52 protein-coding genes and 2 pseudogenes (2 of these 54 running past the window's edge) are annotated in these 57,034 nt (G+C 69.0%); 31 read left to right on the top strand and 23 right to left on the bottom strand.

What is annotated here, in order from left to right:
- On the top strand, positions 1–787 hold the 3' portion of the coding sequence (locus Cco03nite_RS11935; RefSeq protein WP_203692115.1) for an endonuclease/exonuclease/phosphatase family protein. It extends 23 nt beyond the left edge of the window; only the last 787 of its 810 coding nucleotides appear in the window; its start codon lies beyond the left edge, outside the window; the stop codon is at positions 785–787.
- 12 nt (positions 788–799) lie between these two features.
- Positions 800–1,708: a carbohydrate kinase family protein gene (locus Cco03nite_RS11930; protein ID WP_203692114.1), complete on the top strand. Its 909-nt coding sequence runs from the start codon at positions 800–802 to the stop codon at positions 1,706–1,708.
- On the opposite strand, the gene Cco03nite_RS11925 is transcribed toward Cco03nite_RS11930, so the two are convergent.
- Positions 1,677–2,204: an NUDIX domain-containing protein gene (locus Cco03nite_RS11925; protein WP_203692113.1), complete on the bottom strand. Its 528-nt coding sequence runs from the start codon at positions 2,202–2,204 to the stop codon at positions 1,677–1,679. The two genes, Cco03nite_RS11930 and Cco03nite_RS11925, sit on opposite strands and share 32 nt — an antisense overlap.
- 504 nt (positions 2,205–2,708) lie before the next feature.
- Here Cco03nite_RS11925 and Cco03nite_RS11920 point away from each other — a divergent pair.
- From Cco03nite_RS11920 to Cco03nite_RS11905, 4 genes are all read left to right on the top strand, one after another.
- A complete protein-coding gene (locus Cco03nite_RS11920; protein ID WP_239167311.1) occupies positions 2,709–3,731 on the top strand; it encodes an ATP-dependent DNA ligase in 1,023 nt (340 codons plus the stop codon).
- A gap of 74 nt (positions 3,732–3,805) precedes the next feature.
- Positions 3,806–4,924: a tyrosine-type recombinase/integrase gene (locus tag Cco03nite_RS11915; protein WP_203692112.1), complete on the top strand. Its 1,119-nt coding sequence runs from the start codon at positions 3,806–3,808 to the stop codon at positions 4,922–4,924.
- Positions 4,921–5,247 carry a helix-turn-helix domain-containing protein gene (locus tag Cco03nite_RS11910; protein WP_027343943.1) on the top strand — a complete coding sequence of 109 codons (327 nt, stop codon included), beginning with the start codon at positions 4,921–4,923 and terminating at the stop codon, positions 5,245–5,247. The genes Cco03nite_RS11915 and Cco03nite_RS11910 overlap by 4 nt, the downstream gene beginning before the upstream one ends.
- A gap of 956 nt (positions 5,248–6,203) precedes the next feature.
- Positions 6,204–7,535, top strand: a complete 1,332-nt coding sequence (locus tag Cco03nite_RS11905; RefSeq protein WP_144127971.1) for a site-specific integrase — start codon at positions 6,204–6,206, stop codon at positions 7,533–7,535.
- Between the two features lie 152 nt (positions 7,536–7,687).
- Here Cco03nite_RS11905 and Cco03nite_RS43065 read toward each other — a convergent pair whose 3' ends face one another.
- Positions 7,688–11,149, bottom strand: a complete 3,462-nt coding sequence (locus Cco03nite_RS43065; protein WP_203692111.1) for a M28 family peptidase — start codon at positions 11,147–11,149, stop codon at positions 7,688–7,690.
- Positions 11,150–11,375: 226 nt separating this feature from the next.
- Here Cco03nite_RS43065 and Cco03nite_RS11895 point away from each other — a divergent pair, with 226 nt between their 5' ends.
- The 3 genes from Cco03nite_RS11895 to Cco03nite_RS11885 all read left to right on the top strand — a co-directional run bounded on the left by Cco03nite_RS11895 (position 11,376) and on the right by Cco03nite_RS11885 (position 17,194).
- On the top strand, positions 11,376–14,108 hold the full coding sequence (locus tag Cco03nite_RS11895) for a LuxR family transcriptional regulator (RefSeq protein ID WP_203692110.1): 2,733 nt from the start codon (positions 11,376–11,378) through the stop codon (positions 14,106–14,108).
- A 167-nt stretch (positions 14,109–14,275) separates the two neighbouring features.
- Positions 14,276–14,761 (top strand): hypothetical protein, encoded by a 486-nt coding sequence (locus Cco03nite_RS11890; protein WP_157545949.1) that lies wholly within the window; start codon positions 14,276–14,278, stop codon positions 14,759–14,761.
- A 1,125-nt stretch (positions 14,762–15,886) separates the two neighbouring features.
- Positions 15,887–17,194, top strand: a complete 1,308-nt coding sequence (locus Cco03nite_RS11885; protein ID WP_203692109.1) for a hypothetical protein — start codon at positions 15,887–15,889, stop codon at positions 17,192–17,194.
- A gap of 154 nt (positions 17,195–17,348) precedes the next feature.
- Here Cco03nite_RS11885 and Cco03nite_RS11880 read toward each other — a convergent pair whose 3' ends face one another.
- Positions 17,349–18,188, bottom strand: coding sequence for a DUF6042 family protein (locus Cco03nite_RS11880; RefSeq protein ID WP_203692108.1), 840 nt, complete (start codon positions 18,186–18,188; stop codon positions 17,349–17,351).
- Between the two features lie 174 nt (positions 18,189–18,362).
- Between Cco03nite_RS11880 and Cco03nite_RS11875 the strand changes: the two genes are divergently transcribed.
- Positions 18,363–19,316: a DUF559 domain-containing protein gene (locus Cco03nite_RS11875; protein ID WP_203692107.1), complete on the top strand. Its 954-nt coding sequence runs from the start codon at positions 18,363–18,365 to the stop codon at positions 19,314–19,316.
- Here Cco03nite_RS11875 and Cco03nite_RS11870 read toward each other — a convergent pair.
- The 3 genes from Cco03nite_RS11870 to Cco03nite_RS11860 all read right to left on the bottom strand — a co-directional run bounded on the left by Cco03nite_RS11870 (position 19,276) and on the right by Cco03nite_RS11860 (position 21,202).
- A complete protein-coding gene (locus Cco03nite_RS11870; RefSeq protein ID WP_203692106.1) occupies positions 19,276–20,007 on the bottom strand; it encodes a hypothetical protein in 732 nt (243 codons plus the stop codon). The genes Cco03nite_RS11875 and Cco03nite_RS11870 overlap by 41 nt on opposite strands.
- A gap of 360 nt (positions 20,008–20,367) precedes the next feature.
- Positions 20,368–20,772 carry a hypothetical protein gene (locus Cco03nite_RS11865; RefSeq protein WP_203692105.1) on the bottom strand — a complete coding sequence of 135 codons (405 nt, stop codon included), beginning with the start codon at positions 20,770–20,772 and terminating at the stop codon, positions 20,368–20,370.
- Positions 20,711–21,202: a M23 family metallopeptidase gene (locus Cco03nite_RS11860; protein ID WP_239167316.1), complete on the bottom strand. Its 492-nt coding sequence runs from the start codon at positions 21,200–21,202 to the stop codon at positions 20,711–20,713. The genes Cco03nite_RS11865 and Cco03nite_RS11860 overlap by 62 nt, the downstream gene beginning before the upstream one ends.
- A 177-nt stretch (positions 21,203–21,379) precedes the next feature.
- On the opposite strand from Cco03nite_RS11860, the gene Cco03nite_RS11855 reads away from it, so the two are divergent.
- The 6 genes from Cco03nite_RS11855 to Cco03nite_RS11830 all read left to right on the top strand — a co-directional run bounded on the left by Cco03nite_RS11855 (position 21,380) and on the right by Cco03nite_RS11830 (position 27,863).
- Positions 21,380–22,135: a DUF6602 domain-containing protein gene (locus tag Cco03nite_RS11855; protein WP_203692104.1), complete on the top strand. Its 756-nt coding sequence runs from the start codon at positions 21,380–21,382 to the stop codon at positions 22,133–22,135.
- 605 nt (positions 22,136–22,740) lie between these two features.
- Positions 22,741–23,805, top strand: coding sequence for a zinc finger domain-containing protein (locus Cco03nite_RS43255; RefSeq protein WP_425546907.1), 1,065 nt, complete (start codon positions 22,741–22,743; stop codon positions 23,803–23,805).
- Between the two features lie 260 nt (positions 23,806–24,065).
- Positions 24,066–24,839, top strand: a complete 774-nt coding sequence (locus Cco03nite_RS11845; RefSeq protein WP_203692102.1) for a hypothetical protein — start codon at positions 24,066–24,068, stop codon at positions 24,837–24,839.
- Between the two features lie 22 nt (positions 24,840–24,861).
- A complete protein-coding gene (locus Cco03nite_RS11840) occupies positions 24,862–25,362 on the top strand; it encodes a hypothetical protein (protein ID WP_203692101.1) in 501 nt (166 codons plus the stop codon).
- Between the two features lie 226 nt (positions 25,363–25,588).
- A complete protein-coding gene (locus tag Cco03nite_RS11835; protein ID WP_203692100.1) occupies positions 25,589–26,683 on the top strand; it encodes a hypothetical protein in 1,095 nt (364 codons plus the stop codon).
- 226 nt (positions 26,684–26,909) lie between these two features.
- Positions 26,910–27,863, top strand: a complete 954-nt coding sequence (locus Cco03nite_RS11830; protein ID WP_203692099.1) for a hypothetical protein — start codon at positions 26,910–26,912, stop codon at positions 27,861–27,863.
- A 244-nt stretch (positions 27,864–28,107) separates the two neighbouring features.
- On the opposite strand, the gene Cco03nite_RS11825 is transcribed toward Cco03nite_RS11830, so the two are convergent.
- The gene (locus tag Cco03nite_RS11825) at positions 28,108–29,031 is read right to left on the bottom strand and encodes a phosphorothioated DNA-binding restriction endonuclease (protein ID WP_203692098.1); all 924 of its coding nucleotides are present in this window, start codon (positions 29,029–29,031) and stop codon (positions 28,108–28,110) included.
- 482 nt (positions 29,032–29,513) lie between these two features.
- On the opposite strand from Cco03nite_RS11825, the gene Cco03nite_RS11820 reads away from it, so the two are divergent.
- Positions 29,514–30,263 carry a hypothetical protein gene (locus tag Cco03nite_RS11820; RefSeq protein ID WP_203692097.1) on the top strand — a complete coding sequence of 250 codons (750 nt, stop codon included), beginning with the start codon at positions 29,514–29,516 and terminating at the stop codon, positions 30,261–30,263.
- Positions 30,264–30,424: 161 nt separating this feature from the next.
- Positions 30,425–30,997, top strand: coding sequence for a winged helix-turn-helix domain-containing protein (locus Cco03nite_RS11815; protein WP_239167310.1), 573 nt, complete (start codon positions 30,425–30,427; stop codon positions 30,995–30,997).
- Here the strand turns inward: Cco03nite_RS11815 and Cco03nite_RS11810 are convergent.
- Positions 30,919–31,845 carry a Clp protease/crotonase-like domain-containing protein gene (locus Cco03nite_RS11810; protein WP_203692096.1) on the bottom strand — a complete coding sequence of 309 codons (927 nt, stop codon included), beginning with the start codon at positions 31,843–31,845 and terminating at the stop codon, positions 30,919–30,921. The genes Cco03nite_RS11815 and Cco03nite_RS11810 overlap by 79 nt on opposite strands.
- Positions 31,846–32,337: 492 nt before the next feature.
- Here Cco03nite_RS11810 and Cco03nite_RS43135 point away from each other — a divergent pair.
- From Cco03nite_RS43135 to Cco03nite_RS11785, 5 genes and pseudogenes are all read left to right on the top strand, one after another.
- Positions 32,338–32,736 (top strand): annotated as a pseudogene (locus tag Cco03nite_RS43135) (PRC-barrel domain-containing protein); the annotation flags it as partial.
- A gap of 292 nt (positions 32,737–33,028) precedes the next feature.
- The gene (locus Cco03nite_RS11800; protein ID WP_203692095.1) at positions 33,029–33,169 is read left to right on the top strand and encodes a CBS domain-containing protein; all 141 of its coding nucleotides are present in this window, start codon (positions 33,029–33,031) and stop codon (positions 33,167–33,169) included.
- Positions 33,170–33,246: 77 nt separating this feature from the next.
- Positions 33,247–34,191, top strand: a complete 945-nt coding sequence (locus tag Cco03nite_RS11795; protein WP_203692094.1) for a universal stress protein — start codon at positions 33,247–33,249, stop codon at positions 34,189–34,191.
- A gap of 17 nt (positions 34,192–34,208) precedes the next feature.
- The gene (locus Cco03nite_RS11790; protein ID WP_203692093.1) at positions 34,209–35,537 is read left to right on the top strand and encodes a DUF2254 domain-containing protein; all 1,329 of its coding nucleotides are present in this window, start codon (positions 34,209–34,211) and stop codon (positions 35,535–35,537) included.
- 150 nt (positions 35,538–35,687) lie between these two features.
- Positions 35,688–36,071 (top strand): DUF1330 domain-containing protein, encoded by a 384-nt coding sequence (locus Cco03nite_RS11785; RefSeq protein WP_203692092.1) that lies wholly within the window; start codon positions 35,688–35,690, stop codon positions 36,069–36,071.
- A 125-nt stretch (positions 36,072–36,196) separates the two neighbouring features.
- Here Cco03nite_RS11785 and Cco03nite_RS11780 read toward each other — a convergent pair whose 3' ends face one another.
- The 5 genes from Cco03nite_RS11780 to Cco03nite_RS11760 form a co-directional block, all read right to left on the bottom strand.
- Positions 36,197–37,084: a hypothetical protein gene (locus tag Cco03nite_RS11780; protein ID WP_203692091.1), complete on the bottom strand. Its 888-nt coding sequence runs from the start codon at positions 37,082–37,084 to the stop codon at positions 36,197–36,199.
- Positions 37,085–37,206: 122 nt separating this feature from the next.
- Positions 37,207–38,334 carry a cation:proton antiporter domain-containing protein gene (locus tag Cco03nite_RS11775; RefSeq protein ID WP_203692090.1) on the bottom strand — a complete coding sequence of 376 codons (1,128 nt, stop codon included), beginning with the start codon at positions 38,332–38,334 and terminating at the stop codon, positions 37,207–37,209.
- 484 nt (positions 38,335–38,818) lie between these two features.
- The gene (locus Cco03nite_RS11770) at positions 38,819–39,649 is read right to left on the bottom strand and encodes a TlpA family protein disulfide reductase (protein ID WP_203692089.1); all 831 of its coding nucleotides are present in this window, start codon (positions 39,647–39,649) and stop codon (positions 38,819–38,821) included.
- A 75-nt stretch (positions 39,650–39,724) separates the two neighbouring features.
- Entirely contained in the window at positions 39,725–40,315 is a 591-nt protein-coding gene (locus Cco03nite_RS11765) for a TetR/AcrR family transcriptional regulator (RefSeq protein ID WP_203692088.1), read from the bottom strand.
- 54 nt (positions 40,316–40,369) lie between these two features.
- Positions 40,370–41,332 (bottom strand): AraC family transcriptional regulator, encoded by a 963-nt coding sequence (locus tag Cco03nite_RS11760; RefSeq protein WP_239167308.1) that lies wholly within the window; start codon positions 41,330–41,332, stop codon positions 40,370–40,372.
- Between the two features lie 271 nt (positions 41,333–41,603).
- Here Cco03nite_RS11760 and Cco03nite_RS11755 point away from each other — a divergent pair.
- The 3 genes and pseudogenes from Cco03nite_RS11755 to Cco03nite_RS11745 all read left to right on the top strand — a co-directional run.
- Positions 41,604–42,476, top strand: a pseudogene (locus Cco03nite_RS11755) (NAD(P)-dependent oxidoreductase); the annotation flags it as partial.
- Positions 42,477–42,833: 357 nt separating this feature from the next.
- Complete coding sequence (locus tag Cco03nite_RS11750) at positions 42,834–44,279, top strand: peroxidase family protein (RefSeq protein ID WP_203692085.1); 1,446 nt, start codon at positions 42,834–42,836, stop codon at positions 44,277–44,279.
- 383 nt (positions 44,280–44,662) lie between these two features.
- Complete coding sequence (locus Cco03nite_RS11745; protein WP_203692084.1) at positions 44,663–45,313, top strand: hypothetical protein; 651 nt, start codon at positions 44,663–44,665, stop codon at positions 45,311–45,313.
- 205 nt (positions 45,314–45,518) lie between these two features.
- Here Cco03nite_RS11745 and Cco03nite_RS11740 read toward each other — a convergent pair whose 3' ends face one another.
- Positions 45,519–46,370: a cytochrome c biogenesis CcdA family protein gene (locus tag Cco03nite_RS11740; protein ID WP_239167306.1), complete on the bottom strand. Its 852-nt coding sequence runs from the start codon at positions 46,368–46,370 to the stop codon at positions 45,519–45,521.
- A gap of 2 nt (positions 46,371–46,372) precedes the next feature.
- The gene (locus Cco03nite_RS11735) at positions 46,373–46,951 is read right to left on the bottom strand and encodes a TlpA family protein disulfide reductase (protein WP_203692083.1); all 579 of its coding nucleotides are present in this window, start codon (positions 46,949–46,951) and stop codon (positions 46,373–46,375) included.
- A gap of 287 nt (positions 46,952–47,238) precedes the next feature.
- Between Cco03nite_RS11735 and Cco03nite_RS11730 the strand changes: the two genes are divergently transcribed.
- The 4 genes from Cco03nite_RS11730 (at position 47,239) to Cco03nite_RS11715 (ending at position 50,392) form a co-directional block, all read left to right on the top strand.
- Positions 47,239–47,721, top strand: coding sequence for a nitroreductase family deazaflavin-dependent oxidoreductase (locus Cco03nite_RS11730; protein ID WP_203692082.1), 483 nt, complete (start codon positions 47,239–47,241; stop codon positions 47,719–47,721).
- A gap of 335 nt (positions 47,722–48,056) precedes the next feature.
- On the top strand, positions 48,057–49,019 hold the full coding sequence (locus Cco03nite_RS11725; RefSeq protein WP_203692081.1) for an ADP-ribosylglycohydrolase family protein: 963 nt from the start codon (positions 48,057–48,059) through the stop codon (positions 49,017–49,019).
- Entirely contained in the window at positions 49,016–49,333 is a 318-nt protein-coding gene (locus Cco03nite_RS11720) for an STAS domain-containing protein (protein WP_203692080.1), read from the top strand. Before Cco03nite_RS11725 ends, Cco03nite_RS11720 begins: the two co-directional genes overlap by 4 nt.
- A 144-nt stretch (positions 49,334–49,477) precedes the next feature.
- Positions 49,478–50,392, top strand: coding sequence for a sulfotransferase domain-containing protein (locus Cco03nite_RS11715; RefSeq protein WP_203692079.1), 915 nt, complete (start codon positions 49,478–49,480; stop codon positions 50,390–50,392).
- Between the two features lie 159 nt (positions 50,393–50,551).
- Here Cco03nite_RS11715 and Cco03nite_RS11710 read toward each other — a convergent pair whose 3' ends face one another.
- From Cco03nite_RS11710 to Cco03nite_RS11685, 6 genes are read right to left on the bottom strand one after another with little or no spacing between them, the layout of a single operon-like run.
- Positions 50,552–52,000, bottom strand: a complete 1,449-nt coding sequence (locus Cco03nite_RS11710; RefSeq protein WP_203692078.1) for an alpha,alpha-trehalose-phosphate synthase (UDP-forming) — start codon at positions 51,998–52,000, stop codon at positions 50,552–50,554.
- 27 nt (positions 52,001–52,027) lie between these two features.
- Positions 52,028–52,441 carry an STAS domain-containing protein gene (locus Cco03nite_RS11705; protein ID WP_203692077.1) on the bottom strand — a complete coding sequence of 138 codons (414 nt, stop codon included), beginning with the start codon at positions 52,439–52,441 and terminating at the stop codon, positions 52,028–52,030.
- The gene (locus tag Cco03nite_RS11700; protein ID WP_203692076.1) at positions 52,438–52,863 is read right to left on the bottom strand and encodes an STAS domain-containing protein; all 426 of its coding nucleotides are present in this window, start codon (positions 52,861–52,863) and stop codon (positions 52,438–52,440) included. Before Cco03nite_RS11700 ends, Cco03nite_RS11705 begins: the two co-directional genes overlap by 4 nt.
- A complete protein-coding gene (locus tag Cco03nite_RS11695) occupies positions 52,860–53,855 on the bottom strand; it encodes an ADP-ribosylglycohydrolase family protein (protein ID WP_203692075.1) in 996 nt (331 codons plus the stop codon). The genes Cco03nite_RS11700 and Cco03nite_RS11695 overlap by 4 nt, the downstream gene beginning before the upstream one ends.
- A complete protein-coding gene (locus Cco03nite_RS11690; RefSeq protein ID WP_203692074.1) occupies positions 53,852–55,240 on the bottom strand; it encodes a trehalose-6-phosphate synthase in 1,389 nt (462 codons plus the stop codon). The genes Cco03nite_RS11695 and Cco03nite_RS11690 overlap by 4 nt, the downstream gene beginning before the upstream one ends.
- Positions 55,237–55,623: an STAS domain-containing protein gene (locus Cco03nite_RS11685; protein WP_203692073.1), complete on the bottom strand. Its 387-nt coding sequence runs from the start codon at positions 55,621–55,623 to the stop codon at positions 55,237–55,239. Before Cco03nite_RS11685 ends, Cco03nite_RS11690 begins: the two co-directional genes overlap by 4 nt.
- Positions 55,624–55,923: 300 nt before the next feature.
- Here Cco03nite_RS11685 and Cco03nite_RS11680 point away from each other — a divergent pair, with 300 nt between their 5' ends.
- On the top strand, positions 55,924–56,286 hold the full coding sequence (locus Cco03nite_RS11680) for an STAS domain-containing protein (RefSeq protein WP_203692072.1): 363 nt from the start codon (positions 55,924–55,926) through the stop codon (positions 56,284–56,286).
- A gap of 27 nt (positions 56,287–56,313) precedes the next feature.
- Here Cco03nite_RS11680 and Cco03nite_RS11675 read toward each other — a convergent pair whose 3' ends face one another.
- Both Cco03nite_RS11675 and Cco03nite_RS11670 read right to left on the bottom strand, forming a co-directional pair.
- Positions 56,314–56,757 carry an STAS domain-containing protein gene (locus Cco03nite_RS11675; RefSeq protein WP_203692071.1) on the bottom strand — a complete coding sequence of 148 codons (444 nt, stop codon included), beginning with the start codon at positions 56,755–56,757 and terminating at the stop codon, positions 56,314–56,316.
- 46 nt (positions 56,758–56,803) lie between these two features.
- On the bottom strand, positions 56,804–57,034 hold the 3' portion of the coding sequence (locus Cco03nite_RS11670) for an STAS domain-containing protein (protein ID WP_203692070.1). The gene runs 204 nt beyond the window's last position; the window shows 231 of its 435 coding nt (coding positions 205–435); the start codon falls outside the window, past its right edge; the stop codon is at positions 56,804–56,806.

The following is a 57,034-nucleotide window of genomic DNA, read 5'->3' as shown; positions in this document are numbered from 1 at the left end:
GCTCTTCGGAGCCTTCAGCCAGCCGGTCGACGACACACTCGCCCACCGGCAGCTGGCGGTGTGCGCGCTTAACGTCCAAGGTCCATCCGTCAACCGCGCCGAACGTCTTGCGGAGTGGCTGACCTCGACCGGCAGTAACGCGCTGATCCTGACCGAACTGCACCCCAGCGACGGCGGCCGTCGCCTGATCGCGAGCCTTCGTGCCACCGGCTACGAAACCGTGCTGCCTTCCGGCTGGCAGAACGCTAAACACTTCTGCGCCCTGGCGGTCAAGGGATTCGCCGATGTGAAGCCCGCAGACCTGACAGCATTCGACGGCCGGGTCACCGCCGCGACGCTGTCGTCCAAGGCCGGGGAGATCCAGTTGGTCGGCATCTACGGCCCCACCAACGGCATGACCGACCTAAGCAGCGCCAGCCGGGCGGACTTCCAAGGCCGTTGCTTGGCCTGGCTACGGCACAACGCCGCCAAACGCGTAGTCATCGGCGGCGACCTCAACACCATCGAACCCGGCCACCAGCCCCCGCTGCCGCACTTCCGGGACCACGACTACGCCTTCTACCGGGGCCTGATCGAACTCGGCGCCAACGACGCCTACCGTGCCGTACAGCCTGACGGCGAAGACCACAGCTGGACCAACCCGTTGCACGGTGCCCAACGACTCGACCACATCTTCGTCAGCCCCGCGGCCGGGCACCTCACCAGCTGCACCTACGACCACTACCCCCGCACCGGGGTGCTCACCGACCACTCGGCCATCCTCGCCAGCATCGACACCTGCATTTGAATGAGAGCCGACGTGACCAGATCCGCCATCGCCTGCTTCAGCTACCTTGCGGCCGTCCATACCCTGCGCGTGCCGCGCATGCCTGAACTCAACTACGGCATCGAGATCATCAGCACCGGTTCTTTCCTCGCGGGAGACGGACCCATCGTCGCCGGTGCCCTGGCCGCCCTCGGCCGGGAACCCGTGCTGCTCACCAACACCATCGGCGACGACCCCCAAGGTCAGCTCATCACCGACCGGCTCGGCACTTGGGGCGTACCCACACCACTCGCAGCCATGGCCACGGCAACGATGGTCAACACCGTGGTCTGCGACGAAGCCGGAAACCGTACCTGGTTCTCCGGCCTACGCGGCATCGACTCGATCCTGAACGACATCGACCTCAGCCCACTACACCGCGCATCTGCCGTCTACATCGACTGCTACGAGGTCCTCGGCGACGCTCCACGGCGCGTCTTCGATGCGGCATGTGACCTCGGCGTCGACATCTACCTCAACCTCGGCGGTGGACCGCTGCCAGGATGGCTGCGTGGGCCCGCCACGACACGAGCTCGCGTTGTGCAGACCAATGCCTCCCACACCGACCCTGACGCCGCGGGCCGGCTCGCGGTCCAGTTGGCCCAGACCGCCGCCGCCGACGTCGCTGTCGTAACCGCTGGCCACCTCGGCGCCTTCGCGGTCCACCATGCAGACGACACCGTCGTCCACGCCCCAGCCCTTAAGGTCGCGGTGAAGCAGGTTCAAGGGGCAGGATCGGTCTTCTCCGCTGCGCTGCTCGACAGTCTGCAGAGCCAGCCGGTCCTACACGACGCACTCACCCGTGCCTGTTCGGCGGGCAGCCTGTGGTGTTCACGAACGGAGGACGATCCGTTTCCGACCAGCGCCGAGATTACTGCGACGCCAACTGATCGAGCTTCCTGACAAACCGCGCCATGTTTGGGTCGAACCTGTCCCCGTCCCAGTCGGTGCCCCGCAAAGGGAACCACTCGACCGCCTCGAACTCACCCGGGTCGGGGCGGAACAGCTCTCGCTGACTGGCCTTGAGCACGAACCACAGAGTCACATCTGTGTGGCTGTGGGCGCCCCGGGTTTCGGTCACGGACACGAACAACGGGGCGTCTCCGGTCAGATCGTGGAACTTGCCAGCGATCTGAAGCTCTTCCTCAGCCTCGCGTAGAGCGGTAACCCGTGGGTCTTCATACGGGTCGACGTGGCCACCGGGCAGCAACCACGCCGCGGCCTTCTTATGGTCGACCATCATCACGGTGCCTTCATCGTCGTCGAACAAGGCGAAGTACACCGCTAGGTGTTTGGGAGGATCCGCTGGAGGGTTCACCCGGAACAAATCATAGCCAGCATCGATCCAGCCGAGGATATCGATTTGGTGGCCGCGCTCGACTGCGTCAAGAGGGCTCACCCCTGCCACAAGATCCCGTACGATGCGTCGTGAAAGTCCTTCTAGCGACACCCCGCCACCCCTCAGCTACGCCTGCTTTGAGCCCAACGACATGAGTGGAACCTCGACACGATACCCCCATCGGAGGGTGGGGGAGTCATTGCGCCCAGGGGTCTCACCCGCCCGGATGCCTTGACCTTGACGCAGGCTCGGCCAGGCCAGATCCGCCGACGAGGCCGCCGGAGGGACTCCCCGGCAAGCGTCACAACGCCGCAAAAGGTCGTGCGGGCCTGCCCTCCCTGCCACGCTGCGCATCGCGATGCTGTGGTTGAACTGCGGATATAACCCATGACCGCTTTGTCACAATTTGGCGTTATCCTTGCCGAACGTGGAGTCCAGCACGCCGGGCGGGTTGCCGCGGCCCGACCGCCTTCAGCTGGGCCCCGTCCACCTGGTGGCTACCCTTCGGCGTGCGTCGCGAGCTACCTTGGATCTTGGTGCGGGTCCCTTCAGCGGGGTAGGCAGATGCGACCACCGATCAAACCGATGCAGGCTGAGCCGGTCGCCGATCTGCCCGCGCCCGACAGCTGCGCCGGCGGGTGCTGTTACGAGATCAAGTGGGACGGCTACCGCTGCGTGCTCTTCGCCTCCCGGACCCCCTACCTGCAGTCGCGTGCACTCAAGCCGCTAGGCCCGTACTTCCCCGACATAGTCGCGGCATCGCAAGGCGCCTTCCCTCCGGGCGCCGTCGTCGACGGTGAGTTGGTGATATGGGACGCCAGTGCGGACCGGACCTCGTTCACGCTGCTACACCGGCGGCTCACCGCCGGACGTGCCATAGCCCGCGAGTCGCTGCGCCATCCAGCCGTCCTCGTCCTATTCGACCTGCTGCACGACGGAGACACCGACCTGCGCCGACGTCCGCTGTGGCAACGCCGGGTTCGACTGGAACAGCTATTGACGGACGCCCCGCCCCAGCTGCAGTTGTGTCCGCAGACCTGCGACGCCGACGAGGCCCGTTCCTGGCTGCGCCACGCCACCGCCACTGGCGCCGAAGGCCTGGTCGTCAAGGGCCGAGGCTCCGCCTACGAACCTGGCAGACGAGTTTGGCGAAAGCTACGCGCGACCTCAACTGCGGAGGCGATCGTTGGCGGTATCACCGGTCCGCCTGGGCAGCCGGCCACGCTGCTTCTGGGCCGGCTGGACCGCAACGGCACTCTGCGCTACGTCGGCCGAACCCGCCCGCTGACCGGGGCGCAGAGCCGTGAAGTCGGAGCGCTGCTCCGCGTCGTGGCAGAGCTCGCCGGCCCCGCCGTTCACCCGTGGCCAGACCAGCTACCTGCGGCGTGGGTCGGCCAGTTCAGCGTGACCGAGCCGCTGCCGTATCGACAGGTTCCGCCGCTGCTGGTAGTGGAGGTCGAGCACGACACGGCGTGGGAGTTCGGGCGCTGGCGGCACTCCTCGAAGTTTCACCGCATACGAGCGGAGTTGCTTCCGATGCAACTGCTTCGCATGGCGGGTGACGACTGGGATCAGCCGCTCGAGTGACCATGGCGCGCCGCTAGCCTGGCTCGAATGGGTCATACCGTCACTAACGACGCAATGTTGTGTTTAATGCAACCATGAAGGAGCTGGCCGCCTCGACCGTCGCCCCCAATCTGTTGCCGTCATCGGGAGTTGTCTTTCTCGATCCGGCGCCGGCGGTGCTGGAGGCCATGCTGGAGGGCTGGTCACGGCAGCAGCGGGTGCGGTTTTTGAAGGCGGAGACCATCCGGCGACGCGTGGACCTGGTGAGGCGGCTGTCGCGTTTTGCCAATCAGTACCCGTGGGAGTGGAGCGCAGCAGAGGTCGAGGCGTTCGTCGATCACCTGCGGGGTGGCCCGAAGCCAATCGTGTACTCGACGGCCAGGGCGTACCTCAACGGCATCCAGTTGTTCTTGGAATACGTCACCGATCCGCGCTACGAGTGGCAGCAGCTGTGCGAGGAGCGGTTCGGGCGTGCTCCGCGGCAGGTTCTGGGCGAGTGGAACACCATCGCGCACGTCTCAGAGTACGAGGGCCGGCCGGGTCGGCGCCCGCTGACCTATGACGAGGTCCAGGCGTTGTTCGATGCCGCAGATGGGTGGGTCGAGGTGATCAGGTCCCGGGGCCGCAAAGGTGGCCTGGCTGCGCAGCGGGACTCGGCGATGCTCAAGACGGTGTATGCGTTCGGTCTTCGGCGCCGCGAGGCGTGGGGTCTGGATCTGGCCGATCTTCGTCGCAATCCGCGGGTGCCGGACTTCGGCCAGTTCGGCGCTGCGCTGGTGCGCTGGGGCAAGTCGTCGCGGGGCAGTCCGCCCAAGCGCCGCACGGTGTTGCTGGTGCCGGAGATGGACTGGATCGTCGCGGTGCTGCAGCAGTGGCTGGACGAGGTGCGGCCCAGGTTCCAGCCTGCCGGCCACGCCGCGTTGTGGGTCAACGAGCGCCATGAGCGGGTGTCGTGGCGCAGCCTCAACGACGCGTTCGTCGCCGCCCGGGAGGCGGCCGGCCTGGACCCGGCACTGGACCTGCACTGCCTGCGGCACTCCTACGTCACGCACTTGATCGAGTTCGGGTATCCCGAGCGGTTCGTGCAGGAGCAGGCCGGCCACGCCTACGCCTCCACCACCGCGTTGTACACCGGGGTGTCCGACGAGTACCGCAACCGGCTGTTGACCCGTGCTCTGCAGACACGCGGACCGAATCTGTGGGAGGCGTTGTGACCAGCGGACTTGCCATCGCATGGCATCTGCGGCTGCGGATGGCGGAGAAGGGCATGTACGCCACGACGGAGCTGGTGCCGCTGCTGGCCGAGCGCGGCGTTGACTTGTCCCGTGAGCAGGTGTTCCGGCTGGTGACCCAGCCTCCGCAGCGGCTCAGCATGGACACCCTGGCGGCGTTGTGCGACATCCTCGGCTGCACGCCCAACGACCTGATCGAAGTGCAGCCGGTGCAGGCTGCGGTGCGTAAGGCGGTGGACGAGGTCGACCGGTCCGGTCCGCCGCCAGTGCGGCGGACCGCCATTCGTCGACCGGCAGCCGAATGACCAAGGAGGCACTCGTTGGCGCGATGCGCCAGCGGGTGCTCGACCGGCTCAGTGCCTGCCTGCCCGGCCTGGCCCAGGTTGACGCCGTCCGGCTGGTCGCGGCGGCCAACGCGGACAAGCGCCGCGGTCTACGAGAGCTCGACGCGTTTCTGCAGCGCGGGCTCGACGTCCTGGTGTCGGCATCGTCGGACACGCCACCGGGCGCGTTTCGGCTTCTGGTGCTGCTGGAGGGCGAGGGCCATCCAGTACGGGTGCCGGTGTGCGCCGAGTGCGGCCTGCGGCGGACGCATCTGCCTGGGCGCGGCGGTCGTGGTCGCGTGTGCCAGAGCTGCGCGGCCAAGGCACGGGCCCGCCCGTGCGCGCGGTGCGGGCAGACCCGACCCGTAGCCGTGATCGAGCCGGAAGGTCCGCTGTGCCATCCATGCCGTGACCGGGATCCGCGTCGGCACGAGCCGTGTTCGCGATGCGGTCGAGCCCGGCGGGTCAACGGTCGACTTCCGGATGGGTCGCCGCTGTGCAGCACGTGCCATGGCAAGCCGGTCCACATCTGTGCTGAGTGTGGGCGGGTCGATAGGGTCGCACGTCGCGGGCCGGACGGGCCGTTGTGCCCGCCCTGCTACGAGCGCGGCGGGCGGCAGCCGCGCCGTTGCGGCCGCTGCGGCCGGACGGGGCGGATTTCCGTGCGCGGTCGCGACGGCGGCCCGGACCTGTGCCGGCGCTGCAACCGGCAACCCGTGGTGGAGTGTGCTGGTTGCAAGCGGCTTCGACCCTGTGCCTTCGTGGCCACGGCGCGGCCGCTATGCGTGTCGTGCCGGCCGAGACGAGCCACGCCATGTGCCCGGTGCGGCACAAGCTGCCAGCCCGCCGCCCGTTGGCCCATAGGTGGGGTCTGCCGCCACTGTTACCGCCACGCCCGCGCCAACCCGTCGCCTTGCCCTTCCTGCGGCAAAGTACGCGTGCTCGTCGCGGCCGACTTCCGAGGCCGCGACGTGTGCGGGCCGTGCGCCGGTACCACGATCGACTACACATGCCGTACCTGCGGGCAAGCCGAGGAACGATACCGGCACGGCGAATGCGTCCGGTGCGTCGCGCGATCAAAGCTGGAAGACCAGTTCCGCAGACCCGACGGATCTGTTCCGGCGGAGCTCACGCCGCTGCTGGCGGCGCTTGCCGCAGCGCATCGGCCGCGTTCGGTGCTGGCATGGGTCGAGCGTGGTGACGGCAGTGCGGCACTGCTACGTGACCTCGTGCGATCCGGTTGCGCTATCACGCATGAGGCCCTCGATGCCGCAACGCGGCAGCAAGCCGCTGCCGCACTACGTGAGATGCTCGTCCACGCCGGTGTCCTGCCCCGCCGCGACGAGCAACTCGAGCGGCTGGCTCCCTGGCTGAGCCGGACGCTGGCCACCGCACCCGCGCATCACCGGCAGGTGTTGCGCGCCTACGGCAACTGGTCGGTACTGAGGCGTGCCAGGCTGCGCGCGGACAGGACCCGGTTCACCGCCGCCAGCGCCCGCAACGCCCGCCTCAAAGTCTCCACAGCTCTGACGTTCCTGCGTTGGCTCGACACGACCGACCTCACCCTCGAGCGGGCTCGCCAGGCACACGTCGACACATGGATAGAGGACGGCGGCCTCAATCGGCGGCTTCTCGGCGACTTCCTCACATGGGCCAGCCGGAGAGGACTGGCCCAGAAGCTGTCCGTCGCCGCGATCACCCCGTCTGGGCCCGACCTGTCCATGACCGAAGACCAGAGGTGGGCGCTGCTCGACCGCCTCCTGCACGACACGACGATCTCCGTCGACGTCCGGACGGCCGCGTCGCTGCTGCTGATCTACGGCTTGCCGGTCACGTTCATCGCGACCCTGACCACCGACAATGTCACCACCAGCGGCGGCAAGCACTTCCTGCAGGTCAAGGAACATCGTACGCAGCTGCCGCCCGCCGTCGCCGCCCTGATCACGCAAGCCGCGTCCGCAGCGCGCACCTCGTCGCTGGTCGGGCGCGCTGTGCCCGGCACCCCGTGGCTGTTTCCCGGTCGCCTGGCGGGTCGGCCCATCTCGGCAGCCGCCCTGTGCCAAAGACTCCGCCAGCACGGAATCCGAATTCGCCGTGCGCGCAACTCCGCACTGATCAGCTTGGCTGAGGACCTGCCCGCGCCGGTATTGAGCAAGATCCTCGGGATCAGCATCACGGCTGCGATCAGATGGACGCGCTACGCCAGGCGGGACTGGCTCCCCTTCGTCGGCGAACGCGCTGCGTCGGCCGCGAGCCGGTCACAGCGATGACCACCTCCCACACAACCGGCTCGAGCCGTGGTGTGTTGACCGCTGACGACCCGCACCGGGCCGCACGGGCGTCTGCTGCAGGCCGAGGACCAGTGACCAGAGGAACGGGACAGGCGGCAGGGCGGGGCGAGCGCCCCACCCTGCCGTTGAACTTAGCCGACCTGCAGGGTCACGTCGTCCAGCACGAAGCTGGTCTGCAGGTAGGCGTCCTCGGTGCCGGTGAAGGTCAGCGTGACCGTCTGGCCGGCGTACGCGCCGAGGTTGACCGTGCGCTGGGTGTAGCCCGCCGCCGCGTTCACGTTGGACAGCGTCACCAGGGTGGTGCCGCCAGCCTTGATCGTGAACGTGTCGTAGGCGACAGCCCAGTACTCGTCGGTGTCGATGTGCAGCCAGTAGGTCAGTACCGCACTGGTGCAGCCGGACGGGATGGTGACGGTCTGGCTGATGGCGTCGGTCGCGGTGTAGCCGTAGCCGCTGAGCCACGCGTACCGGGTGCCGCTGCGCGGCACCTGCCCGATAGAGGTGCCGATCGCGCCGGTGGAGCCGGTCCACGGCGAGGTGCCGGTCTCGAACCCGCCGTTGAGGATCAGCTGGGCGGCGGTGCAGCCGCCCGGCCCGCCGGGCACGGTCAGCGTGTACGTGGTGCTGTGCGTCGCCGAACCCGAGCCGGTGATGGTGATGGTGTAGGTGCCGCCGGCCACCGACGAGCCGACCGAGATGGTGGCGGTCGACGAGCTGCCGGAGGTCACCGACGCCGGGCTGAACGAGACCGTCACGCCCGTGGGGGCGCCGCTGGCGGTCAGGTTCACCGTCTGGGCGCTGCCCGAGGTGGTGGCGGTGCCGACGGTGGTCGTGGTGCTGGACCCCGCGTTCACGGTGCCCGACGCGGGGCTGGCCGAGATCGAGAAGTCGTCGGTCGGGGTGGACGTGCCGACGGCCCGGTTCCACAGCGTGTAGGCGATGCCGTCGGCGGCCCGGTCCAGGCCGGTGGCGTTGATGTTGCTGGTGGTGTCGCACGACGAGTGGTAGCAGGAGTCGTACGCCTGACCGGCGGTGCCGCCCCACTTCGACGCCTGGGCCGAGGTCTTGGTGGCGCTGGCGCCCATGGCGTAGCCGGAGGTCGGGATGCCCGCGTTCTGGAACGAGTAGTCGTCGGAGCGACCCTGGCCCTCGACGTTCTCCTCCGGCTGCAGGCTGAGGCTGTCCCAGTACGCCTTCATCGGCTGCGACGCGGTCGAGCTGATGTTGTTGATGAAGTAGCCGCCGTTCTTCGACCCGATCATGTCGAAGTTGTAGTAGGCCTTGATCGCGGTCCGCTGGGTGCTGGTGAGGGAGTTGACGTAGAACTTCGAGCCGTTGAGGCCCTGCTCCTCGTCGGTCCACCAGCCGAAGCGGACCTTGTTCAGCATGGTCGGGTTCTGCGCGGCGAGCGCGAGGGCGACCTCGAGCAGCGCCGCCGAGCCGGAGCCGTTGTCGTTGATGCCGGGACCGGCCGAGACGCTGTCCAGGTGGGCGCCGAACATGTAGACGTTGCTGGCGTTGCCGCCGGGCCACTCGGCGATCAGGTTCGGGCCGGCGCCGCTGGTGCAGCCCGAGGTGCAGGGCTGCTCGGTGACGGTGAAGCCGGCGGTCTGCAGCTTGCCCTTGACGTAGGCCACCGACTGCAGGTAGCCCTGGCCGGTCGAGCGGCGGTTGCCGCCGTTGTTGGTGGCGATGGTGTTGAGCTGGGTCAGGTGCGCCTGCACGTTGGACACGCTGATGTCCGGGGCGGTGCCGCCGGGGGTGCCGCCGTTGACCGTCAGCGTGTACTGGGCCGTGTGGGTGACCGACCCGGTGCCGGTCACGGTGATGGTGTACGTGCCCGCAGCCGCACTGGACGTGGTCGCCACCGTCATCGTGGAGCTGTTGCCCGACGTCACCGACGTCGGGCTGAACGACACGGTGACCCCCGACGGGGCACCCGAGGAGGTCAGCGACACGGTCTGGGCGCTGCCGGAGACGGTCGCGGTGTTGACCGTCGCGGTGACCGAGGAGCCCGCGTTGACGCTGCCCGAGGTGGGGCTGACCGAGACGGAGAAGTCGGTGCTGGAACCGGTGCAGGTCGGGTCACCGGTCTGGGCCGGGACCGCGACCGCGTTCCACGCGTCCTTGGTCCGATTGAACAGGACGCACGAGGAGTCCAGGTTCTTCGCGGCGGTCAGGGTCGCGGTGCGGTACTTCTTGTGGGTCATGCCGGAGGTCTTCAGCAGCATGCCGCCGTAGAAGATCTTTCCGGCGGACTGGATGCCCACGCCGGTGACCGACGACGGGCCGCCCGAGCAGATGGGGCTGTTCGGCTTGCCGCCGCCCGGCGCGCTGCCCTCGGCGAGCAGGTAGAACCAGTGGTTGAGCGGACCTGCGGCCGCGTGTACCTCCGTGTTCGGGATCGACGAGGAGTAGCAGTTCGGGTGGCCGCCGACCAGCGACGGGTTGTACATGTTGCGGATCGGGCCGTCGCCGACGAGGTCGATCTCCTCACCGACCAGGTAGTCGGGTTCGTCGTAGGCGCTGGACTGGTTGGCGTATGCCTCGGTCAGGGCGCCGAAGATGTCGCCGGTGGCTTCGCCGAGGCCGGCCTCGGAGCTGGTGCCGCCGGGGGTGTTCTGGTCGAGGCCGTGGCCGAACTCGTGGCCCACCACGTCCATCGAGGAGATCCAGTTGCCCGCCTGGTTCTTGCCGATGGTGATCGTCGAGCCGTCCCAGTAGGCGTTCTGCTCGTTGAGGCCCACCTTGATGGGCCAGCTGCCGCCGTTGCCGTTGTGGCCGTTGCGGCCCAGCCAGCCCGACAGCATGTCCCATTCCTTCTGCGCCGAGTACAGGGCGTCGACGCAGCCGGTCTCCTTGCTGGTGCCCACGCCGTTGCCCCAGCTGTCGTCCGGGCCGGAGAAGACGGTGTTGGTGCTGTAGTCCTGGCAGTTCAGGCCGGAGCGGGTGGTGTCGCGCAGGTAGTACGTGCTGCCCGACTGCGACGTGGTGATCGTCAGCGGACTGGGCCCGTTCCACTTGCCGGTGCCGGAGCCCGCCGCGGCGTCCTCCTGCTTGGCCAGCACCTGGCCGGTGCGCGCGTCCACGAAGACGTGCAGGTGGCTGGGCGCCGAGGCGGTGCGTCCGGCGACGACGACCTCCCATGCGAGGCGGGCGGTGCTGTCCTTGACGTGCACCACCAGGGTGCGCGACTCGACCCGGTCGACCTTCGCGAGCAGGCTCTTGGCGGTCTGCTCGGCACGGTCGACGGCGACGGTCGGCACCACCGACACGTTGATCTTCGTCTTGGTGGCGGCGGAGATCGCCCGGATCGCACCCTTGCCGTCGGCGAGCACGGCGGCGTCGCCGCCGACCACCGGCAGGCCCCGGTAGGTGCGTGTGTAGGCGATGGAGAACAGCCCGTCGACCCACGGGATCACCATGCGCCGGTCGTACTGCTCGAAGGGGCCTTTGGCCAGCGCGTCGTGACCGCCGTCGGCGGCCCGGTCGGCCGCGGAGATCGCCAGCGACAACGGGCTCTGCGCCACCGCGGGCGCAGGCGGCGGGGTGGCCGCGGTCGACGGGGCGGCCACCCCGGTCACGGCGCCCATTGCAAACAGAACCACGGCAGCGGCCGCCGCAGCATTCTTTCGATACATCGCAATCCTTCCGCCGGGCTGGGGTTAAGGGGGTGGCCGCAGGACCCGGGTTAGCGGGGTGTCCGGCAGCCGGTGACAGCTCGGCTTTGGCGACGACCTTAGGAAAGGCGGAGGCTGGCCGAAATCAGGGCAACCCCTTGTCCTGGCGCACAATGCACCTCGGGTGCATCATGATCCGATGGCAGACTTCCCGACGGTGACGAGTGCGTTCCAGGAGCCGCCTGGCAACCTGCTGCCAGTGATACCGGCCGAGGTGTACCGCACCCGACGGGTCGTGCTGTTCGGGCCACCCGGGATCGGCAAGACCACCGCAGCCGGTGTCCTCGGGCAGCAACTGAAGCTGCCCGTCGTGCGTCTGGCCCCAGGCCCGCAAGACAGCCGGATCCCCCACGCCGCACTGCTCGAACTCGCGCTCGCCCTGCAGCCCCAGCCTGGCGCCCAGAAGCTGGCGGCAGGGCTCGACGACGCCGCAGAGCCCGGCTCGGTCGATCACACGAAGACCGCCCTGCGGCTGCGCCGGCTGACCGCCGCACTGCTGCGCGACACACCGCCCCTGACGCTGCTGGTGGACAACGCCCAGTGGCTGGACCCGGCCAGCGCGGCCATCTTGCGCTGGGCCCTGCGCATGGCCCCGAACCTTCCCGTCATCGCGGCCGAACGCACGTGGCATCCCGGGGCCGCAGGCCACTGGTGCGGGGAGGACCCATGCACCGTGCGCATCCCCGCGATGACGGCCGAGCAGATCGCGGCCCTGCTGTCGCCGTACCGGCTGTCCGCCAACCAGGTCACCCAGGCCCACACCCGCAGCGGCGGAAACCCGGCCCTGGCCCTGGCACTGGCCGGGGCCCACGACCGTACCGCGAACATGTCGGCCACTCGGGGTCCCGAAGGCGACCCGTTGCTCCCCTCGGCGGCCCGAAGACTGGTGGGCGAATGGCTGGGAACCGTGTCGGCCGACGTCCAGCACCTGTTGACATTCGCCGCGCTCGACGATCAGCCCGACCTCGTACTGCTGAGCCGCCTCGCCGGTCCGGCCGCCGAGAGCCTCCTGGCCGAGGCCGAGGCAGCCGGACTGATCGACATCGGGCAGCCCGACGGGAAGATCCGGTTCACCGCCGCCGCGATCGGCGCAGAACTCGCGGCCCGGCCGCCAGCGGCCGCACGCAGGCTCCTGCACACCCGCCTGGCCGAAGCCAGCCACGACAGCGTCCGCCGGGACCGTCACACCACGCTGGCAGCCGACACCACCGACCCGCAGTCGGCCTACCACGCCGCCCGCGCCGCCGCCCGCGCCAGGCTGCGCGGACAACACGCACTAGCGGCCGAACTGTCGCTGCTCGCCGCCGAACGCACCCCGCACGCCGACACCGATCTGCTCACCGAACGGGCGCTGACCGCCGTCCGCGACGCCGCGCACTGCGGCGACCTGCTCCGCGGCCAGATCGCGGTCCGCCTCGTCCTGCACCACGACAGCAGCCCCGCCCAACGCGTCAACGCCCTCATCACCCTGATCGACTCAGGCGGACAGCACCTGCACAGCGCCGACGAACTGTTCGCCGACGCACTCCACGAGGCGGCCGACCAGCCGGACCTGACCGCGCAGATCCTCATCCGCCAGGCGATCTGGGCCAACGTCAACGAAGGCAACCCCGGCCGGGCATGCGCCCTGGCCGCCCAGGCCGCCAGCCTGGCCCGGACCGCCGGCGACACCGCCACCACCGCCATGGCCCTCACCATGCAGGCCCGCGTCCAACGCATCCTCGGCCACCCCGAAGCCGAGACAACGCTCCGCCACGCCCTGTCCCTGCCACGCAGCACACACATCCCCGTCAACGCCACACCCGAACAGCTCAGTGCCCGCCACGCCCTCTTCGACGATCACCTGGACGAAGCCCGCAACGCCCTGCTGCCACTGCTTGTCGAAGCGGAGCGGTCGGGAGACGCCGAGGGCACCGTCGACATCCTGCGCAGCCTCGCCGAAGTCGAGATCCGCGCCGGACGATGCGCACGTGCCCTGAACTACGCCGACCGAGCCCAGTCGCTGACAGGCGGGGCTGGCCTGGACCCCGGACCGGCGTGCTACACCTCCGCACTCGTCGAAGGCATCGCCTCGCACACCGACTCCGCCCTCGCGCACGCACGCCGCGGGGCCGACACCGCCCGCCGGGAGGACAACAAGGTCTTCCTCTCCCGGAACCTCTTCGCCCTCGGACACCTTCTGCTGGTCACCGGCCATCCGAAAGAAGCCCTGCAAGCGCTGGAGGAGGTCCGGACACTTGAGACCCGGCAGCAGGTCCGCGACCCATCCGTCCTGCGCTGGCACGCCGACCTCGCCGAAGCCCTCATCTGCCTCGGCCACCTCGACCAAGCCCGAGACCTGCTGACCGAAACCCGGCGCACCGCTACCGACCTGGGGAGAAGCTCCGTCCTGCCCGCGCTCGAACGCTCCCAGGCACTCCTGGACGCCACCCTGGGCGACTATAACGCAGCCGCCCAGCGCCTCACCGACGCAGCCGACCACCTCCACCACCTGCCCATCGAACGCGGCCGGACCCTGCTGGCACTCAGCCACACCGAACGACGCGGGCGCCGCCGCGCCAGCGCCCGCACCGCCGCGCAGAGCGCCGCCGAGCTTTTCAACACCCACCAGGCACACCCCTGGAACGAAGCCGCCATCCGAACCCTCCACCGGCTGGACCCCGCCCGCACGCACCGCGACACGCTCCCGCGCCTCACCACCGCCGAACAGCGCTGCGCGGAGCTCGCCGCCAGCGGAGCGAGCAACCGCGACATCGCCACAGCCCTCACCATCAGCGTCAAAACAGTCGAAGCGAACCTCACCCGCGTCTACCGGAAACTCGGCCTCCACTCGCGCATCCAACTCGCACACGCTGTCATCCCCGGCACATAAATAACGACCTATCGCAACGGCTCCCAGAGGAACCCGCGTCCGATCCGGGACACGCACACCCCGCCACGTTCACCGCGGCGCTGGTCGGCACCGCGGCGGCAGCCCGGCAGGGCAACCGCGCGACGCCGCGTGCAGGCCGACACTGTGCGCAAGGGGGGCCGCCACCGGTGCTGGACAGTGGTCGTCGACGGCCTGGCTGCCGGGATGGACTGGTCGACGCTGCGCGACATGGTGTCGACGCCACGCAAGCGGCGTGGGCCGAGTTCGGCAGCCTCGTCGAGGGCCGGCTCACCCCCGCCCAGCAGCACCCCGACCATGCGATGGTCCTGACGGCGGGCCTGGCCGGGATGCACGACCTGGAACGGCCTACGGCATCGACGCCGACGACCTGGGCGACAGTTCCAGCATCGGCGCCGAGCCGAAAATCCGCGCGCCATCCGGAAACCGTGCAGCTGCTCGGCGAAGACGTGTGGATCGCGGTCGCCTTGCCCGGCCAGGCGCAGGGTTGCCCCACCGAGGGCGTCGACGTCATCGCCCAGTGGATGTCGGCGGCCGACGACACCGCGACCCGGACTGGGTACGCGAAGCCATCGCGTCCAACATCGGCAACGGTTTACCACCACCCGGGCGACGACCTCGAGGCGCTGCACTGATCGGCGGAACCGCCGCCCGCCCGCCCGCCCCGATGGACCGAAACCTAGACCGGCTCGGCCACCGGGTGCGCCACCGGCGCGCCGAGCCGACCGCTCGGGTGCCTCCAATGCAGGTAGCCAGGGCAAAGGCTATCGCGCCACCGCCGGGCGCGCCCGTCCGGCAGGCGTGCCGCGACAGTTACGGCCGCGGCGGCGGCGTGCTTCCGTGGAAGCACCCGATCGGAGTGCCAGCTCCGCCGACAGCCAGGAGCCCGGCAACTGGGTGGGCCCGGACATGACCACCCTGTCCGCTCTCGCACCGGCAGCGACCTTGGCTCCGTGGTGATGATCGTCCCGCTCGCGGCGATGTCAGCGCCTCCAGGCTGCTCAACCATACTGACCCGGCCGCATTCTCGGATGCATACACGTTGGCCGCTGCCCGACAGAGGCGTTCAGGACGGCAGCGTGTTGGCTCTTGAACAAAGCTTCGCCTTCCTCGCCCGAGACCGACACAAGTTCGACACGATATGCAACCGGGTGAAGTCGTCCTCGGACGAGGACCGACCGCTGCTCGTCGGCGGACGCCACGGCCTGCGCTCTGGCGACGGCAAGCCTTACCCGCCGGCCACCGCAACCGCAATTCCCGGCATCCGGAGACGCCCGGTGCTCACGGGTTTTATCGTCGGCAGCGCGGGTCTCGCAGACGCCAGCACGGTCCGCTCATGTGGATGGCGAAAGGGCGCGTTGTGTCCAGTCTTCAGGAGGTCATAGCGGCGCTGATCCCGGGCCGCCGTAGCAGGGCACTCCTCACGATCTCGCGACCGGGCATCAAGCAGGTGAGCCTTACGCCGGAGGTCGGGACGGGACCTGGAATACCAGCGGCAGATATCCCATCTAGTGAACGCCGCGCTGAGCCTCTGCGCCAGCCTGTTCGCGCCGGTGCCGTAGGCGGCGTGAGTGAGCCAGGCGAGGGCGACCTGTGCGCGCAGGCCGAGGGAATACCGCAGATTCCGAATATATACGCTCCGCCAGCTTCCCGCCCGGATCTGACGCCTGACGATGTGCAGCTACACCGCTGGACCTGAGCCCCACCCAACCGAGGTAATAGGTTGTCGGCACAGCCACCGAGCCGGACCATGGTCGCCTGTGAACATCGACGAAGCGACCACCACAGCGGACGACGTTCTGGACCGGCTGCGCCAGACCGATCCCCGCACGCCGCACTTCCTGCCCGGCGCGTTCGGCGTCGGCATCCGCTTCACCGACGAAGGCGCGGCAAGCTACCAGCAGGAATCCGTCGCGGCCGTCACCTTGGCCGACGACGTCGCCGAGGGCACGCGGGCCCGGTTCGACATGCTGCGCACCGTGTGGCCCTACGGAGTGCTCTGCTACGAGATCTTCACGCTCGTCGGCGAGCACGCCCTGCTCGTCATCGAGCAGGCGCTTCGCGACCGGTTCATGCAGCTCACCGGCGGCCGGCTCGTCTTCGTGAAGAACGGCGTGGAGCGGCACGTATCGGCCACCTCCTACGAAGACGTCGTTAAGGCCGCACGCAAGCCGGGCAAGTTGCGCGTTTCCTCCGGCAGTGAGATCGCGTTCAACGGGATGCTCGACGGCCTGCGCACCTGGGCACGCGCCGAAGGGCTTCTGCTCGGGCAGCGCAACCTGCGGATCGAGGCAGCGCTCACCAACCTGCGGAACTGGGTCGCCCACCCCAACGGCCACCAGCTGGAAGGGCCCAACAGCGCCATGGGCACCCTGCGGGACGTGGCAGAGATCATCAACCAGCTGTGGGGACACCGTACGCCCGGCGGCCGCCTGTACCCCGAGCTGGCCACGCGCGAGATCATGGCGATCTCCTGGGATCCCGTCAGCGGTGACCAGTACACCGAGCCCGCCGAGCACCTGCTCGCAGACGATGACTCCTCGGGGCTGCGGTACCTGATCGTCCGTGGCGTCGACGAGCCCGATCACCCCGGCAGCCTGGGCCTGTTCGGATTCGACGGGCTCCACGAGACCACCAGATACCCGACCCAGTTGCTGTGGGGACCCGGCGACCGGGCCACCGCAGCGGACTGGCTTCGGCAGCAGCAGCCCGAGCCCGACCAGGTCGACCACTTCGACCACCTGTACCTGCTCCGCCATCACGGCGGCCGCCTGTACCGGCCCATGAGGCACGGCGTCGCCGCCGGGCTGGGTGCCCAGGAGCGCGAGGGCACCTGGTACGCGGTGCGGGCCGACGACCCCGGGCGGGCGCTCCTACACGTCCAGAACCTGCTGACCTCCGCGGGATGCGACCAGCAGGAGCGGTGCGACACCTGCTCCGCCCTGCATCTGGCCACCGGTTCCCACGCCGATGTCCTCGGGTCGCTCCGGCCGGTGCTTGCTGCGCCCGCCCAGGACGTAACGGCACCCTCGGCGCCACCGCGGTGGCGGGACATCGCCGTGGCGTGACTCAGCGGCCGGGGCTTCGCCGCGCCCCGGCCGTTCAGCCGCGCCCAACTCATGGGGCGGGTATTCCGTGGAATTGCAGACGCAGGCAGCTGGCCGGTCCGTCCTCGGCTCGGCATGGCGGGCGTCCCGGGGCGCCTGGCCCTAGGCAGCCGGGTCAGTCGGAGTCTTCGTCGGTTCCCATTCGCAGGCCGAACCGCTGCTTGGCGAATCGCTGCCAGTCCACGCGGATTTCGAAGACGGCGTGCTCGGGAACGGTCTCCGGGTCACGGCTGGTCGTGAAATCACCCTCGAACATCAGCACGCCGACGCCGGCGCGCGCGGTCTCCACGTCAACGCCCAGGCGGCGGCTGAGCTTCTGCAGGCTGGTGGTCAGCGCCACCGGCCGGTCGGCGTCATCCGGGCGGAACTGACGGATGATGTCCTGAGCGGTCGGCTCGTACATCTGCAGCCACCGAATCTTGCCTTCGCGCGCGATGCGCTCAGCCGTCAGCGGCAGCACCTCCTCGGGCAACGGAGCGTCGGCGTTCAGGTCATACCGCACCTGCCCGCCGTCGTCCTCGGCGACGACCAGGCGGACGGCCACCATGAAGGCCAGCAGGTCGTCCATGGTCTCCACCGGCGCCAATCCGAGCGCCGTGGCGTAGGACGCCATGTCGGCGATGTCTTCGGCACGGCGCTGCTGATCTTCGGCGTTGGCCTGTGCTGCGGTCTCGGGCTCCCGGCCCCAGTCTTTCGCCAGGTCGGCCAGCTCCTCATCGGTGTAGGGGTCCAGCGGCTCCCACACGGAATCGGCCATGCCCTCGGGCATCTGTTCCCGCTCACGCAGTAGGTCGTGCAGATCGTCGCGGGTCATCGGCTGGTGCGCGAGGAAGGATGTGATGAGGACGGCCCGGCCGGGCAGGAACCTGTTCCAGCCACCGCCCATGAACGCGCGGGCGAACATCGCGGTCCTGATGTGCTCGGGCGGTACCTCGTCGGGGAAGTGAAGGGCCATGGCGGGCAGTCTATTTGCCCTGCCGCGCGCTACTGGACGTCGACGCGCCCGCACGCCTGCCCACGGCCACGGCCTGCGCGCGGTCATCGGCGGCACGTCGACCGGCCGCTGTGCCGCGGCTTGACCCACCCGCGCGGCTGCTCGGCTGTCGGCGCAGTGTCCTAGTCTTCCTACGTGGCTGACCGCGTACGCGCAGTAGACCTGGTCGACGCGATCGCCGAGACGTTGTCGCAGGTGAAGTCCTACGAACTGCCCGAGGTCGGCGAGCGGTTCGGGCTTGCCCCCGGCGACGGCGACGAGGCCTTCGCCAGCAAGAAGTGGTACGTCCGCAAGCGGATCAACCGCTGGGACCTGCACCAGCTCGTCAGCCTCGCCGTCCGGGTCCTGGAGGAGTACCGCTCCGATCAGCTGCAGGACCTGGTGCAACGCGCGAGTGTGCGCGGCGTCGACGGCGACTTCAAGAACCTCATCTTCGCGGCCAAGGGCCCCAAGCCCGAGCTGGTGCTACGCGACGCTGTCAGCAACGAGGTGGAGATCGTCAAGCACGCCGAGTACTGCCTGATCTACAGACGCGTTCTTCCGCCCGACGGGCTCAGCTGGGCAGCGCTGGTGCGCTGGTGGTGCGAAGACGTGCAGGGACACCCATCCGACGACCTCGTCCATCCGGCACGTCTGCTGTACCAGCGGCTGTTCGAGTCGCTGGACCCGAAGTCGCCGCCGGAGCAGCTGTTCTTCCAGGAGTATTGCGCGCTGTACCGTCAGCATCCGTTCGATCGGGTGCCCGCGCTGATACCGCAGGTCTACCTGCACTTCGACCCGCTCACACGGCGCCAGCGGGCCCAGCCTGGCCCGCTTGTCCGTCAGCGGATGGACTTCCTTCTGCTGCTCCCACACGGACAGCGGGTCGTGATCGAGATCGACGGGCGGCAGCACTACAGCACCGACGACGGCCGCGCCGATGCACGTCGCTACGCCAAGATGGTTGCCGAGGATCGCCGTCTACGGCTAGCCGGCTACGAGGTCTTCCGGTTCGGCGGACACGAGCTGACGGGCGACGAGGGGACAGCCCGCCAACTGGTGCAGGCGTTCATCGCCGACTTGTTTGAGCAGTACGGCGTGCTCTCCTAGCCGTGGCCGGGCTGGTGACGTCCGGAAGGTGGTCCCACGAGTCCGGGGCTGGACCGAGAATCGCCTGCGCAGCCTTGATGATGGTCCACCCGACCAGGGTGCTGCCCCCTCCGCCGAGTGCCACAGCGATCAGTAAAGGTACCTGCTGGCTGAGGACGAGTACGCCCTGCGTAGAGCCCCACTTCGTGATGAACTGCGGCCCGAGCAGCTTGTTTGCCTTCAAGATCACCGACATCGGGATCGACTTCACGATCTCCCTGCCCCAATACGGGGCTGTGCGGCCGACCGTCTCCTGCAGGACTTTGGTCGCGGCAAAGTTTCCTGCCAGGACTGAGGTCGCCAGCAGAGTCCGCCTCTCGAGGTCCTCGGCGTGCAGCCCGTGGACCTCGGCCACCGACAGCGTGTACAGCGCTGACGCTTCCAAGAAGCTGAGCCGCTGGAGGTAGACAGCCGGTGCTCGAACCAGCCCGGACGGCGCGGCAGACGCGGCTCCGGTTCCCGCGCCGATGGCCGCGACACCGACCAGGTAAAACTTGTTCATGTAGGCGACAAGCTCGGCAGGGGTCTTGTCAGGATGCACTCGGCGCAGACGATCGACGGTCGCGGCGGCAACCGGCTGCTGTTTCATGAGCGCCATACTCAGGCCTGTCATGACCACAGCACCAAGATCGATCTTGTCTACGTCCACCATGGGCCAAGTGTGACTGACCGTTCACCCCCGGACATAGTCTGGTTGATACGCACGAGCCCCCGCAGCACACGTACTCCGAGCCGGAAACCATCAGTGTGTCCGGCGCACGCTGAATGATCACCGCATACCGCAGGTCACGTTCGCTTCGGCAGAGAGCTAGTAGGTGTCGGCGGTGGGCTGGTCGAAGTCGTGACGGTCGAGCGCGGGCGCACCGCGGCAGTCGGACGGTGGACATCTCGCCGGGCGGCGGCCAACCGGGTGCGGCCGGGGGCCGCTCTGTCTGCGGCGCTGCGGTGGCCAAATTGATGCGCGCGACCACTGGCTGCGTTGCGACGCCGCGCCCTAAGGCCATCGGTATTGTCACGCCGGGGGTGCATCCTGCATCAGAACCCCGAAGTCGGTCGTCGACCAGCGAATCGCCTCGATGAGCAGGATGTAGCGGCGGATGTCTTCGGGATGGTCGTACCCAACGGTAAGCGTGATGGGGTCCACCGGACGATGGCCAGGCAGGTCTGCCAGACACCGCGGACAGCTCGCCTCGGGCGTGTGGACGTCCATGTCGCTGGTGATCGTGGTGCCGTTGCAGGGGTGCATGGACCGGTCCACGATGGTGTCCAAGCAAGCGGGCCGGGAGGGCCGGTATTCGAATGCCAGGCCCATATCCTCCCAACCGTCGCGCCTGCTCAGGAAGTCCATGACGCGGCTACCGGCCATGCACCAGGTCCAGTCGTCGAGAGGACCCGACGGTGCGTTGATCTCCCGCATTCTGCTCCCAACCGGTGTCGTCGGCGCCCACCGATCCGGTGAGCTGGCGGTATGGTCCACCGACAACGTACAAGAACTCACGGTCCGAGTTTGGCTCCGACAGCCGCCATGAACGGACCCGGGTCGGTGCTGTTGGCGTTGCGGCCGCGCCGCCGGCGGGGACGTTCAGGTGGACCTGGAAGTGCAGGTGCGGTCCTGATGGGCGGCCCGACGATCCAACGAAACCCAGGACGGTCCCTGCCGCTACAGGGTCACCGACGGCGACCTGCGGCCGCTGGATCATGTGGCAGTAGCGGGTGACGACGCTGGTCACGCGCGCCCCCGCGTAGACGAGGTTCGCCGCGTGGCGCACGTCCACATACCAGCCGCAGCCAGTCTGGTCCAGGCTGCCGTCGTGGTCGCAGGTGCCGGTGCTGGAGTTGCACTTCACCCGGACCACGACCCCGGCCGACGCTGCGCGGGATTGGGGGTGTGCCGTGCAGCCCCGAGGTCGACGCCGGCGTGCAGCCTGGCACCGCGCTGGCCATACGGGCTGCCGATCTGCGCGCGGCTCCGTCAACGCCTCGCTGCTATGGTGGCATCCTCCCTTACTATCTGGTCAGGTCAAATGAATCCGATCCAGCGCTACTGGGTAACTGAAGCCCAGAAACTCAACATTGACTTCCAGCATCTTCGTGCGGCGGCTTCCGACTCGGACGTAAAAGGGGGCGGAAATGAAGCCATCGTCGCGACTCTCCTTCGGAAGAACTTCCGAACCAAGCACATCGTGACGAATACCCAGATCATCGACTCGTTCGACAAGCAGTCGGACGAAGTCGACGTCGTTGTCTGTAACGAGTACCAGCCATTTCGGCCCGACCCACACCAGCCGCTGCTGATCGCCGAAGGCGTCGATGTTGCGATCCAGGTCAAGGCTGGACTTGATAAGCGTGAGATTGAAAGAGTTTTTACCAATGCGCGAACAGTCAAACAACTGCGCAGACAGTTCGTGCAAAACGACACCGTCGCTGCTCCGCTTGCCGATACGGAACCGTTCATTGTCCGTGTTCCGTACTTTTGTTTCGCTTTCTCAACTCGCCTAACTGATCGAAAACTCCATGACCATATCATCGATACTGCTAAGACTGTGCCGCCTGACGAGCAACCTGACGCAATATTCGTCTTGAATCGATGCGTTTTTCTTAACCTTCGAGACAATACGACATCTCTGGCGATGCGCAATCCATCCGTCGGATGGTCGCACACCGTGGCCAACGATCAAGTGTTGGCTTTGATGCTTCGCTACATTTACCGACTCACCCCGACTGTTCGAAGGAGCAAGCATCCGATTCTGTTCTATCCATTAACTTTTAGTGAGTCATGAATTCGAGGTGCGCATGTTTCTGCGGGCCATCGACCAGGTGGGCGGGCTACTACCTCCGACATGACGGCAGAGCGACCCTTGCCAACGCCCGTGGTGGTGGACTGGGCTATCCGTGAAGTTGAAGGTTCCTAGCAACCGGGGAAACCGCACGGTCGTCGCAGTGTGCTTCATGAGCAGCATTACTCGAACATAAGGCGGCTCGCCGGCGGGTTCTGCAATGCCACAACGCGCGGGGCTGGACAACGTCGTTGATTCGGGGCCGTCGATGCGCCCGGTCGACCCTGCCCGCTACGTCTGAGTCCATCCGGATCCCGACGCTTGGATGGATTCCGGCGAACCGTTCATGGCAGTACTGGCTCCTAGCGTCGGCGCAGCTGGCTGCCGGTTCTCGTTCGCTGGCCCCTCCGTCCCGCTGATCGGGCGCAGGCGGCGTGCACCGTCAAGCCGCCTGCGTAAACGCCAGTGGGCGATCCCTGCAAGATCATATTCTGACATGCGGGGCACCTGACCGTCTGTTTCGCACGAGGCGCAGCCGCAGCAGGCGCCGGAGGCTTCTTCGCCTTCTGTCGTTCCCCGATGACGAAACGCGTACCGGGCCGGCTGCGATGAACCCGGGCCAGGATCGCCCCGAGCTTCAAGTCCGTCATCACGACCCGGCACGGTTGGCGTGCCACCGATCCGCACGTGACGCAGGCGGCGTCGGTGGCCTCGTAGCGCTTCTGAGGGATTCGAACCGTCGTCATGGACGTGCCTTGGCTACCTCTCACTCAGCCAGTATCACGCTCGCCGGATCAAAGACCCATGGCCGAACGGCCACGTCGTCCACTGCCTTGAATCGGTTGCCATTCCCATCGACGTATCATCATCCGGTGTCTGCGGTCCGACTCGATCCGAACGTGAATCTGCGCATCAACAAGGTGGTACGCCGACTGCCGTGCCCGCGGTGCGACGTGGATGCAGGCAAGCCATGCAGGGTCATAGGCACGAACGACGAAGTAGGCCGTCAGCCCGGCCAGTACCGCACGACCAGCCACCTCGACCGGTGGGACGCCGCAGACCGAGACCCAGAATCGCAGGCAGAACTCGACCGGGTCCGGGTCGATGGGCTGCGAGCGCTGTGGGAGCAGATCACCGGGCAGGTCCTTACGCAGGCCAACGCCGAGCGCTTCCGTGGACATCCGGACGCGCTGAAGCTCGGCAGGATGGATCAGGCCATCGTCCGGCGTGCTGGCATCATCTGCTGGCAGGCTAGCTCGACCACGCTCACAGAACGTTCGCTCCGCCTGACCCAATGGGCAGCAGCGGCTTTCGACCTCACCTCCGACGCTAAAGCCGACCGGGTGCAGGCAGGACAGACGGGCTGGGCGCCTGCCGACCGCAAAGCAGCTCTGGCCGCGGCATATGGGCAGTTCGAGGGAACCCGGAAGTCGGCGGCTGGCCCCAAAACCAGGTCGGCACGACACAAGCCTGCCACCCGCCGCGGCTGTTCGGAGAGGACCAAAGCTGGAACCCCATGCACCATCAATCCCGGCGTCTCAGGGAAGTGCCACGTGCACGACCCAGCGCTGCAATGCGGGCACAAGACCGCTAAAGGCCGCTGTGCCATCCCTACTGGCGGAGGCCCCTGCACAACACACCGTGACTCGTCGGATCAGCCAAGGCGCCGCTAGATCGTCACCAGCCAATGGACGCGCTTACGCCAAGGTTGCTAGCGCGCAGCCGCGATCCGTAACAGCCGATCTGAGGCTGACCTGGCCGAGTTCACGCGCCGCCGGAAATCTAGGGGGTGCTCCCGAGCCTGGGGCCCAGCAATACGCTCCGGCGGTGGGACAGGATGTGGCTGTTCTTGAGTAGCAGTAGTGAGTTACTTGTCACATTTGGTCTCGTTTACGTAGTTGTTGGCCGGTCGCACCATCCGTAGGATGCATGTATGAGAACAGCTGCCACCTGGCCCGTCGTCGTCGGGGAGATGTTCGACGCCTCATTGGCGGGCCCGAAACGTGGACCGGGAAGGCTTCGCTGGTTTCGTCGCTCGCAGTCAGGGAGTCTTGCTCATGCGACGACAGTCAAGGGACTTCATAGCAGTCTCTATCTTGATGTAGATATCCTCATCAGGTGCGGCCACATCAGCTATGCCTCGCAGTTGAAACGAGAGGCTGAGAAGCTGGAAGCCGGCAAGGAGTTCCAGGACCTCGCAGCCCTTCTCGCAGGTCTTCCATCACGGGCCGTCCGAGACTTCGCCAACGGAATCTTGCCAGGTACTGCATCGGATCGGCTTTGGTATGCGATTTCGGCCTGTGCCATCTCAGCCGAAAGAGTCCGTCGTAAATTCTTCAGCCCGGAGCAGATGCCGAACCATCAAGAGTTCTTCGGAAAGGTCGAACGAATCGAAGGAACCTGTCTGATCGTCAGATGGGAAGGTCACCATCATGTCGCGGAGCTGCCTATTCAGGTCGCGGAAGGCACGAATCTCGACACGGTTGGGGCAGATGTCGCCGTCATCCAACACTGGGACGGCAGCCGAATGATCCAGCACGTCCGGCCCGCTATACAGGTGCAGGCTCCTGCATCGACATCGGGTTCTGCGTTCGATCCCGATGAGGTACTTCCCGACATACCTCAGGAGATGGCAGCACTATATCGTAGTGCCATGCCTCCGAAGAGATTGAAGGTCACGGTTCCGGTCACGATTGAACGGCGGTAGCCGCAAGGTGGGATCGTGGAGCGTGCGGGCAGCGACGCCCGACGACGCAGCCGTATTCGAACAGTTTGAGTGCGGCGCCAGCGGCAACCTCTGGGACGTTGAAGTCGAGCGCCAGGTCCAGGACAAGCTCACCGAATGGACGTTTCGCGGCACAGCCGCCGCCCAGCAGGATAGCCAGGCGCTGCTCGTTCTCACGCAACCCACTGGCGAAGCCGTGGCGATTGCCGCCTATGAGCGCTACGGCAAGCTGGGAATCGGCGCAGAGCGGTTCGAAGCCGTTCGACTGTATGCGCTTGCCGTGGCCAACGAATGGCAAGGTCGGACGTTTGACGACGGCGAGCGTGTAAGTCACGTCCTGATGTCGGCTGTCCTGGGCGATATCAGTGATCGATACCCCGGGCATCGGGTGTTCGGCCGCGTACACAAAGACAACGTCAGGAGCCTGGCGCTACTCAGGGCGTTCGAGTTCGTCGTTTACGCGCCTACGTCGGGGGACGACTACGTGTACGTCACCACCCAGTAACGAGTGTCGCATCCACACGAACCAAAATTCTCGGTGTCGAGGCGACACATCGAACACGGACCGAATCCGATCTCTCGGAGGCACGGAAGATCGCCGGGCTGCGATCAAAGCCGACAGGGCCCACATGTCCCGTATCTGTACTCGCAAGGCCTTTAGCGCCGACCGTCATGTCCGGCATTGACGGACACCATTATGAGAGGCAAGCCAGTAGGTGATCGCCGAGTCCATGCCTGCACTGACCGAGCGCCCGGTCGACTTCGCCTACGCGTACCGCATGCGTTGCGCTTGCGGCGAAGCAACCGACCTGAGCGCCGACGACTACGCCGACGAGATCAACGAAGCACACATCCCGTGCTCCCACTGCGGCGACGCCATACACTTCGGCCGGAACGTCATCGCGTTACGCGACCGCGCCGACCCGGGGCTGAACAACGAAGAGCTCAACGGATTCGCCTGGTACCACACCAGTACCGAACCGGACTGGCCGTCGTCGACCTATGCCGAACGGAAACGCCACACGTTGGCGCAGGCCATACCGCCGATGCGGGTACGTGAGGAAAGTATCGTCCGGCTGTCGAACCTTGCGCTGCACGTCGGGACGTACGAGGCCGCGATCGAGAACGTCCTGCGCCGAATGCGCGACCAGGGCGAAGCGAACGCGAAGTTCTTCCTCTTCCGAGTTGCGCTCAACCTCGACCCCCAGCGAATCGAAGCAGGCTTCCGAGACGAAAACCTGCAACCCGCAGCCCAGCTGTCCGCAGCCGAACTGCGAGACCACGGCCTTCAAGCCGTCCGGTACCTGAACGTCCACGAGTCGCCTGGTTCGCTGTCGCTGGCGGTGGCGCCGGAGGCCATCACTACAGTCCAGTCGGTAGACCTCGACTCCATCGGTATGCCGCCCGACCACGGCACACAGCTGAACCTGCAGCTTGACGCCTTTCAACGTGAACTCGACCAGATGCGGGCTGGGCCGCCAGCACCAACCGACGTACCAACGTCGGCCCTGGAACGGCTCCAGACCCGTGCGGCAACGCGACGCGGTCGTCCAGGTGGAGATGGCGGGGTTGACCCTGCCGGGTCATGGCGGCGGTGGAGCTCGGTTGAGTCGGCCCTGGCAGACCGTTATCTCCAGGGAGTCAACGCCATCGTGGCCCGCGGGTTCAACCGTGCGATGCAATGTCGTCGCCGCCGCGGCGACCAGGATGTGCGCTCGGTAGCCGACTTCTACGCCACCCGTGCGTTCGGCCTGACTGGCTCCTCCGAGGTGATCGCTCAGCTGGCATCTCAACCAGCACGAGTTCTCCACGATCACCACTGCTGACGACGGTCTCGGCACTTACCGGCGGGACGATGCAACCGCCTACGCCTCCGCGATCGGACGACATCCAGCGCGAGCACCGGTGTGTGTGCCGCGCTGGATGCTCTACGATCGCCGTACGGATCGGCGCTGCAGTCGTGCTGCGGGGTTACCGGCTCTCCATCAACGCTTGACCGCAGACGCGCACGCGCAGCGAGCCAGGTGCCTGCATCTCATCAGGGAGATCCGTATGACCAGCTACAGCCTGTCCCGAGGCGCCACCCGCACCACGATCGTCGCGACGTGGAGCGGCGAGGAGTGCGACCAGACCGCCAACATCACCACCCTGTCCGATGCCGAACACGCCAAGGACCTGGCCGTCTTCCTGACCCGCTTGTCCGAGGCCGCTTGGGACGCTGCTGCGTTCCTCGACTCGCACCCAGCGGTCGAAGATGGCATCGGCCGGCTGATCGGGAAGCTACGCGCCCAAACCGAGATCATCACACCGGTCAAGCTGGAAGCAGGGAACTACCGCCACACCGGCGGCAGCTTCGCCGAAGTGCAGTTCCTGCTCGACCACGACCTCGATCGGGCTCTGACCCCATTGACGCGCACCCAGCGGCTGACCATCGCCGACGAACTCACCCACGACGCCGCCGAGCGCGCCGAAGCCCTTCAACTGCTGCCCACAGGCGCCGACCCTGATGATGGCTCATCCAGGATCTGGCAGATGTGCGAAGTCACCCGATCGGGGAAACTCGGCAACCTCGGGCCACTTCCCGAAGGGGCCGCAGGCTGGATCGAGCGGGGCTGGGGATGGGAGTACAGCCCCGCCCGGCGGTGGGGTGCCCGCGAACAGCTGGTCCGCATCGAACAGCTCATCGCCGCCTGTGAGGCCATCGGAGGACGGGCCGGCGCAGACGACGAGCCGCTGCAAGCCCACCTCGTCGTACCGCGTGGCCATGGTGTAGATGACGTGGAGATCGTCTATGTGCGGTCCAGGCGCGACGGCAACCACGCCCGCTACTTCAACCCCTACGCCTACATGGTCGTGACCAGCGTCCGTGCAGGGGGCGAGACGGCCTTGGGTGAAGTCGCCGCCGTCGATGACGACACCTTCGCACGACTACTGGGGGAGTGGACCCGCGCTATTCCCTACCTGCGCAGCACCGACACCTACGTCGACCCCGCGACGTTCGAATAGCCGACAGCCAGGCGGCACGTCACCGCCAGCACGGCCACACGGCCTACACCTGACGCGCCGCCCGACACTGCGGCAACCACCCCAGCGGAACGGAGCGGCCGGCTGGAAGGACCTGGTCGAGTCGTCGCAATAAGTGAACCCCGGGATCCGAGTGACCCGGGGTGTCGGACATTGAACCCTGTACCAGCAGACCGCTTCGGGAACAGCCGGCCTGTCACCTTCGTCGTCACTGAGCCCGGCCCCGTTACACGGGTAGTGGCTGGCCCTTGAAGACCTGATCGCGATGCCAGTCGAGGTGCGAGGGGGCCGGGTGAAGGGTGCCGGGCCTGCCCTGCAGCAGTCGTCCGTGCAAGTCGTAGATGGCTTTCCCTGCCGGGGTCCGGGCGGTGAAGGCCGTGGACACGCACAGGCGCAGGCCGGTGTCGATGCCCAGGACGCCGCGGTCGAACAACTTGTGGTGCAGCACGCACAATGCCAGGCCGTTGTCGAGGTCATCCGGGCCGTCGAGGGCGAACCAGCGCACATGGGCGGCATCGATGCCCACGGTGGCGCCGAGGAACTGCCCGTCGAAGCCGCAGAACGCGCACTGGCGATCCCATGCCTGGATCACGGCGTCACGCCATCTCGGATCGCGCCTGCGCCGGCTGCCGGGATCCGGGTCGGGCACGGCGTCCGGCGAGTGCAGCACCGCGTCGGGGTCGAGGCCCACCGCGGCCAGCACGTCCGGGGCGATCGACGGCGGGAAGTGACTCTCCACCAGCGCGCGAGCCGCCGACGCGACCAAGCCCGGGTCGCTGCGCAGAAGCGACTCGAGATCGGCGGTGAACTGCCCGACGGCGTCGGTGGCGTTCAGCGGAGTGATCGTGTCCATCGGGACGTCGTGGTCAAGGATCCAGATCCCGTCGGTGCGCAGCCGCGTGAAAGGGTACGCCGCGCCCTGCACCCGGCTGGTATTGGACGCCGGCCCGAACTCCGCCACCAGGTCGCCTAGCGCGGCGCGGGCGTCGTGCCACGGCAGGCGGCTGGAGCCGACCGCAGCCATCCGGCCCAGGGCGAGCAGGACCAGCAGCGGCTTGTGCGGGGAGCGCCGTCCGTCGCGCTGGTGCTGGCGCAGCCGAGCCAGCTTGGCCAGGGCCTCGTCGCGGCCGGTCCCGGTGTCGTCGCCCACGCGCCGGATTCTGTCACCGTAGGGATCCTCGCGCTGCCCCTGCCGACAAAGGACGTGTACCCGAGGGCTTCGTACTCGGCCACGCTCAGAGCAAGGACCCAGGTCGAAGGGAGCGCGCAAGGTCAAGAGGAAAGGCGATCACCTGGAACACCGGGCAGACCAGCAGGCTCACGCTCAACTTCGTCACCCAGATCGCCGGCGCGGTCTACACCTCCACCGTCACAGGAACAGTTGCCAGCGGCCTGTTCACCGGCGACACCGTGAACGGCAACCAGACCGGTCCAGCCACCGACATCCTGCTGTGCACAGCAGGCCTGGGCAGACTTTCCAGCATCTACACCACAGGCACGCTCGCCTTCACCTGAACCTGGACCCACGACTCCGCCTGTCCGGATGGCGTCGTTCGGCGGGCCCGAGGTCCGGCTTGTCGCAACGCAGTTCGCGGCATGGCGGGCCTGTGCACCGATAAGCGAGGATGAGGTGTGCTCGAGTACCTTGATGCCCTCGGCTCCTTCTCCAGCGCCGTCATTGCCGCCATCCTTGCCGGCGAGCTCTTTCGCTTCCGTCGCCGTGAACGTGATAGCCAGCGCCGCGCCCAGGCCGAGCAGGTCACGATGGCGGCGCAACCGGTGCTGGAAGAGTCGGCCCCCGGCAGCCACCACGTCACCGGGGGCAAGTTGGCGATATTCAACGAGAGCAACCAGGTGGTCCACCTCCGCCAGCTCCTGCTGGTCGCAGACATCGGCTGGGAACAAGCCCGGATGAACCATGGCCGGCTCAGCCTCCACTCCGTGGACCTTCCGGCGCTCACCCTGCGGTCAGGCACGGAGCTGAGTATCGACCTGCCAGGGGAGTGGGCAGTTGAGACCGGAGTAGGTGGGACCTTCGCGATCGTGACGTTCGCTGACGCCCGTGGCGAGATTTGGCGACGCAGAAGCGACACCCTCGAACTGGCCCCGGGTAAGCAGCCCATCGGGCGCACCCAGCGGCTGTTTCAGTGGATCATCCGCAGGGTACCGCCGCTACGGTGGGTTCTGCAGGCTGTTCCGTTGAACTTCGCCTGCTGGGTGACGCGACGTCGTCCGGACCGAGGCCACGTCCCGTTGTCGGCGAGATGGGTGCGCCTTACTCACGGCTACTGGCCGCCTGGCGGGGATGCGGTGACCGAGCCATGGCTACGCCCCAGCGGCGCGCCCGCGAGATGGGGCCACGAGGGACTGAGCTGCATGTAGGCCTGGTAAGGCCAACGGGCGGCGCTCGTGCCCGTGTGCGAAGCTCACCCGGCCGACTTCCCGAAGGCACTGGAGGAGACGTCGGATCGAACCGTCTGCTACTGACTCTCTCGAATCAGGGTCTGAGCTGAGTCCTTTGTGATGCTTTTGGGGTATCGCCCATGTGCGGGCTGGTCGGTTCCATTGTTGGCATGAGGTACGCCGACGGTGGTGGAGTCGATCAGGCCGGGCGGGACCGCCGTGAGCAGGTCCGCGGCCGTGCGGCGGCGATGTTCGCCGACGGGCTGAGCGCACCGCAGGTCGCCGCCGTGCTGGAGGTGTCGACGAAGGCCGCCTACACCTGGCGGCGCGCCTGGGCCGCTGGCGGCGCGGACGCCCTCGCTTCGAAAGGACCGCCGGGTAGAGCCCGCAAACTGTCGGCTGACCAGGTCGAACGACTGGTCGCCCGTCTCGATGAGGGCCCCGCTGCGGCGGGCTACGACGACCAGCGTTGGACACTGGCCCGGGTCGCGAAGCTGATCTCCACGATGTTCCACCAGACGCTGAGCGTCCAAGCCGTGTCGGTGCTGCTGCATCGCCTGGGCTGGACACCGCAGGTGCCCGCGCACCGGGCCGCCGAACGCGACGAGGATCAGATCGTGCACTGGCGGCGTCATCAGTGGCCGGCGGTAAAAGGGTCGCGCGCAGGCTGGGCGCGTGGATCGTCTTCGCCGACGAGAGTGGGCACACGCTGAGACCAGCCAAGGCCCGCACCTGGGCCCCGCGCGGCAAGACCCCCGTTGTCGCGGTCACCGGCAAGGGCTCGGGCCGTATCTCGATCGCCGGGCTGGTCTGCTACCGGCCCGGCAGGCGCAGCCGGATGCTCTACCGGGTCATGGTCCATCGAGGCCGCAAAGGCGAGCCGAAAGGTTTCCGCGAATCCGATTTCGCCGCCCTGCTGGAGGGTGACGGTGGTGCCGTCGGCCAGGGCGACGGTGCGGCCGTCGACGGCCTGCAGCAGTTCAGCGCGGCTGGCGGCCACGACGTCGATGACGCCGAGTTCCAGGGCCTGTCCGGCGGTGACGGCCTTGCCCTGGCGTACGGCGTCGTCGGCGAACTGCTGGTCGCGTTCGCGCAGCCCGGCGATGGACCGGGCGTAGGCCGAGAAATCATTTATGATCTTGTCTCCGGCGGGTTCGCCGGTCTGCGCGTTGACGGGAGTGGCCGCGCCGATCGTGGTGCCGGGCGCCATCGCGGCCACGTGCGCGGCCATGGTGATGATCGCCCCGGCGGAAGCGGCGCGGGCCCCGGACGGCTCGACATAGACGATGATCGGAACGCGGGAGCCCAGGAAGTCACGGACGATGGCGCGCATCGCGGGGTCCAGGCCGCCGGGTGTGTCCAGTTCCACCAGCAGCGCCTGGCTGCCGCGGTCGACAGCTGCGGCCACGGCGTCGCCGAGATGGTCGGCGACCACGGGGGTGATCACACCGTCGACACGGGTCACGAGCACGCCGGATGACTGCCCGGCAGCCGGTTGCGCGCCTGCGGCCACGGCGAACGCAACCGCCACCAGCGCCCAGATGCGCAGGACCCACGTCACGGTTCCTCCCTCCCACGCTGCCCAGCGGCGGTGGAAGCGCTCCCCGAAGGTGGACTACCCGAGCCTCAGCCTGCACAAACACTGTCATCTCGGGGTGCGGCGCCTGCGTCGGGCGGATGGTGGCCTGTCACCGAGCGGCTGGCGATGGCAGTGACACGTGCTGCCCACAACCTGCCCACCACGTCGCCGAGAGGATCATGCCGAGGGTGGTTCTCGGCGCCAAGACGATGCCATCGCCGCTGCCGCCCGGTGGTGACGGGAAGGCCCGCCGATCACGTTTGCGACGGCGGCGACGGGGTACGCATACCGCGATTCTGCTGTGCGGGCCGACGGCCCGCCGGCGGAGGGGGGAGCCATGGAATGGTGGCTCTGGTTGATCGTGATCCTGGTGCTGATCGCTCTCGCGGTGGTGATCCTGGCTAGGGTCCAGGCTGCGAGGCGCAAAGGCAAGGTCGTGTCGTCGCGTCCGCCGACAAAGCCCGGTGGCCGGTGATGTCCGGACTGGTGCGCGCCACAGCGCTGATGAGCAGACCTGTGGTGACTTTGTCAGGCGACGCGGTCGGGCAGGTCAAGGACGTGGTGTACGGCCCGACCGGCGGCCCGCTTCGCGGATTCACGCTGGCCGGAAGGGGAATGTTCGCCGGGCCGCGCGACACCGCCCTGCCCGCGGATGCCGTCCACGCAATCGGCCCCGACGCCGTCATGATCGAAAGTGAGGACCGCCTGACCGAGTCCGGCGCCGTCGTCGACGAGGTCGACGCCCGTGACCGAGCCGTGCTCGACGACAAGGTCGTCACCGACACCGGCACCGAGTTGGGCACCGTGTGCGACGTCATCCTCCGGCTCGACGGGGTGCCGCAGGTCGTCGGCTACGAGATCCGGGCGAACCCGGTGCTGCAGGCACGTGGACACCGGGTGCTCATCCCGGTGCCCGATGTCCTGCCCGTGTCCGGGCAGGCCGTGGTCGTCCCGCAAGAGGTCGTCGCGTACGCCTGTGCGGACCTGGACAGGTTCGATGCCGCCGTCGACGCGTTCCGTCAGCGGCGAAGGAGCCACGGCGACATCGTGATCCGGGGCCTGGCCGAAGGCTTGGATCCCACCCACGCCCGGCTGTCGGAGGTGGTCAGCGCCGACTGCGTCACCGTACGCCCCGGACCAGAGCGTCGACGATGCCGTCGACCTGATGCGTCGGCATGTGCTGCGCCGCCTGCCCGTCGTCGAGGACGGACAACCGGTCGGCGTAGTGTCGATCGGCGACCTGGCTGTCGAACGCGACCCGGACTCGGCGCCAGCCGACATCAGCAGCGCACCGCCGAACCTGTGACCGCGCAAGTCGCCAGCGGCGACAGCGCCGTACCTCGGGCACGTACGGCGATGGCCGTCCGGAGGTGAGTTCAACCCATGACCCTCTCGTGCACTGCGATCGTGGTCGGTGTCGACGGCTCGCCGGAGTCTGATGACGCGCTGCACTGGGCCGCCAGCGAAGCGGCCGTCCGCGGCTGCGGCTTGCGGCTGCTGCACGCCGCCTACCTGCCGACCCTGACCGGCCACGAGTCCGGCACGCTTAGCACGGCCACCGACCAGGCGCTCGTCGCAGCCGGACGGCACCTGCTGGCCGAGACCATGTCGGCACTGGACCGGCAGACGCCGAACCTCCCCGTCACGTCCGAGGTGCGGTGGGGAAGGCCCGCCGACGTGCTCGCCGAGGCCGGCGCCGAGGCGGTCATGGTGGTCGTCGGTGACCGAGGCCGGGGCGGGTTCGCGTCGCTGCTGCTGGGGTCGACCAGCCTGCGCACCGCGATGCGGGCGCCCTGCCCGGTCGCGGTGGTCCGCTGCGGCAGGCAGGCAGACCCAGCCGACGACATCGGCCGTGGCCGGGTGGTGGTGGGCGTCGACGGCTCTGCCCGGTCGGCTGCCGCTGCCATGCTGGCTTTCGAGGAGGCGGCCCTGCACCAGGCCGACGTCAACGCCGTGCACGTCACAGCCGCACCGCCGCGCGAGGTCAGCGCCACCCTCCGGTGGGGCGAGCAGGAACGCACCGACGGTGAGAAGCTGCTCGACGAAGCCACCGCCGCGGCACGGCTGGCCCATCCCACCGTGAGCGTGGACTACACGGTCGTGATCGGCAATCCAGCGGCGACGCTGATCGACCAATGTGTGGGCGCGCGGCTGGCGGTCGTCGGCACCCGGGGCCGCGGCGGCTTCACCGGGCTGCTGCTCGGATCGGTCAGCCAGACCCTGCTGCACCATGCCTCCTGCCCCGTCCTTATCACGGGCGGCCATCCCCCAGCCGACGACGCCGCACCCGACGGCGGTGCAGCTGACGAAGGCTCGTCGTCGGTATGAATCGGCGAGGATGGCAGGTGAGGTGGGAGGACTGGCGGTCGCGGCTGTGGCCGTTGCCGGCCCTCGGGGTCGCGGTCGCCGTCGGGCTCGGCGTGCTGCTGCCACGCGTGGACGTGGCCGTCGCCGCGCACCTGCCACCGGCGTTGGCCGGTCACCTGTTCAGCGGCGGTCCGGAAGCCGCCCGCACCGTCCTGTCGGCGATTGCCGGCTCGCTGATCACCGTCTCCGCGCTCACGTTCTCCCTGACCGTGGTCACCCTGCAGCTGGCGGCCAGCCAGTTCTCCCCGCGGCTGCTGCGCACCTTCACCCGCGACCCGGCCGTGCAGGTCACCCTCGCGCTGCTGATCGGCACGTTCACCTATGCCGTCATGGTGCTGCGCACCGTCCGCTCCGACACCCAGACCCAGGCCGCGTTCGTGCCGCAGCTGTCGGTCACCCTCGCGTTCGTGCTCGGCCTGATCGCCTTCGTCACGCTGATCGCCTTCCTGGCTCACCTGGTCCGCCAGATCCGCATCGAGCTGCTGCTGCAACGTGTCACCGCCGAGACCACCGCCACCATGCACCGCCTGCGCGAGGACCGGCGACACGACCAGGGGCAGCCGCCGGCGGCAGCGCCTGGCGCGGCACCCGTCCCGGCGCGCCGCACCGGCTTCCTCGTCGCTGTCGACGACACCGCTCTGCTCAAGGCCGCCGTCGACGCCGGGGCCGTCATCAGCCTCGACCGGCGCGTCGGCGACTGGCTCATCGAAGGCACCCCCATCGCGCACACCTGGCCCGCCACCCCGGCCCCAGAAGCCGATCCCGCCGCAGACGAAGACCTGGCGGCAGCCCTCGACCAGGCGCTGACCATCGGCCCCGAACGCACCGCCGCCCAGGACATCGCCTTCGGTCTGCGGCAGCTCACCGAGGTCGCCGTCAAGGCGCTGTCACCCGGCATCAACGACCCCACCACCGCCGTGCACGCCCTCCACCACACCAGTGCACTGCTGTGCGGGCTGGCGCGCCAACCCCCCAGCCCTCGCGTGCTCCACGACGAACAGAAGCGGCCGCGGGCGGTCATCGGCGAACCCGAACTCCCGGAACTGCTCGACCTGGCCATCGGCCAGCCGAGACGCTATGGCGCCGCCGAACCCGACATCCAGGCACGCCTACTCACCATGCTGCGCGAAGTCGCCTGGTGCACCACCGAACCGCACACTCACGACGCGATACGCATCGAACTCGACCAGATCAACGACACGATCAGCGCCCAACAGCACTACACGGCCACCGAACGAGCCCGGCTGCGGAGCCTGTCGGCCGACGTCCGCGCAGCGCTGGCCGGACGCTGGCCACCCGAATCATGACCCTGTCCGCGTGTCCGCAGTAGCGACTCGGGGTAGGCACTCAGCACCACTGCCGAGGCCACCGGCCACTGACCGGTGACTTCGCCGATGCCGCCGCCGATGCCGGCCGCCATAACCTGAGGCGACGCTGCCATCAGACCGGAGGTCACCATGTCCGTGGACCCTTCCGAAGGCGATCTCGCCCGTTTCGTCGTCGACGGGCCGGACGGCCCGTTCGTCATGCTGAACCTGCTGCGGTTCAACGAGGGCGGTCGGGAGCGGTACGCCGAGTACGCCCGGAGGTTTCGCGAACTCGTCGCAGACCGGTACGGCGTGACGACAGTCTACGCCGGCGATGGCGGTGCGCCGCTGGTCGCCGGATCCGGGTCGGGATGGGACGCGGTACTGCTGGTCGCCTACCCCGACCGTGCGGCCTTCGGGCGGATGGTCGCCGACCCCGACTACCAGCAGATCGCGCATCTTCGGGCCAGCGCGCTGGCCGAGACGGTACTGCAGCCCACCCAGCCATGGGGCAGGCCGCGCCCCGGTGCCTGACGCCGGTTTCGGGCGTCACAGCCATGATGCTCGCGCGCGATCTGGAACTCGACCAGCTCGTGGCTAACGATCATGAACGAGCAAACTTCGGTGGTCGGTCGAGGGCGTCACCAGAATCAGACGGTTCAGGCACGGGGCAGGCCCAGCTCGCGGCGCAGCCGTCCCTTCAGGACGTCGAGTTCGGCGTCAGTGGTGTAGACGTGCTCCTGGTCGAGGGTGACCGCGATGAGGTGCCGGTGGGGGTTGCGGCTGATCTCGTGGTGGTAGATGGCACCTTGTTCGACGTCGAGGACGGTGCGGGTCAGGTTGCCGGTGTACAGGGCGGCCAGTTCCTCGTTGAGCGCGGGGTGACGGTCGATGATCCGCTGGCCGTAGGTGTGGTAGAGCTCGCGGCGCTGGTGCGGGGTGAGCTGGCGGACCCGGTATTTGCCCTGTTCGAAGGCGTCGACGCTGAAGATCCGCTGCGCGGGTGCGTCAGGCTGGCCGTCCGGTGGCTCATACAGGGCGATGTAGTGCAGCCGTTCGACGCTGAGGGCGTCGCGGCAGGCTTCCAGCAGGGCGCGGTCGGTGGAGTCGGCGTGGTAGCTGCCGGGCACGGTGGAGATCGCGATCTCCTCGGCGGGCAGCGTCGTCGTCTTCGGGTTCTCGATCACTTCCTGGACGTCTTCGACGCGGAAGTAGAAGCATCCGATGGCGAAGGTGGTGACGCCGAGCAGCAGGGTGAGCATGCCGACGACGTCTTGCACGAAGTCGCTTTTGAACAGATCGTAGGCGGCGGTGACGAGGAAGCCGTGGATGGCGCTGCCGAGTCCGGCGAGGATGAGGAATGCGCCGCGGGCCCGCTGCACGTTCAGCCAGCCGGGGCGGGCGATGTAGAGCCCGCCGGCGGTCAGCCCGACGATCACGACGGCGACGGCGGCGCGACCGAAGTTGAACGGCTCGTCGCCGAGCAGGGCGAGCAGGATCTCGAAGATCAGCGGCAGGGCGATGGTGCTGGCCAGGATGCTTGCCATCCGCTGGGACCAATTGATTTTCGGTACGGACGTGGGGCTGGCAGTGGTCATCAGGCACCTTCGCGGGGGTGGTGGGAGGGTGATCCTATGCCGACGACGGCGGGCGGGCGGCCGTGGTGCGTTCAGGGATGCCGGGACGGGTCGGGGCCTGCGTCGCGCGTGTCCGTGGCGGCGGGGCTGCCGGTGTCGCCTGCAGTCGCGGGGCGGGGGGCCGGGACGGCGGCTGCGGGTCTCAGATGGCGGTCGAGCAGATGGTTGGCTGCGGTGTGCAGCAGGTTCGCGGTGATGATGGCGGGGGCGACGACGGCGACTACGCCGTCGAACTGGATCTGCAGGGTGAGCGCGAGGATGATCGCGGTGATGCCGTTCTGCTGGGCGGCGGCCAAGTGCCAGCGGTCGTTGCGGGGCATGCCGCGGGTCAGCAGCCAGGCGGCGACGGTCTGCGCCGCGAACGCGGCCACGCCGAGGCTGATGCCTTCGGCGATGGCGATGCCGTCGATGAGCAGCACGCCCAGTGCGGTGGCTGCGGCATACGTCGCCGCGGTGGTGACCTTCGGGATCCAGGCGCCCAGTGCGGCGGGTCGGGCGAACAGGCCGATGATCGCGATCGCGAGCATCCAGCCTGTGGCGACGGCGACGGCGACGAAAGCCGCCAGAGCGAGATACTGGGCCCAGGGGCGGGAGCCCGCCACCCGCCACAGCGCCCAGGCGACGGCGGCCACGGCGAGGTTGCCGGCGAGGTCGGCGGCGTAGAGCAGCAGCGGATCGCTGTCCGAAGCGGAACTGCCGCCCAGTCCGAACGAGGTGGCCGCGACGGCTGATGCGTAGACGGCCAGCACGACCGTGAACGGGTCGTCGAACGACGACCACGCGGCCAGGACGGTGCGCGCGCGGGTGCTCATTCGTTCGTCGCCCATCAGTGCGGCAACCGACAGCGGGTCGATCTGAGCGACCGCGACACCGAGGAGGAGGAACAGCGGATTCTGCCAGGCCAGCGCCAGCAACCCGCCGATCAGCAGCGCCTTGACGACGACCCCGACGGTTACCGCGCCGACGATGATCTTCTTGTCGGTGCGGGCCTGGGCCAGGTCGATGCCGTAGGTGGCGCTGTAGAGACCGACCGCCAGCAGCAGGTAGGCGCCGACTCGGTAGCTGGTCGAGTGGGCGAGCGCGTCCACATCGGCGGACAGCGCCCAGGCGATGCCCAGGCCGAGCAGTATGAACAGGCTCAGCTGTCCGATTCGGCGCACCGACTTCCACCTTCCGTCGCACCCGCCAGGCATTCGGGCATGGCGTGCCCACCGTGGTATCAGTAGGCGGCAACAGGTTACCGGTAGGTACGGGCCTCACCTGGGGATCGCCCCGGGCGGCACCCGTCGACCAGCCGGCGCCGACCCTCAACGCCGGCCGCGCCGGACGTCGGCACGCTCGCTCATCGGGGTGACCGAAGCGTGGCGATCCGAACTCCTGCCGAGCAGGGCAGGCACAGCCGATCCGCTGTCACGGTGGACCGGCGCCATCCGTATGCCGGCATGAAACCCGTTCGGCATCCTGTAAGGGCCGCGGGTTGCCTCCAAGGCGGTCAAGCGTGTTCAAGTTCCGCTTCTACCCGACCGGCGAACGGGATTGCGTCGTCCACTCCGAAACTGTGGGACACCTGCTCAGGTGAGCTGGGCTGGTCGGCCGAGACGGCAGGCTGGTGCCGACTCGGCCGTGACCAGATGCGGGGCGCAATTACCGAGCGCCCCAGACGGCACTGCCGACCAGGATGATCGTTGCGGTGATGAGCATGGCGGCGGCAGCCGGGCCCCGCTGGTCCGGGCGCAGCCGGGTCAGCGGGCGTGACAGGCGGCTGAGCACGGCCAGTGGCAGCGCGGCCCGCCACACGTCGCGTTCGACCTGGCGGCCGGCGAAGGTCACGACGCCCGGGAGATGGCCTACGGCGCGCATGAGCGGGCCGACCATGGCGCGGCTGCTACGGCGGGCCGGTACACGTCCGGCGGTGATGTCGGCCAGCGCGGTGTGCAGTCCGCGCTCGTCGTTGGCCCAATGCGCCCGGAAGCGGATGATGCCGTCATTGTTGATGAGGTACGCGGAGTTGGGTTTGGGGCTCATCGCCCGGTGCAGGCGTCCATCGAGGTCGTCGACGGCGACCTCGAACGGCACGCCGTGGTGGTCACGCAGTTCTTCGGCGTGGAGGGCCTTGTCGGCGAAGGTGCTGGGCTGGCCGAACAGTTCGCCTGGGTGTGCCTCTCTGGTGTTGACCAGCACGAACCGCACCTGTTTGCCGAAGCGTGCGTGGAGGCGGCGCAGGACCGGGCCGGCGCTCTCGGTGACCGGGCACGTGCGTGAGCCGAACACCAGCAGCACGGGCCGCAGGCCGAGGTCGGTGTCACGGAACCGGCCGCCGTCCAGGACGGGCAGGTCGAAGGCGGGAACGCGGTCGCCGGGGCCGGGAGCGCCGCGAGCGAAGGTCAGGTCGTCGATGAGTAGCGCCGTGCGGAAGCGGGTGAACCGGTAGGCGACTGCGGCCTGTTCGTCGGCGGTGGTCGTTGTGGGGGCCACGATGTTCTCCAATCGACTTGACTGATCGGTCAAGTCTGCGGGTACGGGAAAGGGCGGTTCGGCGGTGCTGCGCGACTACTTCGGCGCGAGCAGCATCCGCAGGTCCGCCTTGGCGTGTAGTAAGAGGCGTGGGTCGTCGTAGGCCTGGGCCAGTAGCGCCAGGCCCTGCAGGTGCGCGAGCAGCCGGGTGGCGGCAGCGCCGGAGTCGATCTTCGGATCGACCTCGCCGCGGCCTTTGGCCTCGCTGATCGCATCGGCGAAGTACCGCTTCCACGCGTCAAGTACCCGGGTGACGTGGGCGCGAGCGTCCTCGCCGTGTGCGGCGAGTTCGGCGGCCAGGCCGCCCAGCGGGCAGCCGGGGGTGGAGCCGGTCTTCTCGCGCATCATGGCGAGCATCGCGGCGAAGCTGTCGAGGAAGCGGTCTATGCGGGCCAGGGGTCCGACGTCGTCGGCGAACGCCTGGACCAGCACTGCGCTCATCATCGTCCAGTTGAGCTCGAAGACGGCGGCGCCGAGGGCGTCCTTGGACGGGAAGAAGTGGTACAGGCTGCCTTTGTGGACGCCTGCGGCCCGGCACACGTCGTCGGTGCTGACCTGGGCCAGGGAGGTGCCGTGGACCAGGTCTCGGGCGACCGCGACGATGCGGTCGCGAGTGTCGCGCGCCATCCCTCCACCTTTCTTGACCGTCCGGTCCACTCTATGGTGGAGTTGACTGTCCGGTCAAGTAAGTCGAGCGGTGTCGGGTGGGGCAGCTGATGTGTGGGCGCGGCGCCTGTAGCGGCCGGGAGGCTGGCCGTGAGTGCGCGCGAACGCGCGGTTGAACGCGAACTCGGACGTGTAGCCGACGCCGTGGGCGATGGCGGCAACCGGCACGGTGGTGTTGCGCAGCTGGTGCGCGGCGACGGTGAGGCGCCACCGGTTGAGGTAGGTCAGCGGCGGCTCGCCGACGTGGTGGGTGAACCGCCGGGCGAGGGTGGCTCGGGAGACGTTCACCGTCGCGGCCAGGTTCTGCAAAGTCCAGTCGAATCCGGGTCGCCCGTGCAGCGCGCTCAGGGCATGCGCGGTGACAGGGTCGCGCAGACCTCGTAGCCATGAGACGCCGACGGTGTCCCCGCCGGTGTCGAGCCAGACGCGGATGACATGGATCAACAACAGGTCGAGCAGGCGCACCGCGGCCGTGCCGGAACCGGTCGCGGTTCGCCTTCGGGTCTCGTTGGCCAGCAGGTCAAGGACCGTACGCAGCGACGGTCCGCTCTGCGGCTCGGCGGTGGCCACGTGCAGCACCTGCGGGAGCAGGCTCAGCACGGGGTGCGCGGCGTGTGCCTCGTAGCTGTAGCCCGCGCACAGGATCCGGGTGCGGGCACCCGGCCCGTCGAGCCTCAGCTCACCGTCGGGCTGGATGAGGCTGCGTTTGAGGTCGTCGTCGAAGCGGCGTGTCGGCAACCGCGGGTCGGTGGCCAACTCGTGCCGCGTCCCGGCGGGCAACAGGACCAGGTCGCCCGGCCCCAGCTGGCGCGGTGGCATGCCGTCGGCGGTGAACCAGCAGGTGCCGTCCACCACCGCGTGGAACATTGCCCCCTGCCGGGCCGGCAGCTCGATGGCCCACGGGGCGCGTGCGTCGAAGGTCGCCATGAGACTGGCGTCGACGCGGGCCAGCGCCAGCACGTCACCGAGAACATCCACCCGCCCAGGGTAGGCGGCGCGTCGGGCACCGCGACACTCGCGGTGAGACTCACGGATAAGGAATCGAGCAGCACAGGCATTCATAGCCTCACTGCGGGGCGGCAGGCTTGCCGGTATGGAGATCAAGGCAAGCACGGTCCTCGTCACCGGAGCCAACCGCGGCCTGGGCCGCGCCCTCGTCGACGAACCCTGCACCTTCGCCGAAGCGTTCGCCGCCACGGGCTCCTGATCCCGGCCCGACGGAGACCAACCCGACCCACCAGGGAGCACGATGAAGATCGCCATACTCGGCCTCGGCGCCATGGGCTCACGCATGGCCCGCCGGCTGCTCGCCACCGGCGAACACCACATCACCGTATGGAACCGCACGGCCGAAGCGACACGACCGATGATCGAGCAAGGCGCCACGGCGGCACCGACACCGGCAACAGCCGCCGAGCGGCAGGACCTCGTCATCAGCATGCTGCGCGACGACCACGCCGGCCGCAGCGTCTGGCTCGACCCCGACATCGGCGCACTCACGGCGATGAACCCAGGCGCGCTCGCCGTCGACTGCTCCACCGTGACACCAGCCTTCACGGGCGAACTCGCCGCCCGGTGCGCACAGCATGGTGTGGACCATCTCGACGCACCGGTGCTGGGCTCACGCCCGCAAGCCGACGCCGGCGCCCTGATCTTCCTCGTCGGGGGTTCATCTGCGGTCCTGCGTCGGGCCGAGCCGGTACTGCGGCAGCTCGGCAGCGCTGTTCACCACATGGGCCCAGCCGGGACCGGCGCCCAGATGAAACTCCTGGCCAACTCCCTGTTCGCCGTGCAGGTCGCTGCCGTCGCCGAGCTGATCGGGGCTCTGCACGGCACCAACCTCAACCCGGCCCGCGCCGTCGAAGTACTGACCGCCACCCCGGTTGCAAGCCAAGCCGCAGCCACCGCCGCGACCGCCATGCTCGGCGACACCTTCCCGGCGGCATTCCCGATCGAACTGGTGGGCAAGGACCTGGGGTACGCCACCGCCGACGCCGCCTCGCGGCAGGCCACCATCGCACTCACCCGCACCGCCGCCCACACCTACCAGCAGGCGATCAACGAGGGACACGGCAGCGACCACATCACCGCAGTCATCAGGCTCTTCCGGTCCGCACAGCCCGGCAGCTAGCAGCCCTTCGGTGACCAGCAGCTACTCAGAGTGCTGAGCTGCCTCGATCGCTCGGAAGGCGCGGTGCGGGCAGGCGCAAGGCCGGCTCCGGTCGGGGATCGCCTGCACATGCCCTTCATGCAACCCGGCTGCCGGGACATCGGGTGTTCGCCACCGTCGGCAATATCTCGCTACGCATCCGGTCATGAGCCTGCAGCTGTGCGATTTGACCGGTTAACGTACTTAGGCATGTCTGGTGCGGATCGGGTTGTCGACGGGTCAGCGTGGACAGCCTCAGCGTGCCTAGCCAACCTCTCGGCCTTGCTGGACCGACCGTCCACAGCCGGGACTGAGACACCGAGGAAAACCGTGGATCCTGCCGAGTCCAACACGCCGTTCCGCCACTCCGAACCGCTTCGGGGCATCGAGCGAGTAGCCAGGTCACAACTGTTCGAGGGCCGCTTCGGCCGGATGTTTCGCCATCTGCCGCCGTTCGAACCCGACAACGGCACCATCGCCGCCATCGCCGAGGCGATGGCCGAACCAAACGGCGGCGACCCCCACGGCGACAACGACCGGATCCCGGCGGGTTTCACCTTCCTGGGCCAGTTCATCGACCACGACCTGACATTCGACCCGGTCTCCAGCCTCGACCGGCAGAACGACCCCGACGCGCTGACCAACTTCCGGACCCCGCGCTTCGACCTGGACAGCGTGTACGGGCGCGGCCCCGCCGACCAGCCCTACCTGTACGACAAGGCCAACCGGGACAGGTTCCTGATCGGCGAACACGACAACGGACTCGACCTGCCACGCAGCAGCCAAGGAGTCGCCCTCATCGGCGACCCCCGCAACGACGAGAACACCTTCATCAGCCAACTGCACCTGACCCTGCTCCTTTTCCACAACAAGGTCTACGACCGCCGCGCTGACTTCGCCCAGGCGGCGCCGCAAGCCGGCGAGACCGCGTTCACCGCGGTGCAGCGGGTGGTGCGCTGGCACTACCAATGGCTGGTCGTGCACGACTTCCTGCGCCGCATCGTCGGCGAGCAGACCCTCGGTGACGTCCTGGTGCGCGAGCCCCTGACCGCCGGTGGACCGGCCGTCGAGAAGACCCGCCTCGCCTTCTTCACATGGCGCAACCAGCCGTTCATGCCCGTCGAGTTCTCCGTGGCCGCCTACCGGTTCGCGCACTCGATGATCCGCGGACGCTACACGCTCAACAGCACCGTGGCGAACCGGCCGATCTTCACCTCCACGCCCATCGCCGAAACTGATCCGCTCAGTCACCTGGGCGGGCTGCGCCCCCTGCCCCCGGGATGGCAGGTGGAATGGCGACGCTTCTTCGAAGTCGACCCCGCGAACCCTCCGCAGCCGTCCCGCAAGATCGACACAGAGATCGCCGGACCGCTGCTTGCGTTGCCGCCGGAGGTCGCACCCCAGATGCCCTCGCTGGCCCAGCGCAACCTGACCCGCGGCGTCCGGCTCGGCCTGCCCTCAGGGCAGGCCGTGGCCCGCGCGCTGGGCCAGACCCCGCTCACCGACGACCAGCTCGGGCTGCCCAAGCCCGGCCCCGCTCCGCTGTGGTACTACCTGCTACGCGAAGCCGACCAACTCGCCGGCGGCAAGCACCTCGGTCCAGCCGGTGGCCGCATCGTCGCGGAGGTCTTCCTCGGCCAGCTCGCCGCCGATCCGTCGTCGTACCTGCGTGTCGACCCCGGCTGGACGCCGTTCCTGCCCTCGGCCACCGCAGGCGACTTCACGATGGCTGACCTGATCAAGTTCACCGGATTCGGCCTGACGGCGGTCGTCTAGGACATAGGAACCGGCTCGCAACGTCGCGGATCGCCGCCTCTACGTCGAAGTTCGGCCTGCGCGACCGCGGCACCTGATGAGCAACATCTGGGACCTCGAGTTGGACACGGGCCCCCGTGCTCGGCTGCAGGCCCATCCGGCGGGGTGCGGTCGGCAGACTGCACCCCGCCGAGTCGTGACGACGTCGGGCGCTGGCTCCGACCGCTGAGCCCACGTGGCCGACCAGGCGGGCACGAGCCGGCACGCTGACAGCCGCTGAACCATGAGACCGTGGCGGCCGTCAGCACCCGCGCCGGAGGGCAGACCGATCCGCTACGGCGGCCGAGCGAGAACGCGAACTCTGCCTATATTGCTTCTTGACCTGGGCTTGTACAGTGCCGCCCGTGACGGCCATTGCCTGCGGACTGCTGCTGGCGCTACCGCTTGTCGGGCTGACATACCTGGCGACCTCGCGCGGCGCTGCGGCCACACTCTTCCGAAGAGGGCTGCGAACGCTGGCCATGTTCCTACTGGTCATCGGACTTGCAGCGATGTCCGTCTTGGCCGTCCGTCAGGCATTGCAAGAGATCGGCCCTTCCTGGCGTGCGGCGCTTGGCCAGGGAATGCCGGGAACCTTCACGGCCGACGATACATACCACATCGGACGAGGCAGGGAGCGGGTCTGGCGCGGCACGTTCGTCAGCGACGACCTTTCGGTGACACGCAGTGGCGTGCAGCTTAGCGGCGTACCGGCGGAGATGGCCCTGGGCGTGAAGGTCCAGGTACTGGACTCGGGCGCGCACCGCGTCGTATACGTGCCGGGGCCCGGCGGTGTGCTCGGCAGGGCGGTCGTACTTCTAATCTTGGTGGTCTTCTGGTCGGGCGCCGGCCTGACTGTTGGGATGAGGGCACGGCGCTGGCTGTCACATCGACGGCGGCAGCGGCACCTGATCGAGCACCGCATGGTAGGCGGTGGTGAGCATGCAGTCCGAGTCGCCCTCGCACCGAAGAAACGGCTCTCCCGCGCTGCGCGCCGCCGCGTCGCCAGCCGATGAGATGTAATTCGTAGCGCTGAGCGGCGCGGGCCGACGCTTGCCGACGCTGACCAGCCTGCCGCGGAACCGGCCGGGCGCATGAGTTGCCCGAGACTGTGGCACCAGCAACACCGCCAGGTCAGAGATCAGCTGCGCGGCCCTGACCGGACCCCGGCCGCCTGGCGCGGCGAACCCCGTCCTGCGCCGGGGGACAACCAGCGGGTCTTCAGGTGTCGGAGCGGCTGCGATGCCACCACACGGTGGTAAAGACGGCCAAGGCGAGTGTGACGGCGATGGCAGCCGGTCCGGCCGAGTCCAGTGTCTGCGACAGCCACTGCTGCACGGCCGCGGCGGCGTCGATGACGGGGTCGGCGGTGGTCTGGCCGCGATAGAGGCGGATCTCGTACCAGCCGTACCACGCCACGTACGCGCCGGCCGCGACCATCAGGACGCCGCCGAGGCGGGACACGACCGCGCCTGCCCGGCGCAGCCACCGGATCGCGGTCTGCTGGGCGGCGGCCACAGCTACCGCGATCGCGCCGACGATCACAGCCATCCCGGTCGCGTACGCCACGAACAGCCCAGCCCCGGAGGCTGCCGATCCGGTGGTGAACGCGGTGACCACTACGGCCAGGAACGGGCCGATCGTGCACCCCAGCAACGCCACCGCGAACGACATCCCGAACAGGTACATGGGCCAGAACCGCTGCCGCAGGTGCGGCGCAGCCCCGGTCTTGGGCACGGGCGAGGGCAGTTGCCGTCCGGCGGTCAGCCAACCGCCCAGCGCGAGCAGCACCAGTCCGATGCACACGGTGACCCACGGCAGCCGCGCCGCGATCCAGTCGGCGGCGGGTGCGGCCAGCAGCCCGAAGCCGCCGAAGACGGTGACGAACCCGGCCGTCATCGCTGCGGTCATCGCCAGCGCCCGGGCCAGCCGCGTCGGCCACCGCGGCGGTTGGCCCCCGTGGTCGGCGGTGACCAGCAGCGACACGTACGCCGGCAGCATGGCGAACCCGCACGGATTGACGGCTGCCAGCAGCCCCGCTGACAGCGCCAGCGAGTATGACGCGGTGTCCACGCTCAGGCCGCCAATGCGGCGACTCGTTCACGCAACTGCTGGCCGTTGAGCGTGCCCCGGTGGACGATGTTGCCGGCGCGGTCGAGGACGACGAAGTACTCCTGGGTGGTGACGTCGAAGCGGCGCCACACGTCACCGCGATCGTCGTCGAGGTTGGCGAACGCGGTGATGCCGGTGTCGGCGGCGAAGCGGCGCATCGCGTCCTTACCGCTGCCCAGCCCTGCGACCCCGACCACATGGACGGCATCGCCGTGGCTGCGCTGGACGGCGACCACGTCGGCTGCCTTGGCGCGACACTTCGGGCACCACGCCGCCCAGAACCACAGCACCACAGGCTTGCCCGCCAGGGCGGCCGCGTCGAACGGCTTACCGTCCACAGTGGTGGCGGTGAACCGCAACGACTGCGCGACAGCCGCCTCCGACGTGCTGGCGGGCGAGGGCGAGACCGGCGCGGACGGCTGTGACGCGGCCTGCGGGCTCTGCGCCGGGACGGCGGGCGGCGCGGCCGGCTCGGCGCCGCACGCGGCCAGCGAACCGATCACAGCGGCTGCGGCCACGAGCCGGACGGTGCGATGCTTCATGGTGACTGGCTCCCCGGGTACGGCGTTTGAGGCAGGCTACCGGCTCCCGGCCGCAGGTGTTCCTTACGACTGCCTTACGGCGTAGCCGTGTGCCGACCGGATGTCACGAGATCGTCATGTGGTGCGGCATCACCTGCGTGCCGCGCCGAAGTTGGTGTTGGCGAGGCCTGCGGGTCAGCTGCATCGTCCGGCGCGGCGCCCGCACCGCCGACGCGGCCCGTACCTCCCCGGTCGGGCCGCGTCACCTCACACCCGGTTGACGCCTCGTGACGTGACAGGATCGGGGCGTGGACACTGGTGCTCCAGCCAGAAGACCCACCGGTCTGCGGCGTGCGCTGCTGCGAGCCCCGATCCTGCTGTACCGGGTGGGTCTCGGCCGCCTGCTCGGCAGCAGGTTCGTGTTGATCAACCACACTGGGCGGCGAACCGGCATACCGAGGCAGACGGTGGTCGAGGTCGTCGACTGCTCCGCCGGGTCGCTCACCGTCGCTGCCGGGTTCGGGCCACGCTCCGACTGGTACCGCAACCTGCTCGCGCGTCCGGCGGCGTCGATCGTCTGGGGCGGGCGATCCGCAGCCGTAACCGCAGCGCCGCTGCCGGCAGAGCAGGCGGCCCAGGCCATGCTGCGTTACGCCCGACGTCACCCGCGCGCCGCCCGCGGGCTGGCCGGAGTCATGGGTTACCAGGTCGACGGCACCGACAGCGACTACCTCGAATTGGGCCGTCGGCTGCGGATGCTGAGCCTGGACCTCACCTCCGCGCAGCGCTGACGGCGACCCGCGTGATGCTGCCGCAGCAGGCCCCACGGCTGTAGTCGCAACGAACGAGCGATGCCGAGCGCCCAGAAGCCGGTCCGGGCCCAAGTTGTCACAGGAACGTCATGCCTGGGTCCACGACGAGCCGCGACCTGCCGAGTTGAACAACTGATCCCGTTCAGGAAGTCGGGCTCGTCGCCGTGGTGTCCGGCATCGTCGCCGGGCACCACGGCCCCGGTGCGTGACAAGGCGCCCGACGCCTTGTCACGCAACTGTCATGAAACCGCGTGACCACTGCTATGAGCAGCGCGGATTCTTCCCGGATCGCACCCACGCCGAGAGGACCGCCCGTGATCACCACACCGTCGACGACGCCGGTCGCCACCTCCTGGCATGACGTCGTCCACCGCGGCCTGCTGCTGTCAGCCTGCGCCGAGCGTTTCGCCGTCGAACTCGGCGCCGTCCGGCTGCCCGATCCCGAGAAGGTCGACGGCATCATGCGGCTGCCGGCCGCATCCATCGCGGTGCCCGCGAGCACGGGTCTGCCGTTCGTGGTGGCCGAGCACCTCGGCGCGCGAGGCGGACAGCTCGACGAGGACGACCTGGCCGCCGAGCTTGCCGCAGGGTGGCAGGCAGATCCCTGTGCCGCCGTTGACGGGGCGGCTCTGGTCCTGGCCGAGGTGCGTGGCGGCCGTCCGTGGTGGGAGACCGCGTCGGCGCTGCACGGCGGGCAGGGCTCCTACGGCAGCGGCGCGGCGGTCCGGGCCATCGCGGTCGGGCTGCTGCCCCGAACCGGGATCGGAGCCGTCGCGCAGCTGGCCAGGCGGGCAGCCGCGGTGACCCACACCCACCCGCTGGCCCAGGACGGGGCGGCCGCGACCGCGGTCGCCGTGGCGCTGGCGGCATACGGCTACCCGGACCGGCGCCTTGACGCCAGCCGGTTCCTGGACATCGTCGCCGGGCAGGTCCGCGGCCCGGAGCTGCGCAGCTGCCTGAACATCGTCCGGGCGCTGGTGCGCCACCGGGCCGGCCCTGCCGAGGTCGTCGGGACCGTCGGCAACACCGACACCGCGCTGCGGACCGTGCCCGCCGCGCTCGCGGCCTACTTGCGCCACCCGCAGGAACCGGATGCGGCTCTGTCGTTTGCGCTGCAGTCGGCCGGCGGCAACCGCGCCATCCCCATGATCACCGCTGCGCTGGTCGGCGCCCGCTCGCCGCAGCTGCTCACGCCCCGCTCGTGGCGCACCCCTGCCGACGACAACCGGGCTCGCCGCGCTGCCCGCGCGCTGGGTGCCGTGGCGGAGCCGGCGTGACGGCGGTGGGGTCTTTTCCGTACCTGCGGGTCGGCATCGGCGTGGGAGCCCATCGGCTGCGGCTGACGGTGGCCGGGCGGCTGGATGCCGCCAGCGCGCAACTGCTGACCAGGGTCGCGTGCGACGCCATGCGCCGTCACGGTGCCGCGGTCTGCGAAGTGGTGGCGGATGACGTCACCGACGTCGACGATGCCGGCGCGGCCGCCGTGCAGGCGTGCCGGGCTGAAGCCGAGCGGCGCGGGCTGGTGTTCTCGCTGTCCGGAGGTCCGGACCGGCTGAGAGCAGCAGTCGAAGACCACACTGAGTCGTGGTGAACAGGCTGCCGTACCGGAGCAGGCGCGCAGTCATTTGACCGTGAGTAGCGAATCGTGTGCGAGAGGTTGCGGTGCCGAGATTGTCACAGGATTGTCAAACGGGATCTTGACCCTGTCCTGACGTTCGCGAGGCATCCTCGTCGGATGGTGAAAGTGCTCTACCTGGCCGGATGGGGACGTAGCGGCACCACGATCATCGACAATGTGCTCGGTTCCCATCCCGGCGTGTTCACCGCGGGCGAGCTGTGGTTCCTGTTCGAACGGGGCCTGCTCGGCGGGCGCAGCTGCGGATGCGGGCAACCGGTGCGCGCCTGCGCGCTGTGGCGCGACGTGCTGCGCTGCGCCTTCGGCGACGACGTTCCCGATCCCCGCCGCGTCAAGAAGTGGCAGCGTGACACTGCCCGGGCCAGGCACGCGCCGCGCCTGCTGCGGCAAGGCCACCAGCTGGTGGGCATCTTCACGCGGCTGTACCGGGCGATCGCCGAGGTGACCGGTGCCGAGCTCATCATCGACTCGTCAAAGCTGCCCTCGGGCGCTGCGGTGGCCGCGCGCCAGCCCGCCGGTATCACGCCGTACCTGCTGCAGGTGGTGCGCGACCCCAGGGCGGTCGCGCACTCGTGGCAGCGCCGCAAGAAGCAGCTGGACAGCTCGGCCCCCGACGTGATGCTCGAACACGACCCGTACGACAGCGCCATGAAGTGGCTGTCGTGGAACGGCCTGACGGAGTGGACTTCGCTGGCGTTTCCGGGACGCTACCGCCTGCAGCGCTACGAGGACTTCGCCGCCGACCCCCGCGGCGCGGTCGACGAGCTGCTGAGGTTCGTCGACGTGGCGCCGGTGTCGAGCCCGTTCGTCGGCGACCGGACGGTCGAGCTGGCAGCCAACCACACCGTGTCGGGCAATCCCGGCCGCTTCCGCACCGGCACGGTGGAGCTGCGCGCCGACGACGCCTGGCGCGACCAGCTGCCGGTCGCGACCCGGCTAGCCACCACAGCGCTGGCCCTGCCTTTGATGCAGCGCTACGGCTACCCGCTCACCGGGCAGAACCGGCCACACTGAGGCCACGACTGCAGCCACCGGCCGTCAGGACTCGACGCTCGCGCTGTCGGGCGGCAACGACCGGCCGAGCGCAGCACGCGCAGACGACCGCGAAGCAACGGTGGTCGCTGCGTACGCCTCGCCGCCAGCCGCGGCTGCCATTAGCCTGTGCCGGCGCCTTTACGCGGCGGCCTCGACACGGCCGCGTCCTGCGGGTGTTTCGAGCCTGTTGAGGAAGTCGGCTGCCCACCGGTTGACGTCGTGGCGGCGTAGGTGGGCCCGCATCGGACGCATACGTGCGGTTTGCTGCTCGCGCTCGGCGTGCGCGGCCGCGACGATCGCGTCCTTGAGCCGGTCGAGGTCGTGCGGGTTGACCGTCCACGCCTGGGACAGCTCGGCGGCCGCGCCGGCGAACTCGCTGAGCACCAGCGCGCCGGTGTCGTCGGTGCGGGTGGCGACGTACTCCTTGGCGACCAGGTTCATGCCGTCGCGCAGCGGCGTCACCGCCATCACGTCGGCGGCCAGGTACAGCGCCGCAAGCTCGGCCCGGTCGTAGGACTGGTGCAGGTAGTGCACGCAAAGCCGCCCGATGCCGGCGTGGACGCCGTTGATCCGGCTGACCGTGCGCTCGACCCGCTCCCGCAGTGCCTGATAGTGGTCGATGCGCTGACGGCTGGGTACGGCGACCTGCACCAGCACCGTCTTCGCCGGATCCAGGCGGCCTTCTGCCAGCAGCTCCCCGAACGCGGTCAGCCGGTGCTCGATGCCCTTGGTGTAGTCGAGCCGGTCCACGCCGAGGATCAGCGTCTGCGGGTCTCCCAGTTCGCGGCGTATTTCCGCCGCACGTGCCCGTACCTGCGGGTCGTCGGCCAGCCGCTGCTGCGTGGCGACGTCGATGGAGATGGGGAACGTCGCCGCGGTGGTGACTCCTTCGGCGTGCTCGATCACCTCCCCGGTGGTCTTCGCTGCCAGCAGATGCGCGGCCAGCCGCTGGAAGTTGCGGGTGCCGTGGGGGTGCTGGAAGCCGACGAGGTCGGCGCCGAGCAGCCCGCGCATGATCTCTTCGCGCAGCGGCATCTGGCAGAACAGCTCGACCGGCGGCAACGGGATGTGCAGGAAGAACCCGATCCGCAGGTCGGGGCGCAGCCTGCGGAGAATGCCGGGAACCAGTTGCAGATGGTAGTCGTGCACCCACACCAGTGCTCCGGGTGCGGCCAGCCCGGCAGCGGCCGCGGCGAAGCGTTCGTTGACCTCGCGGTAGCTGCGCCGCCAGTCGCGGTCGAAGATCGGCTGCTCGACGGCGTCGTGGTACAGCGGCCAGATGGTGGCGTTGGACTGGCCTTCGTAGTAGCCGTCGACGTCGTCTTCGGACAGTTCGACGGGGTGCAGGCGGATGCCGTCATGGGTGAACGGGTCCGGGGGCGGTCCTGGTTGCCCGTGCCAGCCGATCCATGCCCCGCGCTGCGCTCGCATGATCGGGTGCAGGGCGGTGACCAGACCTCCGGGGCTGCGTTGCCACCGGTCGGCGCCGGCGGAATCGGCGACGCGGTCGACGGGCAGGCGGTTGGCCAGCACGATCAGGTCGTAACCGGCGCGGTCGATGCCAGCAGCGCCAGGGTCGGGTGCCATCGGTGTAGGGCCTCCAGTCAGGTCTGTTCACCGCATCGGATGCAGACGGCGATGTCGCAGCGGACGCGGGCGCAGCACGCACCGCCGGACGGGTCTCGGAACGTGTATGCAGACCAGCCCGGTCTCACCACCGGACGGGGCGCCGGCGGCATGAAGCCGCATCGCGTGCAGCAGAGCGGGGGACGGGTCGGCGATGGTCAGCACGACATCACAGCGGTCGGCTTCCACCCGGCCCCGGATCAGTGCCGCGACACCGGCTGCGTCTATGGCATTCACGGCAGTCAGGTCCAGGGTGAGGCGCTGGGCGCGCAGCCGGTGCAGGGCCAGGCTGATGGCCTGGCCGAGCTGCCGCCCGGTCGCGGCGTCCAGCCGTCCGCAGGCGACCAGCCGCAGACCTGTCGCCGTGGCCTGCAGCCGCAGGTGCAGACGTGATCCTGTCACCTCCGCCCGCCGATACCGTGGCCGGTGGACCACTGCGGGTGGGATCGGCCTGGGCAGACGGTGCCGGTGTGGCGGCGCCGCAGGGGCATCGCGTGATGGCGTGGCGGCTCGGGCGGCAACAGGTGGTCGGCGTGGTGGGCGCGCAGTGCCGACCGGACGGCGGGGGAGCAGCCGTCCAGGGTGAAGGTCGCACCGTGTCGGGCGGTGGTCTTCTGGCACAGCACGACCGCCGCGACGCCGACCGTGTCGATGCGGGTGACCGCGCCCAGGTCGAGTAGGACCGCCTCGGGTGCGTACTGGCGCAGCAGGCCGAGAACGACCTTGGGCAGCCGGTGGGCGTTGTCGGCATGCAGCCCGCCGACGGCGGTGACCCGCAGCTGCCGCTGCCGGCCCGCCATGCGCAACGCGAGTTCGTCGCTCATGACTGCCCCTCGTGGTGGCGTCCGGCGGTTCGGCTGCCGCCCCGGCCGGGGATCGCCGACAGCCCGGCCGCGGTCGCACGCAGGCGCAGCAGCCGTACGACGTCGGGCCGCCACGGCATGGCCACCGTGTGCTCGGGGTGGCGGGCACCGCTGATCGCTCCGACGATCGCGGCGGTGGTCTGGGTCTGACCGCCCATCATCAGCGCATAGCGGATCGCGGCGGTCGGCTCGTCCGGATGGCGCAGGAACGCCGTCAGGGCGGCGGGCACGCTGCGCAGGGCGGTGCGGTCGGCACCCAGCGTCGCGGCGGTCTCGGCAGGGGCGCTGCGGTGCCGGACCAGGGTCTGGACCGTGCGCAGCGCCGAGCGGAACTCGGCCGTGCGCATCTGCGCCGCCACCGCCGACAGGAACCGGTACTTGTCGGCCGGTGCGCCGGGCTGGCTGCGCACGGCCAGCGCCACCGCAGTCGCGGTCGCCGCCGCACCGTCACGGGCCAGCAGATGAGTGTGCGTGATCCCCGCCGACCGCCGACCCAGTGCCGCGGCTGCCGCGATACCCGTGCCGGGCACCAGACCGGCAGCGCAGGCCCGAACAGCGGCCACGCTGCCGAAACTGCCGGCGCCGTGGTGGATTTTAGGGGCCACCTGCCACCAGCGGGTGCCTGCCGACACCGCGCCGAGCACCCGGGCAGTGCCGGAACCGGCAAGATCCGGCCGGTCGTCCGGCCACTGCTTGGCCAGCTCCGAGGCCAGACCGTCGTCGTTGACCCGGCCGTCGTGGGCCGCCAGATGCTCGGCGAGCACGGTCATCTGCAACGCGGCCGGGCTGGGTTGCAGCAGGCGCGGTGAGGCGCGCAGGATCACCTCCACCTGCGCGGGGTCGGGAACGGTACGGCCGTTGAGCGGGGCGGCGATCAGGTCGGCGCACGCGGCCACCAGCAGGCAGCCGTGCGCGCGCCGCAGCAGCTGCTGCTGGTCGAGCGGGAATGTCACCTTGCGTCGATCTTCCTCGGATTGTCATGCACGGCCGGATACCCGGCCGGACGTGTGGTGCCCGCGCTCGTGGACTGGCGGCGACGGGCGGCCTGCGACGGTGCGGCGGCACGGGCACGGACGACGGCCATCAGCCGCCGGGCCCACGCCTCAGGCGCGGGCTCCGTCCCAGCCGATCCGGCCATGGGCACGGGTGCGCTGATCCCGGCCACCCGGGCGATCGCGGCGGCGAACGCCGCGGTGTCGTGCGGGTTGACCACGACCGCACCCGGCAGGTCCGCGCCGTCGCAGGTCAGCTCGCTGACCACGACCGGTGCCCCGCCGTGCGCGGCGACGAACTCGTGCGCGTGCGCCGCGGTGCCGTGATGGTCCGGCGTGGCCAGGATCGTGTCGCTCGCCAGATACAGCGACGCCAGTTCCCGCCGGTCGGGGGTTGCCCGCAGGTAGTGCACGACGGGCTGCCCGATCTCGGCGTACGTTCCGTTGATCTTAGCGATGAGCCGGTCGACGCGTTCGCGCTGCCCGTGCTCGGCAGGTGTCTGCGGCTCGCCGCAGCCGACGTGCAGCAGCGCGACGGTCGCCGGGGCGGGGCGGTGCTCGGCCAGGAACCGGTCGAATGCGGCCAGCCGCTGCTCCACCGCTTCGGCCAGGTCCCAGCCGGCCACCGACAGCAGCACCGGCCCGGCGACCCGCAGCGCGCCGCGGATCTCCTGCGCGCGGACGCGCACCGGGGCCGACCGGGCCAGCCGCCGAATACCGGCCGTGTCGGCGGGCATCGGGTAGGCCAGCACCCGCACCCGCCGGTTGCCGACGGCGATCTGCCCGTCGCGCACCGGCAGGCCATGTACCCGCCCGGCGAGGTCGAGCAGGTTGGTCGCCGCACGTCGGTGCGGCAACACGACGACGTCGGCGCCCAGCAGCCCCGACAGCAGCTCCCGGTGCTCGGGCAGCCGCACGAACAATTCCGCCGGCGGGAACGTGCTGTGCAGCTGCATCACGGTGCCCAGGTCCGGCCGCAGCCGCCGCATGATGCCCGGCAGCAGCTGCAGCCGGTGCCCGTGCACCCACATGACCGCCTGCTCGTCGGCAAGGCACGTGGCGGTCGCAGCGAGCCTGCGGTTGACGGCCAGGTAGTCGTCGAACCAGTCCTCGGCGAAGACGGCCGGCTGGTGGTGGCACAGCGAACGCAGCTGCGCCGCGGCTTGCGCGACGTCCTCCGTGCCCGCATCGGTGGTGTCGGCGGACAGCCAGGTCCCGGTATGCAGGTCGGTGTAGGGCCGCAAGGCGGAAAGCCCAGCGTCGACGTGATCGATGCAGTCGTCCGGGTCGGTCGGTGGCACCCGGTCAGCGGCCATGATCAGCTGGTATCGGTCGGTGGGGTTCATCGGTTCACCTCGCCGGGGCGTGCGTCGCTGTCGGGGGAGATGCCGAGGGTCAGATCGCCGTCGGGGGAGATGACCTGCAGCACGCGGTCGACTTTCGCCAGCTTCAGGTTGCGGCGGGCTCTGGCCGACGGGGAGCGCAGCGCGACCATGCCGCCGTCGCGGATGGCGCGCCGGTGCGCGTCCAGCAGCAGCAGGATCCCGGCGGCGTCGATGACGTCGCACCCGGCCAGATCGATCACCAGCTGCCGGGGGTGCAGCGCCAATGCCTCGGACAGCACGTCGTTGACACCTGGTGCGGAGCTGGCGTCGAGGTCCCCGCAAACCTGGACCTCGACCAGCGGCACCGTCTGGGTCGTCTGCGACGCGCGGCTGAGTTCGTCCACCCTTACCTCCCTGCTGGTAGACCTCACCCTTCCCAGGCGGTACGGCGATCACCACGCAAACCCATGACAGTTGTGTGACAAAGGCACCCCGACGCGTACACGTCACCGCAGGTCGCAGGCCGTGCCGTAGCCGCCGGCCGCCGCGACGTACGGACGCTGAACCGGTAACGCGAAGGTGAGAGCCGCGGCGGAACTCGCCGGCCCGAGGGCGCGTATGCGCTGTCACAGGACTGTCATGTGATCGCGTGCCAGCCGCCATGAACGGCTTCGATGCTCAGCACCGGCAGGAAGGAGGGTGTCATGATCGACGGCCACAGTCGCGGCCTGGTAGCCGCCTGGCGGGTAGCCGAGGTCGAGGTCTCCATCGCCGGTGACTTGGACGCCTGGTCAGCCGACCAGGCCAGCCGGGTGCTGGACGACGCGATGCGGCTGCGGCCGGAGGTCCTGGTACTCGACATGGCCAAATGCTGTTCCCTGGACGTCGCCGGGGCGATGCTGATCATGCAGACACACCAGCGGATGCGGTACGCAGGCGGGACGCTGAGCGTCCGCTCGACGCTGCCGCAGATCGCGATGACACTGCGGGCCGCCGATCCCCACGGCGTGGTGCAAGTCGTGCCTGCCGGGCAGCGGCAACCGAGGCACGCCGCAGGCGGCCGCTGAACGACCGCGACAGCCGCGCGGCCGCGGTCAACGCGCTGGCCGCACGCACCGCAGCGGCCTGCCCTGCGGACGGGTCGGACGCGGGCAGCCGCATCCGGCCGTGCGGACACGACGCCTGCGCAACCGCGCCGGCAGATGCAGCAACGACGCGTCAGCGCCATCGAGGAGCAGATCGCCGGCCCCGACAGCGGCCAGTGCGGCGCGCACATGGTCCTGCGCTCCGCACACCACGAAGTCGATCCCGCGACGTCGGGCCTGCTCCCGTGCCGCGATCAGCGCGGCGACGCCGGCCCGGTCTATGGCGTCGAGTCGGTAGAGGCCGAGCACCAGCCGCCGCGCCGGAAGGTGATCGAAGATGGCTTTCAGCGCTCGTGCCAGATGCCCACGGGACACGCCGTCCAAGCGGCCGCGAGCGTCCAGGCACAGCCCGCCCGCAGCCGCATGCAGGCGCAGGTGCAGACGCTCGGACATCGGCCCTCCTCGACGGCGTGACCCCGGCAGACCCGCGACGTGACGGTCAGCGGGTGGGTTCGTTGCGTGGGATGCTGCGTGCCCGGCCCGGCGGGCGCAGGCAACGCAGGCTCGGGCGGCGGCACCGCCGCCACGTGTCAGCGGCCGGCAGCAGCGGCTCGGTGGCGGCGCCCGCCAGCAGCTCGCCGGCTCCGCAGGCCAGGACCGTGCTGCGCACCTGGCTGCTGGGCTGTGCGACAGTGAGGTGCGCGCCCCTGGTCCGGGCGTCGCGCCGGCA

It is taken from the genome of Catellatospora coxensis (assembly GCF_016862635.1).
Classification (GTDB): Bacteria; Actinomycetota; Actinomycetes; order Mycobacteriales; family Micromonosporaceae; genus Catellatospora; species Catellatospora coxensis.
The sequence above is the reverse complement of the archived record's forward strand: the minus strand, read 5'-3'. Positions and strand labels throughout refer to the sequence as shown.

What these genes read in the sequence shown, in the direction of transcription:
- Cco03nite_RS11920 (WP_239167311.1), top strand. Translation starts at nt 2,709, where the DNA reads ATGCGACCACCGATCAAACCGATGCAGGCTGAGCCGGTCGCCGATCTG.
- Cco03nite_RS11915 (WP_203692112.1), top strand. Translation starts at nt 3,806, where the DNA reads ATGAAGGAGCTGGCCGCCTCGACCGTCGCCCCCAATCTGTTGCCGTCA.
- Cco03nite_RS43065 (WP_203692111.1), bottom strand. Translation starts at nt 11,149, where the DNA reads ATGGGCGCCGTGACCGGGGTGGCCGCCCCGTCGACCGCGGCCACCCCG.
- Cco03nite_RS11895 (WP_203692110.1), top strand. Translation starts at nt 11,376, where the DNA reads ATGGCAGACTTCCCGACGGTGACGAGTGCGTTCCAGGAGCCGCCTGGC.
- Cco03nite_RS11880 (WP_203692108.1), bottom strand. Translation starts at nt 18,188, where the DNA reads ATGGCCCTTCACTTCCCCGACGAGGTACCGCCCGAGCACATCAGGACC.
- Cco03nite_RS11870 (WP_203692106.1), bottom strand. Translation starts at nt 20,007, where the DNA reads ATGGTGGACGTAGACAAGATCGATCTTGGTGCTGTGGTCATGACAGGC.
- Cco03nite_RS11865 (WP_203692105.1), bottom strand. Translation starts at nt 20,772, where the DNA reads ATGCGGGAGATCAACGCACCGTCGGGTCCTCTCGACGACTGGACCTGG.
- Cco03nite_RS11855 (WP_203692104.1), top strand. Translation starts at nt 21,380, where the DNA reads ATGAATCCGATCCAGCGCTACTGGGTAACTGAAGCCCAGAAACTCAAC.
- Cco03nite_RS43255 (WP_425546907.1), top strand. Translation starts at nt 22,741, where the DNA reads ATGAACCCGGGCCAGGATCGCCCCGAGCTTCAAGTCCGTCATCACGAC.
- Cco03nite_RS11845 (WP_203692102.1), top strand. Translation starts at nt 24,066, where the DNA reads ATGAGAACAGCTGCCACCTGGCCCGTCGTCGTCGGGGAGATGTTCGAC.
- Cco03nite_RS11835 (WP_203692100.1), top strand. Translation starts at nt 25,589, where the DNA reads ATGCCTGCACTGACCGAGCGCCCGGTCGACTTCGCCTACGCGTACCGC.
- Cco03nite_RS11830 (WP_203692099.1), top strand. Translation starts at nt 26,910, where the DNA reads ATGACCAGCTACAGCCTGTCCCGAGGCGCCACCCGCACCACGATCGTC.
- Cco03nite_RS11815 (WP_239167310.1), top strand. Translation starts at nt 30,425, where the DNA reads ATGTGCGGGCTGGTCGGTTCCATTGTTGGCATGAGGTACGCCGACGGT.
- Cco03nite_RS11800 (WP_203692095.1), top strand. Translation starts at nt 33,029, where the DNA reads ATGCGTCGGCATGTGCTGCGCCGCCTGCCCGTCGTCGAGGACGGACAA.
- Cco03nite_RS11795 (WP_203692094.1), top strand. Translation starts at nt 33,247, where the DNA reads ATGACCCTCTCGTGCACTGCGATCGTGGTCGGTGTCGACGGCTCGCCG.
- Cco03nite_RS11785 (WP_203692092.1), top strand. Translation starts at nt 35,688, where the DNA reads ATGTCCGTGGACCCTTCCGAAGGCGATCTCGCCCGTTTCGTCGTCGAC.
- Cco03nite_RS11780 (WP_203692091.1), bottom strand. Translation starts at nt 37,084, where the DNA reads ATGGCAAGCATCCTGGCCAGCACCATCGCCCTGCCGCTGATCTTCGAG.
- Cco03nite_RS11765 (WP_203692088.1), bottom strand. Translation starts at nt 40,315, where the DNA reads ATGGCGCGCGACACTCGCGACCGCATCGTCGCGGTCGCCCGAGACCTG.
- Cco03nite_RS11735 (WP_203692083.1), bottom strand. Translation starts at nt 46,951, where the DNA reads ATGAAGCATCGCACCGTCCGGCTCGTGGCCGCAGCCGCTGTGATCGGT.
- Cco03nite_RS11715 (WP_203692079.1), top strand. Translation starts at nt 49,478, where the DNA reads ATGGTGAAAGTGCTCTACCTGGCCGGATGGGGACGTAGCGGCACCACG.
- Cco03nite_RS11710 (WP_203692078.1), bottom strand. Translation starts at nt 52,000, where the DNA reads ATGGCACCCGACCCTGGCGCTGCTGGCATCGACCGCGCCGGTTACGAC.
- Cco03nite_RS11700 (WP_203692076.1), bottom strand. Translation starts at nt 52,863, where the DNA reads ATGAGCGACGAACTCGCGTTGCGCATGGCGGGCCGGCAGCGGCAGCTG.
- Cco03nite_RS11690 (WP_203692074.1), bottom strand. Translation starts at nt 55,240, where the DNA reads ATGAACCCCACCGACCGATACCAGCTGATCATGGCCGCTGACCGGGTG.
- Cco03nite_RS11680 (WP_203692072.1), top strand. Translation starts at nt 55,924, where the DNA reads ATGATCGACGGCCACAGTCGCGGCCTGGTAGCCGCCTGGCGGGTAGCC.
- Cco03nite_RS11675 (WP_203692071.1), bottom strand. Translation starts at nt 56,757, where the DNA reads ATGTCCGAGCGTCTGCACCTGCGCCTGCATGCGGCTGCGGGCGGGCTG.